This window comes from Pantoea sp. JKS000250 (assembly GCF_003201065.1).
Taxonomy (GTDB): domain Bacteria; phylum Pseudomonadota; class Gammaproteobacteria; order Enterobacterales; family Enterobacteriaceae; genus Pantoea; species Pantoea vagans.
The window spans coordinates 3,550,119-3,607,789 of sequence record NZ_QICZ01000001.1; the positions used below are offsets into that span (position 1 = coordinate 3,550,119).

The 57,671-nt window shown below is 55.3% G+C and carries 54 protein-coding genes (2 of these 54 cut by a window edge); 31 read left to right on the top strand and 23 right to left on the bottom strand.

Annotated elements, in window-relative coordinates:
• The 7 genes from gsiB to BY447_RS16840 all read left to right on the top strand — a co-directional run.
• Positions 1-597 carry the end of a glutathione ABC transporter substrate-binding protein GsiB gene (gene gsiB / locus BY447_RS16810; RefSeq protein WP_110331603.1) on the top strand. 939 nt of this gene lie to the left of the window's left edge, so the window shows 597 of its 1,536 coding nt (coding positions 940-1,536); its start codon lies beyond the left edge, outside the window; the stop codon is at positions 595-597.
• 46 nt (positions 598-643) lie between these two features.
• Positions 644-1,573 carry a glutathione ABC transporter permease GsiC gene (gene gsiC / locus BY447_RS16815; protein ID WP_013357265.1) on the top strand — a complete coding sequence of 310 codons (930 nt, stop codon included), beginning with the start codon at positions 644-646 and terminating at the stop codon, positions 1,571-1,573.
• Positions 1,570-2,475 (top strand): glutathione ABC transporter permease GsiD, encoded by a 906-nt coding sequence (gene gsiD / locus BY447_RS16820; protein WP_013357266.1) that lies wholly within the window; start codon positions 1,570-1,572, stop codon positions 2,473-2,475. Before gsiC ends, gsiD begins: the two co-directional genes overlap by 4 nt.
• Positions 2,472-2,921, top strand: a complete 450-nt coding sequence (locus tag BY447_RS16825; protein ID WP_013357267.1) for a DUF4385 domain-containing protein — start codon at positions 2,472-2,474, stop codon at positions 2,919-2,921. Before gsiD ends, BY447_RS16825 begins: the two co-directional genes overlap by 4 nt.
• 435 nt (positions 2,922-3,356) lie before the next feature.
• Positions 3,357-3,992 carry a carbonic anhydrase gene (locus BY447_RS16830; protein ID WP_013357268.1) on the top strand — a complete coding sequence of 212 codons (636 nt, stop codon included), beginning with the start codon at positions 3,357-3,359 and terminating at the stop codon, positions 3,990-3,992.
• A 141-nt stretch (positions 3,993-4,133) separates the two neighbouring features.
• Positions 4,134-4,793: a DUF3313 domain-containing protein gene (locus tag BY447_RS16835; protein WP_110331604.1), complete on the top strand. Its 660-nt coding sequence runs from the start codon at positions 4,134-4,136 to the stop codon at positions 4,791-4,793.
• Between the two features lie 112 nt (positions 4,794-4,905).
• Positions 4,906-6,042 carry a PQQ-dependent sugar dehydrogenase gene (locus tag BY447_RS16840; protein WP_110331605.1) on the top strand — a complete coding sequence of 379 codons (1,137 nt, stop codon included), beginning with the start codon at positions 4,906-4,908 and terminating at the stop codon, positions 6,040-6,042.
• A gap of 148 nt (positions 6,043-6,190) precedes the next feature.
• Here the strand turns inward: BY447_RS16840 and BY447_RS16845 are convergent, their stop codons facing one another.
• The gene (locus BY447_RS16845) at positions 6,191-6,847 is read right to left on the bottom strand and encodes an HAD family hydrolase (protein ID WP_110331606.1); all 657 of its coding nucleotides are present in this window, start codon (positions 6,845-6,847) and stop codon (positions 6,191-6,193) included.
• 272 nt (positions 6,848-7,119) lie between these two features.
• On the opposite strand from BY447_RS16845, the gene BY447_RS16850 reads away from it, so the two are divergent.
• The gene (locus BY447_RS16850; protein ID WP_013357272.1) at positions 7,120-8,322 is read left to right on the top strand and encodes a serine hydrolase; all 1,203 of its coding nucleotides are present in this window, start codon (positions 7,120-7,122) and stop codon (positions 8,320-8,322) included.
• A gap of 239 nt (positions 8,323-8,561) precedes the next feature.
• Here the strand turns inward: BY447_RS16850 and ybjG are convergent, their stop codons facing one another.
• Positions 8,562-9,167 carry an undecaprenyl-diphosphate phosphatase gene (gene ybjG / locus BY447_RS16855; protein ID WP_013357273.1) on the bottom strand — a complete coding sequence of 202 codons (606 nt, stop codon included), beginning with the start codon at positions 9,165-9,167 and terminating at the stop codon, positions 8,562-8,564.
• A 403-nt stretch (positions 9,168-9,570) separates the two neighbouring features.
• Entirely contained in the window at positions 9,571-11,259 is a 1,689-nt protein-coding gene (locus BY447_RS16860; protein ID WP_013357276.1) for an aspartate:alanine antiporter, read from the bottom strand.
• A gap of 258 nt (positions 11,260-11,517) precedes the next feature.
• Here BY447_RS16860 and ybjM point away from each other — a divergent pair, with 258 nt between their 5' ends.
• The gene (gene ybjM, locus BY447_RS16865; RefSeq protein WP_041457189.1) at positions 11,518-11,883 is read left to right on the top strand and encodes an inner membrane protein YbjM; all 366 of its coding nucleotides are present in this window, start codon (positions 11,518-11,520) and stop codon (positions 11,881-11,883) included.
• 89 nt (positions 11,884-11,972) lie between these two features.
• Here ybjM and BY447_RS16870 read toward each other — a convergent pair whose 3' ends face one another.
• On the bottom strand, positions 11,973-12,236 hold the full coding sequence (locus BY447_RS16870) for a GrxA family glutaredoxin (RefSeq protein ID WP_003849263.1): 264 nt from the start codon (positions 12,234-12,236) through the stop codon (positions 11,973-11,975).
• Positions 12,237-12,490: 254 nt separating this feature from the next.
• Between BY447_RS16870 and BY447_RS16875 the strand changes: the two genes are divergently transcribed.
• The 10 genes from BY447_RS16875 to rlmC all read left to right on the top strand — a co-directional run bounded on the left by BY447_RS16875 (position 12,491) and on the right by rlmC (position 21,251).
• Entirely contained in the window at positions 12,491-12,742 is a 252-nt protein-coding gene (locus tag BY447_RS16875; RefSeq protein WP_013357278.1) for a DUF1418 family protein, read from the top strand.
• Positions 12,743-12,758: 16 nt separating this feature from the next.
• Complete coding sequence (gene nfsA, locus BY447_RS16880) at positions 12,759-13,481, top strand: oxygen-insensitive NADPH nitroreductase (protein WP_033782476.1); 723 nt, start codon at positions 12,759-12,761, stop codon at positions 13,479-13,481.
• 20 nt (positions 13,482-13,501) lie between these two features.
• The gene (rimK, locus tag BY447_RS16885; RefSeq protein WP_110331607.1) at positions 13,502-14,404 is read left to right on the top strand and encodes a 30S ribosomal protein S6--L-glutamate ligase; all 903 of its coding nucleotides are present in this window, start codon (positions 13,502-13,504) and stop codon (positions 14,402-14,404) included.
• Between the two features lie 87 nt (positions 14,405-14,491).
• Complete coding sequence (locus BY447_RS16890; RefSeq protein WP_003849273.1) at positions 14,492-14,971, top strand: YbjN domain-containing protein; 480 nt, start codon at positions 14,492-14,494, stop codon at positions 14,969-14,971.
• Positions 14,972-15,355: 384 nt separating this feature from the next.
• Positions 15,356-16,465: a spermidine/putrescine ABC transporter substrate-binding protein PotF gene (potF, locus tag BY447_RS16895; protein WP_010669743.1), complete on the top strand. Its 1,110-nt coding sequence runs from the start codon at positions 15,356-15,358 to the stop codon at positions 16,463-16,465.
• A 123-nt stretch (positions 16,466-16,588) separates the two neighbouring features.
• Positions 16,589-17,722, top strand: coding sequence for a putrescine ABC transporter ATP-binding subunit PotG (gene potG / locus BY447_RS16900; protein WP_013357281.1), 1,134 nt, complete (start codon positions 16,589-16,591; stop codon positions 17,720-17,722).
• Between the two features lie 9 nt (positions 17,723-17,731).
• Positions 17,732-18,694, top strand: coding sequence for a putrescine ABC transporter permease PotH (gene potH / locus BY447_RS16905; protein WP_110331608.1), 963 nt, complete (start codon positions 17,732-17,734; stop codon positions 18,692-18,694).
• Positions 18,691-19,536 (top strand): putrescine ABC transporter permease PotI, encoded by an 846-nt coding sequence (potI, locus tag BY447_RS16910; protein WP_013357282.1) that lies wholly within the window; start codon positions 18,691-18,693, stop codon positions 19,534-19,536. Before potH ends, potI begins: the two co-directional genes overlap by 4 nt.
• Before the next feature lie 75 nt (positions 19,537-19,611).
• Positions 19,612-20,079, top strand: a complete 468-nt coding sequence (locus tag BY447_RS16915) for a YbjO family protein (protein WP_013357283.1) — start codon at positions 19,612-19,614, stop codon at positions 20,077-20,079.
• A 41-nt stretch (positions 20,080-20,120) separates the two neighbouring features.
• Positions 20,121-21,251, top strand: coding sequence for a 23S rRNA (uracil(747)-C(5))-methyltransferase RlmC (rlmC, locus tag BY447_RS16920; RefSeq protein WP_110331609.1), 1,131 nt, complete (start codon positions 20,121-20,123; stop codon positions 21,249-21,251).
• A gap of 21 nt (positions 21,252-21,272) precedes the next feature.
• Here the strand turns inward: rlmC and BY447_RS16925 are convergent, their stop codons facing one another.
• From BY447_RS16925 to BY447_RS16950, 6 genes are all read right to left on the bottom strand, one after another.
• Complete coding sequence (locus tag BY447_RS16925) at positions 21,273-22,004, bottom strand: arginine ABC transporter substrate-binding protein (RefSeq protein WP_110331610.1); 732 nt, start codon at positions 22,002-22,004, stop codon at positions 21,273-21,275.
• A gap of 115 nt (positions 22,005-22,119) precedes the next feature.
• Positions 22,120-22,788 (bottom strand): arginine ABC transporter permease ArtM, encoded by a 669-nt coding sequence (gene artM / locus BY447_RS16930; RefSeq protein ID WP_033732079.1) that lies wholly within the window; start codon positions 22,786-22,788, stop codon positions 22,120-22,122.
• The gene (gene artQ / locus BY447_RS16935; protein ID WP_003849293.1) at positions 22,788-23,504 is read right to left on the bottom strand and encodes an arginine ABC transporter permease ArtQ; all 717 of its coding nucleotides are present in this window, start codon (positions 23,502-23,504) and stop codon (positions 22,788-22,790) included. The genes artM and artQ overlap by 1 nt, the downstream gene beginning before the upstream one ends.
• Before the next feature lie 6 nt (positions 23,505-23,510).
• A complete protein-coding gene (gene artJ, locus BY447_RS16940) occupies positions 23,511-24,242 on the bottom strand; it encodes an arginine ABC transporter substrate-binding protein (protein ID WP_110331611.1) in 732 nt (243 codons plus the stop codon).
• A gap of 15 nt (positions 24,243-24,257) precedes the next feature.
• On the bottom strand, positions 24,258-24,986 hold the full coding sequence (gene artP, locus BY447_RS16945; RefSeq protein WP_110331612.1) for an arginine ABC transporter ATP-binding protein ArtP: 729 nt from the start codon (positions 24,984-24,986) through the stop codon (positions 24,258-24,260).
• A gap of 223 nt (positions 24,987-25,209) precedes the next feature.
• On the bottom strand, positions 25,210-25,749 hold the full coding sequence (locus BY447_RS16950) for a lipoprotein (protein ID WP_013357291.1): 540 nt from the start codon (positions 25,747-25,749) through the stop codon (positions 25,210-25,212).
• Between the two features lie 106 nt (positions 25,750-25,855).
• Between BY447_RS16950 and BY447_RS16955 the strand changes: the two genes are divergently transcribed.
• Together BY447_RS16955 and BY447_RS16960 are read left to right on the top strand one after the other, a co-directional pair.
• Positions 25,856-26,176 (top strand): heavy metal-binding domain-containing protein, encoded by a 321-nt coding sequence (locus tag BY447_RS16955; protein WP_033782490.1) that lies wholly within the window; start codon positions 25,856-25,858, stop codon positions 26,174-26,176.
• On the top strand, positions 26,173-26,997 hold the full coding sequence (locus BY447_RS16960) for an N-acetylmuramoyl-L-alanine amidase (protein ID WP_110331613.1): 825 nt from the start codon (positions 26,173-26,175) through the stop codon (positions 26,995-26,997). The genes BY447_RS16955 and BY447_RS16960 overlap by 4 nt, the downstream gene beginning before the upstream one ends.
• Before the next feature lie 4 nt (positions 26,998-27,001).
• Here BY447_RS16960 and ltaE read toward each other — a convergent pair whose 3' ends face one another.
• From ltaE to BY447_RS16975, 3 genes are all read right to left on the bottom strand, one after another.
• The gene (gene ltaE / locus BY447_RS16965; protein WP_110331614.1) at positions 27,002-28,003 is read right to left on the bottom strand and encodes a low-specificity L-threonine aldolase; all 1,002 of its coding nucleotides are present in this window, start codon (positions 28,001-28,003) and stop codon (positions 27,002-27,004) included.
• Between the two features lie 71 nt (positions 28,004-28,074).
• Complete coding sequence (gene poxB, locus BY447_RS16970; protein ID WP_110331615.1) at positions 28,075-29,796, bottom strand: ubiquinone-dependent pyruvate dehydrogenase; 1,722 nt, start codon at positions 29,794-29,796, stop codon at positions 28,075-28,077.
• Between the two features lie 130 nt (positions 29,797-29,926).
• Positions 29,927-30,826 (bottom strand): lysine exporter LysO family protein, encoded by a 900-nt coding sequence (locus BY447_RS16975; protein ID WP_110331616.1) that lies wholly within the window; start codon positions 30,824-30,826, stop codon positions 29,927-29,929.
• A 125-nt stretch (positions 30,827-30,951) separates the two neighbouring features.
• Between BY447_RS16975 and BY447_RS16980 the strand changes: the two genes are divergently transcribed.
• The gene (locus BY447_RS16980) at positions 30,952-32,589 is read left to right on the top strand and encodes a DUF2813 domain-containing protein (protein WP_110331617.1); all 1,638 of its coding nucleotides are present in this window, start codon (positions 30,952-30,954) and stop codon (positions 32,587-32,589) included.
• A 74-nt stretch (positions 32,590-32,663) separates the two neighbouring features.
• Here the strand turns inward: BY447_RS16980 and cspD are convergent, their stop codons facing one another.
• Positions 32,664-32,885: a cold shock-like protein CspD gene (gene cspD / locus BY447_RS16985; RefSeq protein ID WP_013357297.1), complete on the bottom strand. Its 222-nt coding sequence runs from the start codon at positions 32,883-32,885 to the stop codon at positions 32,664-32,666.
• 316 nt (positions 32,886-33,201) lie between these two features.
• On the opposite strand from cspD, the gene clpS reads away from it, so the two are divergent.
• Complete coding sequence (gene clpS, locus BY447_RS16990; protein ID WP_003849318.1) at positions 33,202-33,522, top strand: ATP-dependent Clp protease adapter ClpS; 321 nt, start codon at positions 33,202-33,204, stop codon at positions 33,520-33,522.
• Between the two features lie 52 nt (positions 33,523-33,574).
• Complete coding sequence (clpA, locus tag BY447_RS16995) at positions 33,575-35,851, top strand: ATP-dependent Clp protease ATP-binding subunit ClpA (protein WP_033732099.1); 2,277 nt, start codon at positions 33,575-33,577, stop codon at positions 35,849-35,851.
• An 86-nt stretch (positions 35,852-35,937) separates the two neighbouring features.
• Here the strand turns inward: clpA and infA are convergent, their stop codons facing one another.
• The 5 genes from infA to trxB all read right to left on the bottom strand — a co-directional run bounded on the left by infA (position 35,938) and on the right by trxB (position 41,839).
• Positions 35,938-36,156 (bottom strand): translation initiation factor IF-1, encoded by a 219-nt coding sequence (gene infA, locus BY447_RS17000; RefSeq protein WP_002211347.1) that lies wholly within the window; start codon positions 36,154-36,156, stop codon positions 35,938-35,940.
• 345 nt (positions 36,157-36,501) lie between these two features.
• Positions 36,502-37,194, bottom strand: coding sequence for a leucyl/phenylalanyl-tRNA--protein transferase (gene aat, locus BY447_RS17005; protein WP_110331618.1), 693 nt, complete (start codon positions 37,192-37,194; stop codon positions 36,502-36,504).
• 33 nt (positions 37,195-37,227) lie between these two features.
• The gene (cydC, locus tag BY447_RS17010; RefSeq protein WP_110331619.1) at positions 37,228-38,958 is read right to left on the bottom strand and encodes a heme ABC transporter ATP-binding protein/permease CydC; all 1,731 of its coding nucleotides are present in this window, start codon (positions 38,956-38,958) and stop codon (positions 37,228-37,230) included.
• Complete coding sequence (cydD, locus tag BY447_RS17015; protein ID WP_110331620.1) at positions 38,958-40,727, bottom strand: heme ABC transporter permease/ATP-binding protein CydD; 1,770 nt, start codon at positions 40,725-40,727, stop codon at positions 38,958-38,960. Before cydD ends, cydC begins: the two co-directional genes overlap by 1 nt.
• 143 nt (positions 40,728-40,870) lie before the next feature.
• Positions 40,871-41,839: a thioredoxin-disulfide reductase gene (trxB, locus tag BY447_RS17020; RefSeq protein WP_110331621.1), complete on the bottom strand. Its 969-nt coding sequence runs from the start codon at positions 41,837-41,839 to the stop codon at positions 40,871-40,873.
• 144 nt (positions 41,840-41,983) lie between these two features.
• On the opposite strand from trxB, the gene BY447_RS23200 reads away from it, so the two are divergent.
• The 7 genes from BY447_RS23200 to BY447_RS17050 all read left to right on the top strand — a co-directional run bounded on the left by BY447_RS23200 (position 41,984) and on the right by BY447_RS17050 (position 51,606).
• Complete coding sequence (locus BY447_RS23200; RefSeq protein ID WP_135909529.1) at positions 41,984-42,184, top strand: hypothetical protein; 201 nt, start codon at positions 41,984-41,986, stop codon at positions 42,182-42,184.
• Positions 42,185-42,359: 175 nt separating this feature from the next.
• Positions 42,360-42,854, top strand: coding sequence for a leucine-responsive transcriptional regulator Lrp (gene lrp, locus BY447_RS17025; protein ID WP_006118610.1), 495 nt, complete (start codon positions 42,360-42,362; stop codon positions 42,852-42,854).
• 118 nt (positions 42,855-42,972) lie between these two features.
• The gene (locus tag BY447_RS17030; protein WP_110331622.1) at positions 42,973-46,611 is read left to right on the top strand and encodes a DNA translocase FtsK 4TM domain-containing protein; all 3,639 of its coding nucleotides are present in this window, start codon (positions 42,973-42,975) and stop codon (positions 46,609-46,611) included.
• A 177-nt stretch (positions 46,612-46,788) separates the two neighbouring features.
• On the top strand, positions 46,789-47,400 hold the full coding sequence (gene lolA, locus BY447_RS17035) for an outer membrane lipoprotein chaperone LolA (RefSeq protein ID WP_003849334.1): 612 nt from the start codon (positions 46,789-46,791) through the stop codon (positions 47,398-47,400).
• Positions 47,401-47,407: 7 nt separating this feature from the next.
• The gene (locus tag BY447_RS17040; protein WP_110331623.1) at positions 47,408-48,751 is read left to right on the top strand and encodes a replication-associated recombination protein A; all 1,344 of its coding nucleotides are present in this window, start codon (positions 47,408-47,410) and stop codon (positions 48,749-48,751) included.
• A 92-nt stretch (positions 48,752-48,843) separates the two neighbouring features.
• Positions 48,844-50,136, top strand: coding sequence for a serine--tRNA ligase (gene serS / locus BY447_RS17045; RefSeq protein WP_107319469.1), 1,293 nt, complete (start codon positions 48,844-48,846; stop codon positions 50,134-50,136).
• Between the two features lie 318 nt (positions 50,137-50,454).
• Positions 50,455-51,606, top strand: a complete 1,152-nt coding sequence (locus BY447_RS17050) for an MFS transporter (protein ID WP_041457190.1) — start codon at positions 50,455-50,457, stop codon at positions 51,604-51,606.
• Between the two features lie 52 nt (positions 51,607-51,658).
• On the opposite strand, the gene pflA is transcribed toward BY447_RS17050, so the two are convergent.
• From pflA to ycaO, 4 genes are all read right to left on the bottom strand, one after another.
• Positions 51,659-52,399 carry a pyruvate formate lyase 1-activating protein gene (gene pflA / locus BY447_RS17055; RefSeq protein WP_110331624.1) on the bottom strand — a complete coding sequence of 247 codons (741 nt, stop codon included), beginning with the start codon at positions 52,397-52,399 and terminating at the stop codon, positions 51,659-51,661.
• Positions 52,400-52,561: 162 nt separating this feature from the next.
• The gene (gene pflB, locus BY447_RS17060; protein WP_110331625.1) at positions 52,562-54,844 is read right to left on the bottom strand and encodes a formate C-acetyltransferase; all 2,283 of its coding nucleotides are present in this window, start codon (positions 54,842-54,844) and stop codon (positions 52,562-52,564) included.
• A gap of 71 nt (positions 54,845-54,915) precedes the next feature.
• On the bottom strand, positions 54,916-55,776 hold the full coding sequence (focA, locus tag BY447_RS17065; protein WP_033782513.1) for a formate transporter FocA: 861 nt from the start codon (positions 55,774-55,776) through the stop codon (positions 54,916-54,918).
• 373 nt (positions 55,777-56,149) lie between these two features.
• On the bottom strand, positions 56,150-57,671 hold the 3' portion of the coding sequence (gene ycaO, locus BY447_RS17070) for a 30S ribosomal protein S12 methylthiotransferase accessory factor YcaO (protein ID WP_110331626.1). Its footprint extends 242 nt past the window's final position; the window shows 1,522 of its 1,764 coding nt (coding positions 243-1,764); its start codon lies off the right edge, out of view — the gene reads right to left on this strand; it ends in the stop codon at positions 56,150-56,152.

A 57,671-nucleotide genomic window follows, 5' to 3' on the forward strand; every position in this document is an offset into this window, starting at 1 on the left:
CCGCCCGCCATCGACTTTGCGCAGACCTATCCGGCTATCAGCTACGATCCCGCTAAAGCGAAAGCGTTGCTGAAAGAGGCAGGCTACCCGAACGGATTTGAAACTACGCTCTGGTCGTCGCACAACCACAGCACCGCGCAGAAGGTGCTGCAGTTCACTCAGCAGCAGCTGGCGCAGATTGGCGTGAAGGTAAAAGTCACGGCGATGGATGCGGGTCAGCGTGCTGCTGAAGTCGAAGGTAAAGGCCAGAAAGAGAGCAACGTGCGCATGTTCTACACCGGCTGGTCCGCCTCAACCGGTGAAGCCGACTGGGCGCTGACGCCACTGTTTGCCACCGCAGCCTGGCCACCGGCAATCTTTAACACCGCGTTTTACAGCAATCCAAAGGTCGATAAAGATCTGGCCGATGCGCTGAAAACCACCGACCGTGCTGAAAAAGCGCGTCTCTACAAAGAGGCACAAGACACCATCTGGCAGGACCATCCGTGGATCCCGCTGGTGGTTGAGCAGCTGGTTTCTGCCAACAGCAAAAACCTGACTGGTTTTTATGTGATGCCCGATACCTCATTCAATTTTGATGAGGCCACGCTGAAGTAACGGAGCCGGCCAGCCCGTGTGGCTGGCCGCAACTGCAGGATGTTGCATGTTTAACTACTTTCTCAAACGACTGTTTGGGCTGATCCCCACGCTGCTGATCGTGGCGGTGCTGGTATTCCTGTTTGTTCACCTGCTGCCGGGCGACCCGGCGCGCCTGATCGCCGGGCCGGAAGCGGATGCCTCGGTGGTGGCGCTGGTGCGTCAGGAGCTGGGTCTGGATCTGCCGCTGCCACAGCAGTTCTGGCACTTTATGCTGAATGCGCTGCAGGGTGATTTCGGTCAGTCGATGGTCTCAAAGCGGCCGGTTGCGGATGAGATCGCCTCACGCTTTATGCCGACACTGTGGCTGACGCTTGCCAGCATGATCTGGGCGGTGATTTTTGGCATGACCATCGGCATCGTTTCGGCGGTCTGGCGTAACCGCTGGCCCGATCGGCTGGGGATGACGCTGGCGGTGTCGGGGATTTCGTTTCCCGCCTTTGCGCTGGGGATGCTGCTGATGCAGGTCTTCTCGGTTGAGCTGGGCTGGCTGCCCACCGTCGGGGCTGAGAGCTGGAAGCATTACATTCTGCCCTCCATCACCTTAGGTGCAGCGGTCGCCGCGGTCATGGCACGGTTTACCCGCGCCTCGTTCGTGGAGGTGATGCAGGAAGATTACATGCGTACCGCCCGGGCCAAAGGGGTACGCGAGTCGCTGGTGGTGGTGAAACATGGCCTGCGCAACGCGATGATCCCGGTGGTCACGATGATGGGGTTGCAGTTTGGTTTTCTGCTGGGTGGCTCAATCGTGGTCGAGGTGGTGTTTAACTGGCCGGGCCTGGGGCGTCTGCTGGTCGACTCCGTGGCGATGCGCGACTATCCGGTTATTCAGGCCGAAGTACTGCTGTTTTCTCTGGAGTTTATTCTGATCAATCTGTTTGTCGACATGCTCTATGCGGTGATTAACCCCGCTATTCGCTTCAAGGAGTCGCGATGAAAAACTGGCGACGTGAAGCGGCCCTGAAAACGATGCCGCTGATAGCGGAGAACCGGGTGCGTACGCCGTGGCGTGAGTTCTGGCGACGCTTCCGGCGTCAGCCGGTGGCGCTGCTGGCCGGGGTGTTTGTGCTGATACTGATTGTACTGGCGGTGATCGCCCCATGGATTGCGCCGTTCGACGCAGAGAACTACTTCGATTATGACCGGCTCAACGACGGTCCGTCGCTGATGCATTATTTTGGCGTCGATTCGCTGGGTCGCGACATCTTCAGCCGGGTGCTGGTCGGCACGCGTATTTCCCTGATTGCCGGCTTTTTCTCGGTGGTGATTGGCGCAGTGATTGGCACACTTTTCGGGCTGTTAGCCGGGTATTACGAGGGTTGGTGGGACCGTATCACCATGCGCATCTGTGATGTGCTGTTTGCCTTTCCCGGCATTCTGCTGGCGATTGCGGTGGTGGCGATTATGGGCAGCGGCATGAGCAACGTGATTGTGGCAGTCGCTATCTTCAGCATCCCGGCCTTTGCCCGTCTGGTACGCGGTAACACGCTGGTGCTGAAACATCAGACCTATATTGAGTCGGCACGCAGCATCGGCGCGTCTGACTGGACGATCCTGATGCGGCATATTCTGCCCGGCACGGTATCGCCGATTGTGGTCTATTTCACTATGCGGGTCGGCACCTCCATCATCACCGCCGCCAGTCTGTCGTTTCTCGGGCTGGGCGCGCAGCCGCCCACGCCGGAGTGGGGCGCCATGCTGAATGAGGCGCGGGCCGACATGGTGATTGCCCCGCACGTGGCGATTTTCCCCAGTCTGGCGATTTTCTTCACGGTTCTGGCATTTAATTTGCTCGGTGACGGGCTACGTGACGCACTTGATCCTAAACTAAAGAAATGAAACCTTTCGATTATGATCAGGACTTCAGCACGATCGACTTCCGCCAGCATCCCGAGCTTTATCAGGTCGGGCGAGGTGAGCAGGGTGTGCTGATGGTCGAGCCTTATAAAGGCGAAATTCTGCCGCACTGGCGTTTTCGCACCGTTCCCATTGCTGAAGAGTCGGCTGAAAAAATCATGGCGCTGTTTGAGGATTACCGGCGTCAGGACGATTTTGTCGGCATGGATATGGCGCGCAAATTTATCCAGATGGGGTACACCCGGGCGCGGCGTTACAGTAACCACAAAGGCGGCCGCAAATATGACGCGGACGGCAAGGAGCTGCCGCGCGGCGTCAATGAGGAAAAGGCCGCAGCGGCGGCTATCTTCAAAGCTTATTGGGACAAACTGCGTGAGGATGAGGATTATCTGCGCCGCAAAAAAGCGCATCAGCAGCAGTATGGTTAAGCCCTAAATCTCTTCCCCCGGCCACTTCCACCGTGGCTGCCATCATTGCCTGAACCCGCCCGGCTCGTTCTTCGGGCGTTATCCTGCTCCCCTTTGTCAGTCCCGAAAGGCCAGATGCAAATGAGAAATCTTTGGTTTCGGTCAAACTGCGACGTAAAGTAGTGAAAAAACGCGTAAAAGCCGGTCCACGACTCGGACAAAAAAAGCGGGTGAATCACACTCTGCCTTTTCCGGTAACGTCCCGTGCTGTAAAAAGAAATCGGATCCGAAAACGCTGGATGACGGATAAGCGAAACGCTGACGATGACAGCTGTTCAGCGCTGTCCGAAAAACGCGGGTTGATATTCACTTGTTTTCATTAATAATAAACCAGCAAACCCCACTGAGGGGGCTATGACCCTCAGGTAATGAAATGGATAATGTGAGAGCTAAATAATGAAAGAGATCATCAACGGATTTCTGAATTTCCAGCAGAATGTGTTTCCTGAAAGGAAGGATCTTTTCAAAAGCCTGGCGTCAAATCAAAATCCGAAAGCGCTGTTCATCTCCTGTTCAGACAGCCGTCTGGTGCCGGAACTGGTGACGCAGCAGGAGCCAGGAGAGCTGTTCGTTATCCGCAATGCGGGCAACATCGTTCCCTCATTTGGCCCGGAGCCGGGTGGTGTCTCCGCCACGATCGAATATGCGGTGGTCGCGCTGGGCGTCTCAGACATCATCATCTGCGGTCACTCCAACTGCGGTGCCATGAACGCCATCGCGTCATGCGCCTGCATGGATACCATGCCTGCGGTTGAGCACTGGCTGCGCTATGCCGATGCGGCAAAAGCAGTGGTCGAGCAGCGTGAATATGACTCGCCAGAGAAGAAGCTGAACGAGATGGTCAAAGAGAACGTGATCGCTCAGCTGAACAACATGAAGACTCATCCGTCGGTCTCCGTTGCCCTGCGTAACGGCAAGCTGCGCCTGCACGGCTGGGTTTACGACATCGAAACCGGCACCATCATGGCGCTGACTCAGGGCGGTAAGCAGTTCATCACCCTGTCTGATAATCCTGATGCCAGTTTTGAGTAATGCCTTTCACCCGCTGCGTTATGCAGCGGGTATTTTCCGATCTTCCGCACAGATAACCCCTTAAAACGACGCCTATTTTCAGCATTTCCCCCGTGATTTATCTATGCTTGCTTAAACCTTCCTGACACAAGCGAGTTGATCATGCGTAAAACGTCCGTTGCTGCTCTGCTGGCAGTTTCCGCACTGTTGCTCAGTGGATGTACTTCTCATGTTGCAGACAAGCAGCACTATTCGGGTTTCTTATCGGATTACAGCCAGCTGAAGCCCTCTGAATCGGCCAGCGGGGAACCGACCCTGCGCTGGATTTCTCCCGACTATAAGAGCAGCCAGTATCAGGATGTGCTCTATACACCGGTCGTTTTCTATCCGGCTGCACGGCCTACGGCTCGCGTCAGTCAGCAGACGCTGGATCAGATACGCAGTTACACCGATATTCAGTTGAAAGGGGCGATTGCCACCCGTCTGCCGCTGGTTAATCAGGCTTCGCCACATACTCTTAAAGTGCGTGCGGCGATCACCGCCGTCTCGGCAGAGAACGAGGGCGTACAGTTTTACGAAGTGGTGCCGATTGCGGCAGTCGTCGCCAGTACGATGGCGGCATCAGGCCACCGAACTCAGAACAGTGAACTGTTCCTGGAAATCGAAGCCAGCGACGCCGTGACCGGCAAACCGTTGATCCGGGTTGTGCGAAAAGCCTTTGGCAAAACGGTCAGTAACAGCACGACGCCAATCACCTTTGATGATCTGAAACCGGGTATTGATACGCTGGTTCGTGACACGGTGAGTTTCAACGCGCCATAACCTTTCGGGGCGGCACATCCTTGTCGCCCTGTTTAATCTTTTGTAAATCCTCAGGTTCATCACGCAGCGGATGACTACGCTTAAGGGCACGCTATCCCGTCAGGAGAACCTTATGATCCGTTTTTCGACTGCTCTTGTACTCGGCGGCGCGCTGTTCTGCGCCTCGCCACTGTTTGCCGCCGACGTAAAGGTCGAGGTATTGCAGGATAAGTTACAACATCCATGGTCGGTTGCCTTCCTGCCCGACAACAAAACGCTGCTGATTACCGAGCGTAGCGGAGCGCTGCGCAGCTGGAGTCCTGAGAGTGGCCTGTCGCAGCCGATTCAGGGTGTGCCAAAGGTCTGGGCAGAACGGCAGAGTGGACTGCTGGACGTGGTGCTGGCACCGGATTTTGCGACCAGCCGTCGCGTCTGGCTTAGCTACACCGAGGCGAACAGCAGCGGCAAAGCAGGTGCCGTCGTGGGCGTCGGCACGCTGAGTCCGGATAACCGGCAACTTAGCGATTTCCGCGAGGTAGTCCGGCAGACGCCGATGCTCTCCAGCGGCAACAATATCGGCACCCGGCTGGCGTTTGATACTCAGGGCTACCTCTGGATCGCGTTCGGCGATAATTTTGTCAGCAGCGCCGCGCAGGATCTCGATAAGCTGCAGGGCAAACTGCTGCGGCTCAACGCCGATGGCAGCGTGCCGGACGATAATCCGTTTGTGAAAAAGCCCGGCGCGCGGCCAGAGATCTGGGCCTATGGTCTGCGTAATCCGCAGGGACTGGCGCTTAATCCCTGGACCGGCACGATATGGGAAAATGAACATGGCCCGCGCGGTGGCGATGAAGTGAATATCATGGCCCGGGGCAAGAACTACGGCTGGCCGCTGGCGACGTACGGCATTGACTACAGCGGCGATAAAGTGCCGGAATCAAAGGGCACCCATGCTGCAGGCACCGAACAGCCGCTTTATCACTGGAAGGATTCGCCGGCCATCAGCGGCATGGCGTTTTATAACAGCGCCCGTTTTCCGCAGTGGAAGAATTCGGTGTTTATCGGGGCACTGAAAGAGAAAAACCTGATCCGTCTGAGTCTCAACGGCGAAAAAGTGGTGGAAGAGCAGCGCCTGCTGGGCGATCAGAAGGCGCGAATCCGCGATGTGCGGCAGGGACCGGATGGCTGGCTCTATGTGCTGACCGATGAGGCCAATGGCAGGCTACTGAAAGTGGGATTAGCGCAGGACGCTGGCGCGTCCCGCGGCTAAGGAGCTGGCCTGGCAGACGATTTTATTTGTCAGTCTGGATCTGAGCCGTGCTCACAATCTTCACGTACTCCATGTATGCGCCGGTTGCTGCGCGCAGACCGTGTCCAGACTGCCCGAAATAATGATGCCTGCCGGGAAAGGCGCTGAGTCAGCGTGCCCAGTGGTAAACCTGCCAGCCGCGGTTTAGCGCTTCCTGGTGCAACTGTTCATCCGGGTTGATAACGTGGGCATGATCGGCCTGCTGGAGGAGCGGCAGGTCGTTCATGGAGTCGCTGTAAGCCCAGGTGCGGTCAAAGTTCTCCTCCTGCTGCAGCGCTTTCCAGTCACCCAGGCGGGTCACTTTACCCTCTTTGTAGGTCATGGTGCCGTAGGTGTTGCCGCTGTAGCGCTCATCCACGATCTCAACGCCAATCGCCAGCGCACCGCAGGCACCCAGCTTCTCGGCAATCGGCACCACCAGATGTTCGCCACTGGCGGAGATGATCATCACTCTGTCACCGCGTGTCCGGTGCCACTCAATGCGCTCGCGGGCGGCAGGATAAACGCGTGGCATGATGTCGCGATGAATGAAGCGGCGCACCCACCCTTCAACGGTCAGTGTTGCCATGCCTGCCAGCGGGGAGAGGGTTTTATTCATGTACTCTTCAATCGACAGCGTGCCGGCATAGTACTGGTTCATCAATGCCTGTTCCTGATCAATCAGTTCGCTGGGGGCGAATCCCTGTGATACCAGCCAGCGCAGCCACAGGCTGGTGCTGTCTTCACAAATCAGTGTTTCATCAAGATCAAAAAGGGCTAAGTCCATGGTCGGTCTCCTCGGCTGACTGGCTTTCAGGTTAGCCGATAATTGTGACGGGCTTAACTCTTCTGCGAAAAATCGGAATTTCACGCAGTTTTGAAAGTGACAGACGCGGGGAAAAGCGGCAAGTGCGCGGCGCTTATGCCAGGGTTACTCTACTAAACTCTAAAAAACTTTACGATTCGACGGTTTTTTTCGCTGCCGGCAACGGTTAGCGTTTGAGTGAGAATTTTCTGCCCCTGGAATTTCGATTTAACAAGGACAATCCGGCCAAGCCCATGACAAACACTCGCTTCTCATCTCGCCTGCGGCACCTTGCTGCCACCTCATTACTGATTCTTGCCCCCATCAGCGTGTTTGCTGAGCAGGCTCCCGCTGCGCCTGGCATTGATGCTAAAGCGTGGATTCTGATCGACTACGCCAGCGGTAAAGTGTTAACCGAATCCAGTGCCGATCAGCGTCTCGATCCCGCCAGTCTGACCAAGATGATGACCAGCTACGTGGTCGGTCAGGCGATTAAAGCGGGCAAAATCAAACCGGATGACCTGGTCACCGTGGGACAGGATGCCTGGGCGACCGGCAATCCTAAGCTGCGCGGCTCTTCGCTGATGTTCCTCAAGCCGGGCGATCGGATACCGGTTCATGAGCTGAATAAAGGGATTGTGATCCAGTCCGGTAATGACGCCTGTATTGCGCTGGCGGACTATGTGGCGGGCAGTCAGGATTCGTTTATCGGCCTGATGAACAACTATGTGAAGGCGCTGGGACTGCAGAATACCCACTTTATGACGGTGCATGGTCTGGATGCAGAAGGGCAGTACAGTACCGCGCGTGATATGGCGCTGATTGCCCAGGCGCTGATCCGCGATGTGCCCGAAGAGTACGCACTGAATAAAGAGAAAGAGTTCACTTTTAATAAGATTCGCCAGATTAACCGCAACCGCCTGTTGTGGAGCACCAACCTTAAGGTGGATGGTGTCAAAACCGGTCACACCTCCGGCGCGGGCAATAACCTGGTGGCTTCCGCGACCGAAGGCGACATGCGTCTGATCTCGGTGGTGCTCGGCACCGCCAGCGACGCGATTCGTTTCCGCGAAAGTGAAAAGCTGCTGACGTGGGGCTTCCGTTTCTTTGAAACGGTAACGCCGATTAAAGCGGATGCGCCGTTTGCGCAGCAGCGGGTCTGGTTTGGTGACAAAAGTCAGGTGAATCTGGGCGTGGCGAAAGATGCCGCGCTGACCATCCCGAAAGGGCAGATGAAGAACCTGAAGGCGAGTTTTAAACTCAATGCGCCGCAGCTTGAAGCACCGCTGAAGAAGAATCAGGTGGTCGGCACCATCGACTTCCAGTTAGACGGTAAGACGATTGAGCAGCGTCCGCTGGTGGTGCTGCAGGATGTGCCGGAAGGCGGCTTCTTCAGCCGGATGATTGACTTCGTAATGATGAAGTTTAACGGCTGGTTCGGGAAGTGGCTGTCATAAGTGAGCAGGGACGCTGATGCGTCCCTGAGACAGTTGATTAATGTGTTCCGTAAGCTGTAAGACAGAGCCTGCTCAGGGAACACGGTCAGATCGGAAAGACGCAAAAGCCGTCATCCCTGACATGCTCTGCCCGCGCCATCCATGGCGCGGGACGCTTTCCTCCTCTGCCCGTGTTCCCTTCGGGTTAAGCTTATCGATCGCTGTGAGATCCTGACTCAGGCTTATGAGCAGTCCCTTTCTTAATTCTGCGTCCAGCCCTTACGAATAGGCAGAGCAAACAGCGCCCGATAGAGCGGGTTGATCACCGCCAGCATCCGCTCGCCATAGAACTGCCACGCCAGATGCGACGCCAGACAACTCAGCAGACCCACCAGGAACCCACCCAGCATATCCATTGGCCAGTGAACGCCCAGGTAGACCCGCGACCAGGCGATGGCGCAACCCGCTACCATCAGCACCACACCCGACCAGAGGCGATGCCAGAAAATAAATGCCAGCGCAAAGGTGAATATTGTCGTGCCGTGATCGCTGGGATAAGAGTCATCGGCAGCGTGATGCAGGAACTGATAACCGTAGCCAATGGCGAAAGGGCGGGGATGCGGCAGCAGATGGCCCACACACCAGGAGATCGCCAGCGCATAAATCAGCGCCATACCCGTTTTCAGTACCAGCACTCGCTGCGAAGAGACCTGATCGCGCGGTCCCCAGAGCCACATCGCGACGATTAACAGTGGCACGATGGCGATCAAATCTCGGGCAATAAAGGTCGCCAGCTGCAGCAACCAGGCGGGTGATGCCGGTGTGGCATTGATGGCAGTAAACAGTGCGTGGTTCAGCTCTTCCATATCGGGATAAATTCCTCAGCAGACAGGCCGGTCATCAGCCTCAGGCAACATCCGGTCACCCAGGCACGATAACAGCGGCAAATAAACGTTCAGCGACAACGCGCCCGACCAATCAATCAGCACAATTTGCTAATTTAACAGAGCGCTATCCTGCTTTTTGCCGGGCAGTTCGTCTACGGAAAGGCTCTTAATCTCATAATGAGTTGCACAACTGTTTAAGTTTTATGACGGTTTGAGAGGTGATTTCAGAGTGGAAGCGCGGGATCGGGCGAAAAAAAGGCATAAAAAAACCCGCCGGGAAAAAGACCAGCGGGCTCCACAATTTGGGGATTTCAAAGAAAAGCAGTGGCACTTATTATGACTATCACTTAACAATAAAGTTCTGGACGTTGGCAAAAAAATTTTATAAGGGCAGTATCGGCCAGATAATCACAATCAGCGTCCCCGCCAGCGTCAGTAACACGTTGGCGATCGCATAAGTTCCCGCATAGCCCAGCGCCGGAATATTACTGCGTGCCGTATCGCTGATGATCTCCATGGCCGGTGCGCAGGTTCGCGCGCCCATGATGGCTCCAAACAGCAGGGCGCGGTTCATCCGCAACACATAGGCACCAAACAGATAGCAGATGATCACCGGAATCAGGCTTACCAGCAGACCGCATAGCAGCATCAGCGCACCATCACTGCTCAGGCCGTGATTAATCCCGCTGCCGGCACTTAATCCTACGCCCGCCATAAACACCATCAGGCCAAACTCTTTCACCATGGTAAGCGCGCCCTGCGGAATATAACCAAAGGTCGGATGGTTGGCGCGCAGGAAACCGAGCATGATACCGGCGAACAGCAGACCCGCTGCGTTGCCAATACCAAAACTGAAATTGCTGAACTGAAACGTAATCAGACCAATCATCAGACCCACGATAAAGAACGCGCAGAAGGCCAGGAGATCGGTCATCTGACTGTGAATCGCGATAAAGCCGATGCGATCGGCCACGCTTTTCACCCGTCGCGCCTCGCCGCTGACCTGCAGCACATCACCTTTGTTGAGCATGATGCTGTCGTCGATCGGCATCTCAATCTGACTGCGTATCACCCGGTTCAGGAAGCAACCGTGATCGGTAAGGTTTAACTTGCTGAGGCGTTTGTTCACTGCGTTGTGGTTCTTCACCACGATCTCTTCGGTGACGATACGCATATCCAGCAGATCGCGGTCAAACACCTCTTTGCCGTTACGGAAACTGGGGTCGAGCCGGGCATGTGCATCGGGATAGCCCACGAGCGAAATATCATCACCGAGCTGCAGCACCGCATCCCCATCGGGACTGGCGAGAATACCGTTGCGGCGAATACGCTCAATGTAACAACCTGTCTGACGATAGATACCCAGCTCGCGCAGGTTTTTGCCGCCGCTCCACGCCACCAGTTCCGGGCCGACGCGATAGGCGCGGATCACCGGCAGGAAGACTTTACGCTGGCTGTCGGCATCCAGACCGCGTTCCCGCGCAATCTGTTGCGCACAGGTCGGCAGATCCTGATGTTGCAGACGGGGCAGGTAGCGTGCGCCGAAAATCAGACTGACCAGGCCGATCAGATAGGTCACAGCGTAACCGAGGCTCAGCTGATCCTGCATCAATCCAAGCTGCTTTGGATCGCTGATGCTTTGCCGCAGGGTATCACCTGCGCCGACCAGCACCGGCGTTGAGGTCATCGACCCAGCCAGCATGCCGGCGGTGAGCCCAATATCCCAGCCAAAGAGTTTACCCAGCCCCAGTGCCAGCAACAGCGCGCTGACCACCATGACGATGGCGAGCATGAAATAGTTTTTGCCGTCGCGAAAGAAAATAGAAAAAAAGTTGGGACCCGCTTCAACACCAACACAAAAAATAAACAGCATAAAGCCCAGACTCAACGCATCGGTATTGATCGCGAAGTGCTGCTGCCCTAATAAGAGCGAAACCACTAATACGCCAATCGAATTTCCCAGCTGAACCGAGCCAAGACGCAACTTGCCCAGACAGAGGCCGAGCGCCAAAACGACAAATAATAACAAAATGTCATTTCCGCTTAACAATCCTGCGACGTTAATATTCACTGTTTAACTTCTTGTTTACGTGTAACCTGTTGAAGAGTGGCCTGTTTTTCGCTATCGTGATCAGGCCGTTGAGGTTCTGTTGTATCAACACTGCAAATGGAACCGTTATCGCGGCGCTATTCTAATCACAAATATCTTATACAGCTATTAGCTGTTTTCATTCGTTGCCATAACGAACTGTTTCTTTTTATTTCCACCAGAACGCATCAGGGATATCAGCAGGTTATTGTCGGGGTTACTTTTAATCAGTGGGGTGGTATGCCGCAGCGTTCTTATCTCTGGACTACCCGCCTGTGCGGCGTGGTGTTGTACAGTCTGGTGTTTGTTTTTACCTGTCATTTCTGGCAGGTCGGTCCCGGCCCGCTTCGTGGTCAGCCCGAATTACTGCTCTTTATGTTACCTGGTATTTTGATGGCGTTGATGCAGGTGGAAAGCCCGTTAAAAAGCACGCTGCTGATGGGGCTCTGGGGAACGTTGCTGGCAGCACTGCTGCTCAATAACAGCCTGTTTATTCACAGCAGCGGACTGTTTGCCATCGCGTGGAGTCTCAGCGCACTGTTCTGGGCCGGCTGCGGGGCGTTGCTGGTGCGGTTAATGCAGATTGTGATGGCGTCACTCAACTAACACGGTGCCCGATGGCTGACGTCAGCCAGAAAGCAAAAAGGCGAGACAGGAAAATCCTGCCTCGCCTTTTTCATTCCGGTTATCTGCGCTTACGCGACAAATCCCAGATTCTCTTTGGTCCAGGCCGCAAACTCGGTGTAACCACCGATATGTTTTTCGTCCACGAAAATCTGCGGTACGGTGCTGACCGGTTTACCGGCGCTGGCTTCCAGGTCGGCTTTAGTAATGCCTTCTGCATTAATATCAACATACTGATAGCTAAAGTCATCGCGCTCCGCGGTCAGTTTGTCGGCCAGTTCATGGGCACGGACACAGTAGGGACAGCCCGGACGACCAAAAATAACAGCAATCATTGAGAACTCCTTGCAGCGACGATTATGTGATGTGTATCACATAATCAAACAGAGAATGGCAACCATCATGCCCGCTCGTATCGCTTAAGGAAAGCAGGATTTGCCTGTTAGTCTGATGCCCGCACGCTATTGCCGCCGTTCAGGAAGCGTCTGAAACAAGGGCTTTTTCACGACGGCAGCCCGTGTAACCCGCGCAATTTTTGGGTTGTTGACCATAATTGACGCTCAGTAAGCCGCAAAGGCAGGAGGATATGATGCAGAGTGTGGCCAGATTACCCCGGTTTATCGTGGTGCTGGAAGCGGCTGGCGGCCTGTTAATTCTGGGTGCGCTGCTGCTGATTAACCACTGGCTGCCGCTGCCAGATCAGGCGGATGCCAGAACGCTGGCTACCGTGCTGTTCATCGCTGGCGTGGTGCTGATGCTGCCTGCTGCCTGGCTATTGATGTGGCGCACCGCGAAAGCTATTGCGCCACAGCTGTTCAATCAGATTGATAAAAAAAGATAATGTTGCTGGAGACTTTATGACACCGACCATTGATTTACTGTGCAGCCACCGTTCAATCCGCGCCTTTACTGACCAGCCGGTCAGCGAAGCCCAGCGTGAAGCGATTATTAATGCGGCGCAATCGGCGTCCACATCCAGCTTTTTACAGTGCTCTTCTATTATCCGTATCACCGACAAAGCGCTGCGTGACAAGCTGGTGACGCTGACCGGCGGACAGACGTGGGTCGCAGATGCACCTGAGTTCTGGGTTTTCTGCGCGGACTTTAATCGGCACCTGCAGATTTGCCCGGATGCGCAGCTGGGCCGTGCCGAGCAGCTGCTGCTGGGCTGCGTCGACACCGCCCTGATGGGACAGAACGCGATGGTCGCAGCAGAGTCGCTGGATCTGGGTGGCGTCTTTATCGGCGGAATTCGTAACAGCATCGCAGAAGTGACCGAACTGCTGGGCCTGCCGAAATTTGTGCTGCCGCTGTTTGGTTTCTGTCTGGGGCATCCGGAATCAAAGCCGGACGTCAAACCGCGTATGCCGCATGCGATGCTGGTGCATGAGAACCGCTATCATCCTCTGGATCCGGCGGTGCTGGCAGAATATGACAGCCGCACAGAACTCTACTATCAGCAGCGCGACAGCAACCAGCGCAGCGAAACCTGGAGCGAGCTGATCCAGCGGCTGATTATTAAAGAGACGCGTCCGTTTATGCTCGATTATCTGCATCAGCAGGGCTGGGCCACGCGTTAATCCACCAGGAGAGAGCTGCGATGAAGATAGCCATTCTGTCGCGTGATGAGACGCTCTACTCCAGCCGGCGATTGCGTGACGAGGCTGCCGCTCGCGGCCACGTGGTGCAAATCATCGATCCGCTCTCCTGCTATATGAATATCAATCCCGCCTCACCGGCGGTTCACTATTGTGGTGAACCGCTGGGCCATTTCGATGCCGTTATCCCCCGCATCGGCAACGCCATGACCTTTTATGGCACGGCAGTGCTGCGACAGTTTGAGATGTGCGGCAGCTATCCCCTGAATGAGTCCGCCGCCATTACCCGCACCCGGGATAAATTGCGCTCGCTGCAGCTGCTGGCACGTGAAGGCATCGATATGCCGGTCACCGGCTTTGCCTCCTCGCCCGATGACACTGACGATTTGATCGCCATGGTCGGCGGCGCGCCGCTGGTGGTTAAGCTGGTGGAAGGGACGCAGGGCATTGGCGTGGTGCTGGCGGAAACGCGTCAGGCGGCAGAGAGCGTCATCGATGCCTTCCGCGGCCTGAATGCCCATATCCTGGTGCAGGAGTTCATTAAAGAAGCACAGGGTCGTGATATTCGCTGTCTGGTGATCGGCAATCAGGTAGTGGCAGCGATTGAGCGGGTAGCGAAAGAGGGCGATTTCCGCTCTAACCTGCATCGCGGCGGTAAAGCGTATCCGGTAGCGATCACGCCACAGGAGCGGCAGATCGCCACGAAAGCAGCGGCCACCCTCGGGCTGGAAATCGCCGGTGTCGATATTCTGCGTGCCCATCGCGGTCCGCTGGTGATGGAAGTGAACGCCTCGCCCGGCCTGGAAGGCATTGAAACCAGCAGCGGCCTTAACATTGCTGCGCTGATGATTCAGCGGATTGAGCAGCAGGCCATCCCCGGGCTCCGTCCTAAAACCGCTGGCTGACACGCGCTTTTCAGCAGTTTTCGTGGCATCGCCGCGCATTTTTCCGTAAGCTAAGTCGCCTGTTTATCACCCCACTGGGATTTTACGATGGATTCTCTTGTCGTTCCGGATATCGACCTGCTGCGTCGCTGGCTGGATCAGCAAAATATCACCTGGTTCGAATGCGATGCCTGTCAGGCACTTCATCTGCCGCACATGCAAAACTTTGATGGGGTGTTTGACGCCAAAATCGATCTGGTCGACAACGTCATTCTGTTTTCGGCGCTGGCTGAAGTGAAGCCGACGGCGCTGATTCCGCTGGTCGGCGATCTGTCGCAAATTAATGCCAGTTCTCTGACGGTGAAAGCCTTTATCGACATTCAGGATGATAATCTGCCGAAGCTCATTGTCTGTCAGTCAATGACTACTACCGCCGGATTAACCTTTGGTCAGTTCTCACACTTTATGAAACAGAGTGAAGAGCAAATCTCCATGGTGATCCTGGAGGCCTTTGCCAATAATCTGCTGATTGTGGGTGAAGAAGAAGAGCACGTTCCGGTGACCAGCGTTCATTCTGTGCTGCACTAAGCCCGATAGGGTCGCCCACTAAGCCGTCCCTGAGACGGCTTTTTTATGCCCGCGATTTGCCGCCGCCTTTTTTTATTCTGCATTTTGCCCTTTACCGCCAGATATTTGTCGTGGTTTATGCCATGAAAGCCGAACCTCATAGCTCAGACATGCATAAAATATCGCTTTCAGGCGTTTTTTACGCTGGGGTCTGGTGAAGCCTGAGCGGGGGGGCTATGCTTGCGGGGCTGTAACAGACGTGTAACTGCGTCCCAGCTATAGGATTTTGCTATTAAACTCCCGCTGGATAATGATTCATTGTGTCACTGACGTCTTGTACAGAACGCAATGCAGGGATCTCAGGTTTGCAGCGTTGAAATGACCCGCTCAGGAGGATGGAAAAATATGTTCAACTCACGTCAGAAATGGCTGTCAGCTGTGGTAGCTGCTGCGCTGATGGCCGCGTCGGCCAGCAGTATGGCGGAAGATAAAACGCTGCACGTCTACAACTGGTCCGATTATATTTCGCCAGATACTGTGCCGAACTTTGAAAAGCAGTCCGGCATTAAAGTGGTCTACGATGTGTTTGACTCCAACGAAGTGCTGGAAGGCAAACTGATGGCGGGCAGCACCGGCTACGATGTCGTGGTGCCATCTTCCAGCTTCCTGGCGCGTCAGCTGCAGTCCGGCGTATTCCAGCCACTGGATAAGAGCAAACTGCCGAACTATAAAAACCTCGATCCGGCGCTGATGGAAAAAGTAGCGCAGCACGATCCGGGTAACAAATATGCCATTCCTTATCTGTGGGGCACCACCGGTATCGGTTACAACATCGACAAGGTTAAAGCCGCACTGGGCGCCGATGCGCCGGTCAACAGCTGGGATCTGGTACTGAAGCCGGAAAATCTGGAGAAGCTAAAAAGCTGTGGCGTCTCCTTCCTGGATGCACCGGAAGAGATCTTCGCCACCGTGCTCAACTATCTGGGCAAAGATCCGAATACCTCGGATGCTAAAGAGTATTCCGGCGCAGCGACCGACCTGCTGCTGAAACTGCGTCCGAATATCCGCTACTTCCATTCGTCGCAGTACATCAACGATCTGGCTAACGGCAACATCTGCGTCGCCATCGGCTGGTCGGGCGATATTCTGCAGGCGAAAAACCGTGCCGATGCGGCGAAAAACGGCGTGCATCTGGGCTACAGCGTGCCGAAAGAGGGAGCTCTGGCCTTCTTCGATATGATGGCGATCCCGAAAGATGCCAAAAACCTCGACGGTGCCTACGCCTGGCTGAACTACATCATGGATCCGAAAGTGATCGCCGATGTCTCCAACAAAATGAACTACGCCAACGGCAACAAAGCGTCGCTGCCGCTGATCAATGCCGACGTCCGCAACAACCCGGGTATTTTCCCGACGCCTGAAGCGATGTCGAAATTGTTCGTGCTGAAAGTCCAGGATCCGAAACTGGATCGTGTGCGTACGCGCGCATGGACTAAAGTAAAAAGTGGTAAGTAGTTCGTCCCTAACGGATTGACCTGTCACGCATCAGCAACAGAGGCGCAACCCCGGCCTCTGTTGTGCCATTTTTAGCGGCGGGTTTTGCCGCCATGTTCCGCCTGGCTCCGGAGAGAACCCTTTGTGAACGATGCCATTCCCCGCCCTCAACATAAAACCGCAAAGGCTTTAACGCCGCTGCTGGAAATTCGCAATCTGACCAAATCCTTTGACGGCCAGCACGCCGTGGATGATGTCAGTCTGACCATTTATAAAGGTGAAATCTTCGCTCTGCTGGGCGCATCGGGCTGTGGCAAATCCACGCTGCTGCGCATGCTGGCCGGTTTTGAACCCCCAACCAGCGGCCAGATTGTGCTGGATGGACAGGATCTGTCGCACGTTGCTCCCTATCAGCGTCCGATCAACATGATGTTCCAGTCTTACGCGCTGTTTCCGCACATGACGGTGGAGCAGAACATCGCCTTTGGTCTGAAGCAGGATCGGCTGCCGAAAGGGGAGATCACCAGCCGCGTCGCCGAAATGCTGGCGCTGGTGCATATGCAGGAGTTTGCGAAACGCAAACCGCATCAGCTTTCCGGTGGTCAGCGTCAGCGTGTGGCGCTGGCCCGCAGCCTGGCAAAACGGCCCAAACTGCTGCTGCTGGATGAGCCGATGGGCGCGCTGGACAAGAAGCTGCGCGACAGGATGCAGCTGGAAGTGGTCGATATTCTGGAGCGCGTGGGCGCGACCTGCGTGATGGTAACGCACGACCAGGAAGAGGCGATGACCATGGCGGGCCGTATCGCGATTATGAATCGCGGTAAGTTCGTGCAGATTGGCGAGCCGGAAGAGATTTACGAGCATCCGACCAGCCGCTACAGCGCCGAATTTATCGGGTCGGTTAACGTCTTCGAAGGCTTACTGCGTGAACGTCAGGCAGATGGCCTGGTAATCGACAGCCCCGGCCTGATGCATCCGCTGAAAGTCGACTCCGATGTTTCGGTAGTGGATAACGTGCCGGTGCACGTCGCGCTGCGTCCGGAAAAAGTCATGCTGTGCGATGAGGTGCCGGCTGATGGCTGTAACTTTGCGGTGGGCGAAGTGGTTCACATCGCCTATCTCGGTGACCTCTCGATTTTCCATGTCCGTCTGCATAGCGGGCAGATGATCAGCGCACAGTTGCAAAACGCGCATCGCTACCGCAAAGGGTTGCCGACCTGGGGTGATGAAGTCCGCCTCTGCTGGGAAAGCGACAGCTGCGTGGTGTTGACGGTTTAAGGAGCGGCTATGAGCCAGATTTTCCAACGCGCTAAAGCGCCCGCCCGCCTGGTCGGTACGCCGCTGCAACGCTGGGCCACGCGGGTAAAAATGCAGCATGGCCGCAAGCTGGTGATCGCACTGCCTTATGTCTGGCTGGTGCTGTTATTCCTGCTGCCGTTTCTGACGGTGCTGAAGATTAGCTTCGCGGACATTGCGCGGGCGATCCCCCCTTACACCGAGCTGGTGAGCTGGGCCGACGACCAGTTCAGTATTGTGCTCAATTTCGGCAACTACCTGACGCTGACCGACGATCCGCTCTACATCGACGCCTATCTGCAGTCGCTGAAAGTGGCAGCGATCTCCACGGTAATCTGTCTGCTGATTGGCTATCCGCTTGCCTGGGCCGTGGCGCACAGCAAGCCGTCGATGCGCACCATTCTGCTGCTGCTGGTGATCCTGCCGTCGTGGACCTCGTTTCTGGTGCGCGTTTACGCCTGGATGGGCCTGCTGAACAACAACGGTATTCTGAACCGCTTCCTGCTGTGGCTGGGCGTGATCGATCATCCGCTGGTGATCCTCTACACCAACACCGCGGTCTATATCGGTATCGTCTACTGCTATCTGCCGTTTATGGTGCTGCCAATCTACACCGCGCTGACCCGTATCGACTACTCGCTGGTGGAAGCCTCACTGGATTTGGGGGCGCGTCCGCTGAAGACCTTTTTCAGCGTGATTGTGCCGCTGACCAAAGGCGGCATTATCGCCGGGTCGATGCTGGTGTTTATTCCGGCGGTGGGGGAGTATGTGATCCCTGAACTGCTGGGTGGCCCGGACAGCATCATGATTGGCCGTATCCTGTGGCAGGAGTTCTTCAATAACCGCGACTGGCCGGTGGCCTCCGCGCTGGCGGTGATTATTCTGCTGATCCTGATTCTGCCGATCATCTGGTTCCATAAGCATCAAAACCGTGAAATGGGAGAGAAGGTATGAATAATTTGCCAACCATCCGCTCGCCCTGGCGTACCGGCATTCTGGTCTGCTGCTTCCTGTTCCTCTATGCGCCGATGCTGCTGCTGGTGGTTTACTCCTTCAACAGCTCACCGCTGGTAACGGTGTGGGACAGCTTCTCATTCCACTGGTACAAAGTGCTGTTTGAGGACAGCGCGATGATTGATGCGGTGCTGCTGAGTCTGAGCATTGCCGGGCTGTCGGCCACCATGGCGGTGGTGCTGGGTACGCTGGCGGCGGTGATCATCGTGCGCTTTGGTCGCTTCCGCGGGCACAACGGTTTTGCTTTTATGCTGACGGCGCCGCTGGTGATGCCCGATGTGATTACCGGCCTGTCGCTGTTGCTGCTGTTTGTGGCCATGGGCAACGCTTTTGGCTGGCCGAGTGAGCGCGGTATGCTGACCATCTGGCTGGCGCACGTCACCTTCTGTACCGCCTATGTGGCGGTGGTGATTAACTCGCGTCTGCGTGAACTGGACCGCTCAATCGAAGAGGCGGCGATGGATTTAGGTGCGACGCCGCTGAAAGTCTTCTTCGTCATTACCGTGCCGATGATTGCGCCGGCGATTGTGACTGGCTGGCTATTGGCATTTACCCTGTCACTCGACGATCTGGTAATCGCCAGCTTTGTGACCGGTCCGGGCGCCACCACGCTGCCGATGGCAATCTTCGCTACCGTACGCCGAGGCGTGAACCCGGAAATCAACGCGCTGGCTTCCCTGATCCTGTTTGTGGTCGGTTTAGTCGGTTTTATCGCCTGGCGATTCATGGCGCACGAAGAAAAACAGCGTTTAAGCGATATTCAGAAAGCTAAACGTGGCTGAAATACGTAACCTTTGCCACTATATGAACGGGCCGGTTTAACCGGCCCGTTTTTCGATCGGGTGGAGTCAGGGACTATGTCAGAAATCTTCAAAAGCAGTGCAACGCTTTCAGACGCACCGGTTCCGGTGACGGTTGCGGGCATTGCCATTATTGCGACCCGCTGCCTGAGCGTACTGATGCTGGCCAATGAGCTGGGTTACAGTGAAATCGCCAACTTTGTTCACCGCAGCGCCCAGTCCTGGGACTCGACGCTTATCTTTATCGCCAGTCAGCTGATCTTCCTGTTCGAACTGCGCTGCGCCTTTACCCTGATGCGCGGCAGTAACCGTGGCCGCTGGGGCTATGTAGCCACGCAGGGGGTTGTGCTGATCTATATGCTGTTTGCCTCGCTGGGCGGGATCTACCCCGAGATTTTCAGCATTGATGGCGACAACAACGTCCAGATTATCCACCATACGCTGTCGCAGAAAATCCCCGATCTGGTCGTGTTGATGCTGCTGTTTCTGCCTGCCAGCAGCCGCGCTTTTTTCAGAAAGCGGTGATACAATCGCGCTCCGCCCGACCCCATCGTTAAGGCTTTACCATGCACTGCGCGCTTTATGACGCTAACCGTTGCCGCTCCTGTCAGTGGCTGGAAAAACCCTATCCCATTCAGCTGAGCGACAAACAGTCGCAGCTGGAACAGCTACTGGCTGAACAGCCGGTTGCGGACTGGTTACCGCCCGTCACGTCAGCGCAGCAGGCATTTCGTAACAAAGCCAAAATGGTGGTCAGCGGTAGTGTTGAGCGTCCGGTGCTGGGTCTTGTTCACCGTGATGGTGAGCCTGTCGATCTCTGCAACTGCCCGCTCTATCCCGCCAGCTTCCAGCCGGTGTTTGCAGCGCTTAAGCCTTTTATCGCCCGTGCCGGGCTGACGCCCTACAACGTGGCGCGCAAACGCGGTGAACTCAAATTTCTGCTGATCACCAAGAGCCAGCAGGGCGGCGTGATGCTGCGTTTTGTCCTGCGCTCAACCGCCAAACTGGAACAGCTGCGCGCGGCATTGCCGTGGCTGCAGCAGCAGTTACCGCAGCTGGCGGTGATTTCGGCCAACATTCAGCCAGTGCACATGGCGATTCTGGAGGGCGAAGAGGAGATTGCGCTGACGCCCGATCAGTCGCTGGCAGAGAACTTCAATGGCGTGCCGCTGTGGATCCGCCCGCAGAGCTTCTTTCAGACCAACCCGAAGGTTGCCAGCGCGCTCTATGCCACTGCGCGCGACTGGGTGCGTGCGCTGCCGGTTAACAGCATGTGGGATCTCTTCTGCGGCGTAGGCGGTTTTGGCCTGCACTGCGCGACACCGGAAATGGAACTGACCGGTATTGAGATCAGCGCCGAGGCGATTAAATGCGCCCGGCGTTCTGCTGAGATGCTGGGGCTGGAAAACGTGCAGTTTGCGGCGCTGGATTCGACGGCGTTTGCCACCGGACGCGACGCAGTGCCGCAGCTGGTGCTGGTGAATCCGCCACGCCGTGGTATGGGTGAGGCGCTGTGTGACTATCTCAGCCAGATGGCCCCGGATTATCTGCTCTATTCAAGCTGTAATCCGCAGACCATGGCGCAGGATATTGCCCGGCTGAATGACTATGAGGTTACAAAAGTGCAGCTGTTCGACATGTTCCCGCACACCGCGCATTTTGAAGTGCTGACGCTGTTAACCCGACGTCAGCACTAAGTCCGGAGCTTCAGCCGGTCATTACTCCGGGAACCATTTCTGATTGAGCTGCTGCCAGCTGCCGTTGGCTTTCAGTTCAGTCAGTGCCTGATTGAACCGATAGCGCAGCGCGGTATTGCCTTTGCGCACGGCAATGCCGAGGCCGGTACCAAAGTAGTCTGCATCCGTGACATGTTCACCGACCGTCGCGAGATCCGGATTGGCCTTTAGCCACTGATTCACTACCGCGCTGTCGCCAAACACGCCATCCAGCCGGCCACTCTTCATATCCAGAATCGCATTCTGATAGCTGTCATACGCCACCACTTTCACTTCCGGATGCTTATCCTGCAGGTACTTCTGGTGGGTAGTGCCGTTTTCAACGCCGATGCGCTTTTCTTTCAAATCACCGAAGCTGCTGAACCGGCCTTTCGGTGCAATCACGATGGCAGAATTAGCGTAATAAGGCTGGGTAAAATCGACCTGCTTGCTGCGCTCCGTGGTGATATCCATACCGGAAATCACGGCGTCATAGCGGCGAAATTTCAGTGACGGGATCAGGCTGTCGAAGGCATTGTTAGTGAAGGTACACTCCGCTTTCATCTGCTGGCACAGCGCTTTAGCCAGATCGATATCAAATCCGACGAGGTTATTTTCCTTGTCCAGAGATTCAAAGGGCGGATAGGTTGCTGAAGCAGCGAAGCGAATCGTTTCCGCGGCCTGCGCGGTCACCGCCAGCGAAGCCAGCGCAGCAGCGATAATCCATTTTTTCATTTTATGATTCCTGTGATGTGGTCAGCCAGAGAAGGCGATACCCTGCCATGAAATGAATTTTTATGCAATTATTGTGATTTTTCAGGCGAAAAGGGCGAGGGGGCTCGCCCGGTATTCAGTTACGTCGTTCAAAGGCCAGGGCGCGTTTTTCGATCAGGCGCATCATCAGCGTCAGCAAACCGTTAACGCAGAGATAAATCAGACCCGCCGCGGCATAGACCGTAATGTCGTAGGTGCGACCATAGAGCAGCTGGCCGTGGCCCATGACTTCCATCAGGGTGATGGTGTAGGCCAGCGAGGTGCCTTTAAACACCAGCACCACTTCATTGGAGTAGGAGGAGAGGGCGCGTTTAAATGCATAAGGTAGCAGAATGCGCAGGGTGTCTTTGCGGCTCATTCCCAGTGCCGCGCACGACTGCCACTGTCCGGAAGGAATCGCCCGGACCGCACCGTAAAATAGCTGCGTGGTGTAAGCCGCACTGTTCAGCGATAGCGCCAGCATCGCGCACAGCCACGGCTGCGACAGTAAATGCCACAGCCAGGGAATCTGCTGGATCGAGGGGAACTGTCCCGGACCGTAGTAGATCAGGAAGATTTGCACCAGCAGCGGCGTACCGGTAAACAGCGTGATAAACCCTTTTACCAGCGGATTCAGTACCGGCGTCTTCAGCGACAGCACCACGGTAAAGAGCAGCGCGAGCAGCAGTGCTACGACCAGCGAGGCCGCCGTCAGCGTCAGGCTGGTGTGCAGCCCTTTCAGGAGTTCGGGCAGATAGGCCAGCATTAGCTGTTCCCCCGTTCAAAGCGGGTGGTGCGCAGTTCGATGCGGCGTAACACCGCCTGGCTGAACAGCGTAATTACTAAGTAGATCGCGGCCGCCACCAGGAACCAGGTAAACGGCTCCTGCGTGCGGGTGGCGATACTTTTGGTTTGCAGCATCAGGTCATTGACGCTGATTAGCGAGACCAGCGCGGTATCTTTCAGCAGCACCAGCCACTGATTGCCCAGACCGGGCAGGGCGTGACGCCACATCTGCGGCATAATCAGCCGGAGAAAAATGGCCGACTTTTTCATACCCAGCGCCTGTCCCGACTCCCACTGACCGACCGGCACCGCTTTGAGTGCGCCGCGCAGCGTCTGTGAGGCGTAGGCGGCATAGAGCATCGCCAGCGCAATCACACCGCACAGGAACGGACTGACATCGAAGTTCTCAATCTGCATCTGAACCGGCAGCGTAAACAGCCCGAAGTTCAGCGTGAAGCCGTCAGAGAGGGTGAGCAGCAGCTGTGAGGCGCCAAAATAGATAAACAGCACCACCAGAATTTCCGGCAGGCCACGGATCAGCGTCACCAGACCGGTGCCAATCCACGCCAGCGGTCTCAGGCGCAGTGACTCCCAGCCAGCGAATATCATCGCCAGCACCAGGCCTGCGATGAGAGCACAAACAGCAAGGCCGACGGTCATCCCGGCGGCGCTTGCGAGGGTCATCATTTCATTCATCAGAGATTACTGCTGGAACCATTTGCTGTAGATGGTTTTGTAGGTGCCGTCTGCTTTGATCTTATCCAGCGCGCCATTGAATTTAGTCTGCAGATCGGTGTTGCCGGTGCGTACCGCAATGCCCAGGCCAGTACCAAAGTAGGCTTTATCCGTCACTTTGTCGCCGACGGCAGCCAGCGCTACATTCTGTTTCAGCCACTCGTTGACCACGGCAGTGTCACCGAAGACAGCATCAATACGGCCGTTTTTCAGATCCAGCACCGCGTTCTGATAGCTGTCGTAAGGCACGATGGTGATGTCGCTATGTTTATCCGTCAGATATTTCTGGTGAGTGGTGCCATTCTGAACGCCAACCCGCTTGCCTTTCAGCGCTTCAACACTGGCAACTTTGCCTTTCTGAGCAACAAACAGCGCCGAGTTGTCGTAGTAAGGCTTGGTGAACAGGACCTGTTTCTCACGATCCGGCGTGATATCCATGCCCGCCATCACCGCATCAAAGCGACGGAACTTCAGGCTTGGGATCAGGCTGTCGAACGCCTGGTTAGTGAAGGTGCAGGTTGCGTCGATCTCTTTACACAGCGCGTTAGCCAGATCGACATCAAAGCCCTGAATCTTGTTATCCGCATCCACAAACTCAAAAGGAGGATAAGAGGCTTCGGTCGCAAAACGAATCGTCTGTGCCGCGGTAGCACTCAGGCTAAAACCGGCAAGCAGTGCAGCAAGTACCATTTTTTTCATTTTTAGCATCCTGACTTAGTGCGAAAGATAGTGAGCAAACGCCTCGGTTTGCGGCTGTGTAAAGCGGCTGGCATCGCCCTGTTCCACAATGTGACCGTTCTCCATGTAAACAACGCGGCTGGCCGTTTTACGTGCCACCTCCACTTCATGGGTCACAATCACCTGGGTAATGCGGGTCTGCGCCAGTTCGCGAATGATACTGACAATCTGTGCGGTAATTTCAGGGTCCAGCGCGGCCGTCGGCTCATCGAACAGCAGCACCTGCGGCTCCATCATCAGCGCGCGGGCAATGGCCACACGCTGCTGCTGACCCCCGGAGAGATGCAGCGGAAAGCGATCGCTATAGGGCGTCAGGCGCAGCCGGTCAAGCAACTTATCGGCACGGGAACGGGCGTCGCTTTTACTGAGGCCCAGAACCCGGCAGGGCGCTTCGATCAGATTCTGCAGCACGGTCAGATGTGGCCAGAGATTATATTGCTGAAACACCATGCCGACGTTCTGACGCAGTTCGCGAATCGCGGCATCAGACGGTTTCTGCGTGAAGTCGAACTGATTGCCGACAATCTGCAACTGACCTGAACGTGGCTGCTCCAGCAGGTTAAGTACCCGCAGCAGCGAACTCTTGCCCGCACCGCTAGGCCCCAGCAGCACCAGAGTCTCGCCTTGCGGACACTCAAGGTTGATGTCGAACAGCGCCTGATGAGCACCGTAGAAGCAGTTTATTGCGTTTAGTTGAATACTCATGCGCCAGATTTGAATAGCTATTAGTGTCGCGGATTTTAACGTCACCAGAATAGTTATGCAATTAAGGTGGGTTAAAATTTGTAAAACAGCAGGTAAATAGCAAAAGCTTAGCACAATATCATGCGCTGTCTGCGGTCAGTGAAAGGCCTTGTGGCGGGCAGCGGCAATAAAAAAAGCGCAGTCACCTGCGGTGGCTGCGCTTTTCATAACCGTTGAACCTTAATTATTTTTTTGATTTTTCAAGCATCTGGCTCAGGCTGCCACCCTCGGCATGCGCAGGGTTCGCCATGTAGCGCACGTCATCAACGACCCAGCAGGTGCCCTGATGGATCATCAGCACTTCATCCTGCCACTGTTTGCCATCGCGGCTCAGATCGACCCGCAGCGGTATGTTGCGTGCATCACGGTTCGGAATGGTGGAGGCATCGGCAACGCTGGCAGCCGTCGGACCCTGTGACAGGCTGGAGAAGAGATCGCCATTGCGCCACTGTGAGCCGGCATTGCTGCCGCTGGCCGCCTGCAGGGAGTGATAAAGCGCATCACTCAGGTAAGGGCGATATTTTGCCAGCGTGTTGCTGTCGGGCAGACCCTGCACAGGCTGTTCGACGCGCAGGTCGTAAAACTTCTGGGCTACCTGGTCAGGACCGCCGTCAATGCAGGGGGCGGTTCGCGGGCCATTATCCTTAATGACTGGCTCAACGGTGGTACAGGCGCTGAGCAGCAGGGCCGCCGGGATCATTAGCGCAAACGCGTTGTTTCTCATCTCGATTTCCTTATGGTTCTCTGGCAAGGTGCCCTTTTTAGCATAGAGTATAGCCGTGCTTTTTAGTCGAAAGAGCCTTAGCCCGGTTTTCAACAAGGAGAATGCGATGAAATTTTCAACAACCCCAACACTGGAAGGTCACAGCATCAGTGAATATTGCGGCGTGGTTACCGGAGAGGCGATTCTGGGGGCCAACATCTTCCGCGATTTTTTCGCGGGTATCCGTGATGTAGTCGGTGGCCGTTCCGGCGCGTATGAGAAAGAACTGCGTAAAGCGCGGGAGATCGCGTTTGAAGAGCTGGAAGAGCAGGCAAAATCACTGGGTGCCAACGCGGTGGTCGGTATCGACATTGATTACGAAACGGTCGGCAAAGATGGCAGCATGCTGATGGTCAGCGTCAGCGGTACGGCGGTGATCATTCGTTGAAACGCGGGCTGTTGCTGATACTGGCGCTGCTGCTGGCGGGCTGTCACTCCGGGATGGAATCCCGTGACGGCTACTGGGCCGATCTGCGGCATCCGGCGCAGGGCGCGCGACCACGGGTGAAGGTGATTGTGGTCCACTACACCGCCGAAGATTTTTCTTCGTCGCTGGCGACGCTCACCGATCGGGAAGTCAGCGCCCACTATCTGATTCCCCGCCAGCCGCCACAGCGCGCCGGTAAAGGCGTTATCTGGCAGCTGGTGCCGGAGCAGCAGCTTGCCTGGCATGCCGGTCCCAGCTTCTGGCGTGGAGCCACCCGCATCAATGACACCTCGATTGGCATTGAGCTGGTGAACCGGGGTTATCGCCGGACGCTGACCGGCCTCGAATGGCAGCCCTTTACTGCTACCCAGATCATTACGCTGGAGGCGCTGGTGCGGGATATTGCACAGCGTTATGACATCCCACCTGAAAACATTGTCGGTCACAGTGATATCGCGCCGCAGCGCAAGCAAGATCCTGGCCCACTGTTCCCGTGGCAGCAGCTGGCACAGCGCGGACTCGGTGCCTGGCCCGATGCCGGACGGGTGCAGTTTTATTTAGCGGGTCAGGATCCGCATGCGCAGGTGCCTGTACAGTTGCTTATGGAAAGTCTGCAACGCTACGGTTATGCAGTGACAGCGGGGATGAGTGCGCGTGAACAGCAGAAGGTGATTACCGCGTTTCAGATGCATTTCCGGCCTGCGGATTATCGCGGTCAGCCCGATGCCGAAACCGCCGCGATAGCTGGCGCGCTACTGGAGAAGTATGGCGCGGCGGAATAGCGGATTACTGTTGGAGAAACGCCTTCCAGTGGGCGACAACCTGCTCCAGCGCCGCACGGTCAGCATCCAGATGAGTAACCAGTCGGGTGCGCGTTCCCACGCTGATTAACACGCCGCGTGCCTTCATCCACTCACCTAAGGGTTTGACCTGGGCTTCCGGCACCGCCACAAAAAGCATGTTGGTCTGCTGATCGATGACGCTGACGCCCAGCTCATGCAGCTGCTGCCCCAGCCAGGCGGCATTGTCATGATCCTCCTGCAGTCGCGCCACGTTGTACTCTAGCGCATAGAGACCCGCCGCCGCCAGAATACCCACCTGACGCATGCCGCCGCCGGTCATTTTGCGCCAGCGACGGGCGCGCTCAATCAGCGCGGTGTCGCCGCACAGCAGCGAACCGACGGGCGTACCCAGACCTTTAGAAAGACAGATGGTGAGGGTGTCGCAGTAGCGGGCAATCGCCGCCAGTGTGGTCTTCTGTGCGACCACCGCGTTGAAAATGCGTGCGCCATCAATGTGCAGCGCCAGCTTGTGCTCGCGGGTAAAGGTCCAGGCCTGCTCCAGGTAATCCAGCGGCAGCACTTTTCCGTGATGGGTGTTCTCCAGACTCAGCAGGCGGGTGCGGGCAAAGTGAATATCATCCGGCTTAATGGCCGCTGCCACCACATCGAGCGGCAGGGTGCCATCGTCGGCGGCCAGCACCGGCTGCGGCTGAATACTGCCCAGCACCGCTGCGCCGCCCGCTTCATATTTGTAGTTGTGCGCCTGCTGACCGACGATATATTCATCGCCGCGCTCGCAGTGGCTGAGCAACGCCACCAGGTTTGCCTGGGTGCCGGTCGGGAAAAACAGCGCTGCGGCTTTGACGCTCAGGCGTGCGGCTTCCGCCTCCAGCGCATTCACGGTGGGATCGTCACGGTAGACGTCATCACCGGTTTCGGCTGACATCATCGCGCTTAACATTGCGGCGCTGGGCCGGGTCACGGTATCACTGCGTAAATCGATCACCTTATGCTCCTGAACGTGGCGGAAGACAAAAAAAAGGCGGGCATCGCGCCCGCCTGGATGGAACCTCTGTTTTACCGCAGCCAGTTGGTTTTCGCCAGTTCTACCACCTCATCCCCGCGACCGTTCATGATGGCGCGCAGCATGTAGAGGCTGAAGCCTTTGGCCTGCTCCATTTTGATCTGCGGCGGCATCGCCAGTTCCTCTTTGGCGGTAATGACATCCACCAGCACCGGGCCATCATGGGCAAACGCCTGCTCCAGCGCGCCATTCAGTTCCGACGCTTTTTCTACCCGGATGCCACGGATGCCGCAGGCCTGGGCGATAGCGGCAAAGTCAGGATTCTCCAGCTCGGTGCCGTCAGTGAGATAGCCACCGGCCTTCATCTCCATCGCCACGAAGCCCAGTACGCTGTTGTTAAAGATCACCAGTTTTACCGGCATTTTCAGCTGCGCCAGCGAGATAAAATCGCCCATCAGCATGCTGAAACCGCCGTCGCCGCACAGCGCGACGACCTGACGGTTGCGATCGATCGACTGCGCGCCCAGCGCCTGTGGCATCGCATTCGCCATTGAGCCATGGTTAAACGAACCCAGCAGGCGGCGTTTGCCGTTCATCTTCAGGTAGCGCGCCGCCCAGACGGTCGGGGTTCCGACATCGCAGGTAAAGATAGCGTCGTCGCTGGCGTAGTGGCTGATCTGCTGTGCCAGATATTGCGGGTGGATCGGCTGCTTATCGTTGGGCTGCGCCAGTTCGTCCAGACTTTTGCGCGCCTCGCCATAATGCTTAACCGCGCTATCCAGATGTTTGCAATCGCTTTTGGGCGTCAGTTGCGGCAGCAATGCCTGTAGCGTGCTTTTCACATCGCCGACATAAGCCTGATCGACGTGACAATGTGATCCCAGGCTGCCCGGATTGATATCGATCTGGATGATCTTAGCTTTTTCGGGATAGAAGGCGCGGTAGGGGAACTGGGTACCAAGTAACACCAGCGTCCCGGCATTCATCATGGCGTGGAAACCGGATGAGAAGCCAATCAGGCCGGTCATGCCGACATCATAAGGGTTGTCATACTCGATGTGCTCTTTACCGCGCAGCGCATGGACGATAGGCGCTTTCAGCGCTTCGGCCAGCGCGACCACTTCCTGATGCGCACCGGCGCAGCCACTGCCGCACAGCAGCGTAATATCGGTGGCGTCGTTCAGCGTCTGAGCCAGCCGCGCCAGTTCGGCGGGCTGCGGCAGGACCTGCGGCAACTGCGGCGGATACCACTCAGTGCTGGCGCTTTCCGGTGCCAGTTTCAGCGCCACGTCACCAGGCAGTACCACGACCGAGACGCCACGATTCAGAATCGCTTTGCGCATGGCGATGCCCAGCACCTGGGGTAACTGCTCAGGATTCGAGACCAGCTCACAGTAGTGGCTGCATTCGCGGAACAGCTCCTGCGGATGGGTTTCCTGGAAATAGCCGCTGCCGATTTCGCTGGAGGGGATATGCGCCGCGATCGCCAGAACCGGGACGCGGTTGCGATGGCAGTCAAACAAACCGTTGATCAGATGTAAGTTGCCTGGCCCGCAGGAACCGGCGCAGACCGCCAGTTCGCCGCTGATATGGGCTTCCGCGCCCGCCGCAAAGGCAGCCACTTCTTCATGGCGCGTCGGCATCCATTCGATGGTGCCCATGCGATTGAGACTGTCGCTCAGGCCGTTAAGGGAGTCCCCGGTGACACCCCAGATGCGTTTGACGCCCGCGCTTTCCAGCGTTTTGGCGACCAGCGCCGCCACGGTTTGTTTCATGCTCTTCTCCTTTGTCGGCCCGTACTAAAGAGTGACGTGACCAGAACCGAAAAAAGAAGCGTAGACGACACGGCAGAAAAGCAGACGTGAAAAAATGCGCTGGCAGAGCTCAGCGCATCTCAGACAGGATTCAGGCAGAGAAGAGGGCGATCAGAATCGGGGCCAGCAGACTCATGACAAAGCCGTGCACAATGGCGGCCGGGACAATCTCGTTGCCGCCCGCCCGCTGCAGTACCGGCAGGGTAAAGTCCATTGAGGTGGCTCCGCACAGGCCCAGTGCACTCGAACGATGACGGCCAATCAGTGCCGGGATCAGCATGATGGCGACCAGTTCACGCACCAGATCGTTGAAGAAAGCGGCGCTGCCGATGACCGGGCCAAAGGCTTCGGTCATCAGAATGCCGGAGAGGGAGTACCAGCCAAAGCCGCTGGCTAACGCCAGACCGGTCTTCAGAGGGATGCCCAGTACCAGCGCGGCAAGCATGCCGCCGATCAGCGCGCTGACCAGCACGACAACGGCCACCAGCATGCCACGACGGTTCAGGATGATTTGCCGCAGCGTCATGCCGCTGCCGCGCAGCTGAACGCCCACCAGAAACAGCAGGAAGATCAGCGCATATTCGCTTGCGGTTGAGGCGTGATGCAGCAGTGGCCACTGGGTCAGCCCAACCAAAAAACCAAGGACAACGACGCCGCACAGCTTCAGGGAGTCCAGCGCCATATGCAGTCGCGATGGCAGTTTCTCCTGCCGGTGCGCATGTTGCCAGGGGGCATACTTTTCCAGTCCGCGCAGTGCCAGCAGATTGCACAGCAGAATACAGAACGCCGCCACCAGTGCGGTGTGAAAAACCGCCAGCAGGTTGCTGCTCAGATTGTCGAGAAAGGCCAGACTGATGCCCATAAAGAAGAGGATCACGTAAACCATCCAGCCCAGCAGCTGATTTACCCGGCGCAGGGTGTCGGTTTTGCGGAAAGGTAGCAGCCAGCCGGCGATCAGCGGCAGCAGAATAATCAGAAGTCCGGAGTACATATCAATGCCATCCATGGGGGAAGAGGCAACACGCTAGCGAAAAAGCGTATCGGAGTAAACCCCATCGCAGCTTGACCGGTTCGCTGGCGGCAACCATGCTGTTTATAACCTGAGGACGGACGCCTATGATTCTGGAACATATCGATATTCGCGGTTTCCGCGGCATCGACAAACTCTCACTCCCTCTAACCCGCACCAATCTGCTGATTGGTGAGAATGCGTGGGGGAAATCCAGCCTGCTGGATGCCCTGAGCCTGCTGCTTTCGCCCCATGAACCAGCCTATGATTTTACCCAGGCTGATTTCCATTTCACGCCAGGCGATGTGACCGATCCTATGCGCCGTCTGTCAGTGGTATTTCATTTTCGCGATGACGGCAGCGACCCGGATGCGGTGCTCTCGGCCTTCTGGCAGCACGATGCTCAGGGTCAGCGTCGGCTTTATTACAGTGTTAGTGCCACCTGGCATGACAGCGGCATCGAGACCCGACGCCGTTTCGTTGATGTGAACGCACAGCTGTTGCCTGAGCAGCACTGCGCGGCGGCCATTGATCTGCTGCTGAAACGCTATCCGGTGCTGCGACTGCGCGATGCGCGCTTTAGTAAGCGGACGCAAAACAGTGCGCCGGTGGCGACTCCCCATCCTGAGCTGCTGGCGGGCATGGAGTCGCTGGCGCGCGATCTGGAGCATCATCCCCAGCAGCTCAGTGATGAGGTGCTGCGACAGGGGCTGAAGACCATGCAGCAGCTAATGCAGCACTACTTTCTGGTGCAGTTGCCCGATGCGGGCAACGAACTCAGGTCACGGGATGCGCAGACACGCGACGGGGAAAAGGGATGGCGGGCGCTGGATCATCTCAATCAGCTGATTGCCGGAACCGACTCCCGCAGCCGTCAGCTGATCCTGCTGCAAATGTTTACCCTGCTGATTGAGGCGCGAGGCGATGTCCCGCTGGCCGCTGATGCCCGGCCGCTGCTGCTGATTGAAGATCCTGAAACCCGGCTGCATCCGATTATGTTGTCGGTAGCATGGAACCTGCTGAAGCTGCTGCCGTTGCAAAAAATCGCCACCACCAATTCCGCTGAGCTGCTGTCTCAGGTGCCTGTAGAGAACGTCTGTCGTCTGGTACGCGGCCCCTCGCGCGTGGCCGCCTGGCGTATTGGTCCGGAGGGATTGAGTGCCGAAGAGAGCCGACGCATCGGCTTCCATATTCGTGTCAACCGGCCTGCAGCGCTGTTTGCCCGTTGCTGGCTGCTGGTGGAGGGGGAAACCGAAGTCTGGATCATGAATGAGCTGGCACAGCAGTGCGGTTACAACTTCGCGGCTGAAGGGGTAAAAGTAATTGAGTTTGCTCAGTCGGGCTTAAAGCCGCTGCTGAAGTTTGCCCGCCGCATGGGCATTGCCTGGCATGTGCTGACAGACGGCGATCAGGCGGGTAATAAATATGCCAGCACCGCACGCACACAGTTACAGCCCGGCGATCCTGAGCCGCGTTTTCTGACGCAGCTACCGGCGCTGGATATGGAGAATTTTCTCTATCACCAGGGTTTCCAGGGTGTCTATCATCAGATGGCGCACCTGCCGTTAAACGTTCCGATGAGTTCCAGGCGTATTATTACTAAAGCGATTCACCAGAGCTCCAAGCCAGAACTGGCAATCGCAGTGGCGACGTCGGCGGCGGAACGCGGGCCGGAGGCCATCCCGCCGTTAATACGGCAGATGTTTGCCCGGGTGATTGGGCTGGCGCAGCGCCAGGCAGATTAAGTCTGCTTCGGAAAGAAAAATGCCAGCGGCACTGGCTGGCATTTTTGCGTCACTGTTCAGAGGTGGGGTAAGTATCACGCCACGGCCTGTATCTCAACCGGCACGATGAGGCTGGCGTGATTGCCTTTCGGACCTTCATGAACGTCGAACTGAACCTGCTGGCCTGCCTTTAGCGTGCGGTAGCCTTCCATCTGGATGGTGGAGTAGTGTGCAAAAATATCGTCGCCACCGCCAACCGGACAGATAAAGCCAAAGCCTTTGGAATTATTGAACCATTTAACTGTGCCCGTCTCCATGCTTTTACTTCCCTCGCAAGACATTTTATAAGTAGGTGAGGTCTTACAGGCTGTGAGTCGGATTTGATTAAAACTCAATCAGCGTGTGCAGGTAGAATGTAGAGAAAGCGCCGCTGGCGTCAAGCAAACCACCGGGCCAGGTGGGGAAAAAATCATCAAAATTTGAGGTAGTTAACGCTATTGCAAATTTTGTGATGCAGGTCGCGCAAGGGAATTTCTGAATAAATTTTCAGCAGCGACCAGGAGCTTGACAGGCATGTTAAACTCTCAACATGTAGCCATTAAAAGGCTCAAAGCAAAATCTCAACGGAACACTATGGCAAACACAAACGACTGGCTTAACTTTGAACATCTGGCCGAAGACAAAGTACGCGAAGGGTTAAAGCCGCCTTCTATGTATAAAGTCATTCTGAATAATGACGATTATACACCTATGGAATTTGTTATTGACGTCGTACAAAAGTTCTTTTCTTATGATGTTGAACGTGCAACGCAGCTGATGTTGAAAGTTCACTATCACGGCAAGGCGATCTGTGGTGTATTTACTGCAGAAGTCGCCGAAACAAAAGCGGCCCAGGTGAACAACTATGCGCGGGAAAACCATCATCCGTTGCTGTGTACGCTGGAAAAAGCCTGAACCCGTCTCCATATAGGAAACTGGTAAGGGCGATAATTGGGGGAGGTGCCTAATGCTCAATCAAGAACTGGAACTCAGTTTAAATATGGCTTTCGCCAGAGCGCGTGAGCACCGTCATGAGTTTATGACCGTCGAGCATCTGTTACTGGCGTTGCTCAGTAACCCGTCGGCCAGAGAGGCACTGGAAGCCTGTACGGTGGACATTGTGGCTCTGCGGCAGGAACTCGAAGCCTTCATCGAACAAACCACGCCGGTGCTGCCCGCCAGTGAAGAGGAGCGCGATACACAACCGACGCTCAGCTTCCAGCGCGTCCTGCAGCGTGCGGTTTTCCATGTCCAGTCATCCGGTCGCAGCGAAGTCACCGGGGCAAATGTGCTGGTCGCCATCTTCAGCGAGCAGGAGTCGCAAGCGGCCTATCTGTTACGCAAACATGAAGTCAGCCGCCTTGATGTGGTGAATTTCATCTCTCATGGTACGCGCAAAGACGAGCCGGGCCAGGCGCCAGGCGCTGAAAATCCGGTTAACGAAGAGCAAGCAGGCGGGGAGGAGCGTATGGAAAACTTCACCACCAATCTTAATCAGCTTGCTCGCGTCGGTGGTATTGATCCACTGATTGGTCGCGATAAAGAGCTGGAACGTACCATTCAGGTGCTGTGCCGTCGTCGTAAAAACAACCCGCTGCTGGTGGGTGAATCGGGTGTGGGTAAAACCGCCATTGCAGAAGGTCTCGCCTGGCGTATCGAGCAGGGCGATGTACCGGAAGTGATGAAAGACTGCACCATCTACTCGCTGGATATCGGTTCACTGCTGGCGGGCACTAAATACCGTGGTGACTTTGAAAAACGTTTCAAAGCGCTGCTGAAGCAGCTGGAACAGGACGAACACAGCATTCTGTTTATCGATGAGATCCATACCATCATCGGTGCGGGTGCCGCGTCCGGTGGCCAGGTTGATGCCGCTAACCTGATCAAACCACTGCTTTCTTCGGGCAAGATTCGCGTGATGGGTTCCACCACGTATCAGGAATTCAGCAACATCTTCGAAAAAGATCGTGCTCTGGCGCGTCGCTTCCAGAAGATCGATATCACGGAGCCTTCTGTTGAAGAGACCGTGCAGATCCTGAATGGCCTGAAAACTAAGTACGAAGCGCATCACGATGTGCGCTATACCGCGAAAGCGGTGCGTGCAGCCGTGGAACTGGCGGTGAAATATATCAACGATCGTCATCTGCCTGACAAGGCGATTGATGTGATTGATGAAGCCGGTGCGCGTGCGCGCCTGATGCCAGCCAGTAAGCGTAAGAAAACCATCAATGTCTCTGACATTGAAACTGTGGTGGCCCGTATTGCCCGTATCCCTGAGCAAAGCGTGTCGGCAACCGATCGCGATACGCTGAGAAATCTGGGCGATCGCCTGAAGATGCTGGTGTTTGGTCAGGACAACGCCATTGAGGCGCTGACTGAAGCGATCAAAATGAGCCGCGCCGGTCTGGGTCAGGATCGTAAGCCGGTCGGGTCCTTCCTGTTTGCCGGACCAACCGGTGTTGGTAAAACGGAAGTCACCGTGCAGCTGGCGAAAGCACTGGGCATTGAGCTGCTGCGCTTTGATATGTCTGAGTATATGGAGCGTCATACCGTCAGTCGTCTGATTGGTGCGCCTCCGGGTTACGTCGGATTTGATCAGGGTGGCCTGCTGACGGATGCGGTAATCAAGCATCCTCACGCGGTCGTGCTGCTGGATGAGATTGAGAAAGCGCACCCGGATGTCTTTAACCTGCTGCTGCAGGTAATGGACAACGGCATGCTGACCGACAATAATGGCCGTAAAGCAGACTTCCGTAACGTGGTGCTGGTGATGACCACCAACGCCGGTGTGCGTGAGACAGAACGTAAGTCGATTGGTCTGATTCATCAGGACAACAGCACCGATGCGATGGAGGAGATCAAAAAGATCTTTACGCCAGAGTTTCGTAACCGTCTCGACAACATCATCTGGTTCAGTCACCTGTCACCAGAGGTGATCCATCAGGTGGTCGACAAGTTTATTGTCGAGTTGCAGGCGCAGCTGGATGCGAAAGGCGTGTCGCTGGAAGTCAGTGATGAAGCGCGTGACTGGCTGGCTGAGAAGGGCTACGACAAAGCGATGGGCGCACGTCCGATGGCGCGCACCGTGCAGGACAGCCTGAAGAAACCGTTAGCTAATGAATTGCTGTTTGGTTCGCTGGTGGATGGCGGCTCAGTATCAGTCGCGCTGGATCGTGAGAAGGGTGAACTGACCTATCACTTCCTGAGTGCTGAAAAACGCAAAACCGAAGGCACTGTGCATTAATCACCTGCTACAGATGTGAAAAAGGCCGGATTAAAATCCGGCCTTTTTTTTCGCTGCAATATGCAGAGCGATGAGATTACTGCATATTAGCGACTACGGAAGACAATGCGGCCTTTGCTCAGGTCGTACGGGGTCAACTCAACGGTCACTTTGTCACCCGTCAGGATACGGATGTAGTTTTTGCGCATTTTACCGGAGATATGAGCAGTGACCACGTGTCCGTTTTCAAGTTCTACGCGGAACATAGTGTTAGGTAACGTATCCAGTACGGTACCTTGCATTTCAATATTGTCTTCTTTGGCCATCGAATCCTCTGGGTGTACTACCTTTCAGTTGAACCGGCAAGATAATGCCCAATTCAACGATTTATGTAAAGAACCGTCGGCGATTTTGCCAACGCTTTGCCGGGGTGCACGTCAGTTGCGCGCATCCGGTAAAATTAGGGTGTTTAAGGTGACGTCTGCAGGGGATTAGCGGGCTAAGAATCTGAATCAACCGGTTACATGCGCACGATTGAAAACAGTTCCGAGAGTGCGTTGAGATTCCCAGCCTGGCAATTCCGGCTCGTTATAGCGAAGCGCGGACGACATACCAAACTCGACTATTATACCACTTATGCGCCTTTATGTGTGCAAAACATCTCTGCACGGCTAAAAAAGCGTTTGTGTCTGCCAGCAGCCATCGCTGACCGGCTGGTCAGCAAGGCGTTGTACATATTGCAGATAATCAGCGCGCGGGATCTCCTGCGCGCCCAGCGAGGCAGTATGGGGATTAAGTACCTGACAATCTACCAGTCGGCCCTGATGCCGGATGAAATGCTGACAAAAGACCCATAGTGCGGTTTTGGATGCATTTTGCTGACGACTGAACATCGACTCACCGCAGAAGATTTGTCCCATCGCCAGCCCATACATGCCACCCACCAGTTGATGTTCATCCCACACCTCGATGGAGTGCGCGTGGCCAAGTTCATACAGTCGCAACCAGGCACGCTTCATCTCAAAGGTAATCCAGGTGCCTTCCTCGCGACCGCTGGCGCAGCCCTCAAGCACCTCGGCAAAGGACTCGTTCATTGTCACCCGATAGGGTGAGCGATTGTGAAAACGCTTCATGCTACGGCTGAGATGAAACTGCTCTGGTAACAGAACGGCCCGGGGATCGGGCGACCACCAGAGAATGGGATCGCCGGGCGAAAACCACGGAAAAATACCGTGCTGATAAGCATTAAGTAACCGGGCAGGGGAGAGATCGCCGCCCATGGCCAGCAGGCCATTTGGCTCACGCAGCGCCATCTCAGGCGGTGGAAAGAGCAGAGATTCCCGTGACAGTTGTACCAGTCTCATCGCGTTATGTTACTCATCGGCATTTCGCTAAGACTATAACGCAATACGCTGCCGGAAACGCCAGTAGCGCCCCGCTTTTGAGATTAATTCCGTATGACTGCCCTGTTCAATAATCGCGCCATTATCCATCACGCAGATACGATCCATGCGCTCCAGGCCACTCAGCCGGTGGGTGACCATGATCGTGGTTTTTCCGGCGGTCAGCCGTTGCAACAGAGCGAGAATATGTTGCTCGGTGGTCGCATCAAGCCCTTCGGTGGGCTCATCCAGCAGCCAGAGATCGCCGTCGTGCAGTAACGCGCGCGCCAGCGCCAGCCGGCGCAGTTCACCGCCGGAAAGCGGGCGACCCCCTTCGCCCATCCAGGCGTTTAATCCTTCCTGGTTCTCAAGCAGGCGCTGCAGGCCAACGTCGTTCAGTACGCGGCATAGCTGTTCATCAGTTGCATCGGGACGAGCCAGCAGCAGGTTATCGCGCAGGCTCTGACTGAAAAGATGAACCCGCTGCGTCACCACGCTGATACGCTGGCGCAACGCGGACTCTGACCAGGCGGTAATCGGCAGATCATTCAGGATGATGACACCGTGCTGGCTCTCCCTGGCGCGGGTCAGCAGCGCCAGCAGCGTCGATTTTCCGCAGCCGGTCGGTCCCAGTAGCGCAATATGTTCACCTGCGGCGACCTGCAGGGTACAGCTGTTGAGTACCTTATCCGGACGGTCGGGGTAGCTGAAGTCGAGCCGATCGATACTGACGTTGAGCGGTCCTGACCGGGCATCTGACTGTGCCGGAAAGGTGATAGCGGGTGACTGATCGATAATATCATTGACCCGTTGCGCGGCGGTTGTCACCTGCGACATAGGCAGAAAAGCGCCTGCAACCGGTGCCAGCGCCTCAAAGGCGGCCAGGGCGCAGAACACCACCAGCGCAATTAGCGACCCGGGTAACTGCTGTTCACTGATTGTCGCAGCACCAAGCCAGAGCAGCAGGGTTACGGTTACGCCACTGATCAGCAGCAGCAGGCTCTGGGCGGCGGCCTGTAAACGCTGTTGCTGGCTTTGTGCCTGCTGCCAGCGCTGTTCATCCTGGTCAAGTTGCTGACGCCAGCTCTGCGAGGCACCATATAACGTCAGTTCAGCCTGCGCCGCCAGCCACTGCATCAGCTGCTGACGCCAGCGGGCGCGTCCATGGGCAATTGCAACGCCTGCCGGTGAGCCCAGACGATAAAATAGCGACGGCATCAGAACCAGCGTACTCAGCATGATACCGCCGAGCGTCAGTGCCAGCGAAACATCAATAAAACTCATCCCAAGGGTAACGACTACTATCACCACAAATGCGCCGAGCAGCGGCGAAATGACGCGCAGATACAGATGGTCCAGCGTATCAACATCGGCGACAAAACGGTTGAGCAGGTCCGCCTGGCGGAACTGTGACAGCTGTCCCGGCGAAAGTGCCATCAGGCGGCTGAAGGTGTGGACACGCAGATGCTGAAGCACCCTGAACGTCGCATCATGGCTGACCAGACGTTCAGCATAGCGTGCGGCAGTGCGGATGATCGCAGCGCCACGGACGCCTGCCGCGGGCAGCATATAGTTAAAGGTATAGAGGCCCACTACGCCTGCCACTGACGATGCAGCGAGAAACCAGCCTGACAGGGTCAGCAGGCTGATGCTGGCCAGCAGTGTAATAATCACCAGCACGATGCCCAGTGCAAGACGGAAAGGGTGGCGCAGCCAGAGACGAAGAAAAGGACGCAAGGCGGACATCAGCGGATCTCCTGTTGACGATGCTTCAGCATCTCGCTGAAGGCACCCGGCTGTTGCGATAGCTGCTGCCAGTTACCCTGTTGCACCAGTTTACCCGCCTCCATTACCCAGAGGGTCTGCCAGCGACTCAGCGTCTCAATCTGATGGGTAATCATCAGGGTGGTCTGGCGGGCAGCTGCCTGGTTCAGGGCCAGCATCACATGACGTTCGCTGAGTGCATCCAGGCTGGCTGCCGGTTCGTCAAGCAGCAATAAATGTGAGGATTTATAGAGCGCGCGTGCGACCGCGACCCGCTGTGCCTGACCCACCGACAGCTGATTACCACCATCGCCGGGCTGAGTTTCAATCCCCCTGGGCAGACGAGGCATGAACTCGTTAATGCCACACGATTCCAGCAGCATCGCAAAGCGCTCGCTATCCCAGACCGCATTCATCACGATATTGTCGCGTAAGGTGCTGGCCGGTAACTGAGGATTCTGTCCTACCCAGCTAAGCTGCTGATGCCAGTCACTCCGCCGTATATCACGCAGTTCGACGCCATTCGCTTTCAGCGAGCCCTGATAAGGCAGGAAGCCAAGCAGGGCGTTCATCAGTGCCGTTTTCCCGGCTCCGCTTTGACCGACCAGCGCAATCTGCTCGCCATGGGCAATAGTGAAAGTGAGCGGGCCACACAGCACCTGACCATCAGGCGCGCAGACCCGCAGATCATCGGCGACAAGCGCGATGGAACGGTCGGCTGTGAAAGGTAACCGACCCTCCTGCGGCGCGGCGTCAGGTGTCGCCTGCATAAAGGCCTCAAGTGCATCGGCACCGCCGACCGCCTGGGCTTTGGCATGATAGAACGCGCCGAGATCGCGCAGTGGCTGGAAAAACTCCGGGGCGAGGATCAGCACCAGGAACCCGGCAAACAGCGTCACGCCGTGGCCATAATCACCGAAATGTAATTCGCCCAGATAGGAGAAGCCAAAATAGACGGCTACCACAGCAATGGCTAACGAGGCAAAAAACTCCAGCACGGCGGAGGAGAGAAACGCTAAACGCAGCACATCCATGGTGCGCTGGCGAAAATCAGTGGTGGCGTCGGCAACCGCCTGCTGCTCTGCTTCACCACGATGAAACAGCCGCAGCGTTTCTCTGCCGCGCAGACGGTCGAGAAAGTTACCGCTCAGGCGGGCCAGCACCAGAAAGTTGCGGCGATTGGCCTCGGCCGCACCCATGCCGACCAGCGCCATAAACAGCGGAATCAACGGCGCAGTGGCAAACAGGATCAGACCTGCGGTCCAGTTCAGCGGAAAAACAGTCAGCAGAATGCAGCAGGGGATCAGCACCGCCAGCGTCATCTGCGGCAGATAGCGGGCGTAGTACTCCTGCATCTCTTCGATCTGCTCCAGCAGCAGGGTTGCCCAGCTCCCGGCTGGTTTTCCCTGAATCCACGCCGGGCCCAGATCAGATAATCGATCTAAGACCTGCTGACGTAAAGCCTGACGGATAGCCTGCCCCGCCCGAAAACCGGTCAGTTCGCGGGCATAGTTGATTATGGCGCGCAGTGCGAAGCAGAGCAGTAACAGCAGGATGCTGACCGTCAGGGTTTCACGCGGCTGCTGGTCAATGATCAGCGCCTGCAGCAGAGAGGCCAGTAAACCCGCCTGGGCAATGATCAGCAGGGCACTTACCATGCCCAGCAGCGTGTTGAGCCGCAACCAGCGACCGGCGAAACGACGTTGCTGACGAAGCCAGCGGGTAAGATGCTGCTGCCGCGATTTGTCCATGCGAGACCATGCTAAATGTCGGTGACAGGGGAAAATGGAAAGACATTTCCATCTCTTCAGGCGCCAGAATCTAGCATGAGAGCTATAAAAAAGGCGACGGAAAAACCGTCGCCTGGAACATTTGAGATCAGAGGGTTAACAACTTACCGATCGTTTTTAACCAACCCGTCAAGAAAACGCTCAGCGTCTAACGCGGCCATGCAGCCGGTGCCTGCCGAGGTGATCGCCTGACGATAGATATGGTCCATCACATCGCCTGCCGCAAAGACGCCTGGGATGCTGGTCTGAGTGGCGTTGCCGTGCAGACCCGACTGAACTTTGATGTAACCGTTCTCAAGCGCCAGCTGACCTTCGAAGATAGCCGTATTCGGACTGTGTCCGATAGCAACAAACAGACCCGCGACTTCCAGCGCTTCTGTTTCATCACTGTTCTGGGTAGAACGCAGTGTCAGACCGGTCACACCCATCTGATCGCCTGTGACTTCTTCCAGCGTACGATGGGTGTGCAGCACGATATTGCCATTGCGCACTTTTTCCATCAGCCGGTCGATCAGGATCTTCTCTGCGCGGAAGCTGTCACGACGGTGAATCAGATGCACTTCAGCCGCGATGTTCGCCAGATAGAGCGCCTCTTCAACGGCCGTGTTACCCCCGCCAATCACTGCGACTTTCTGGTTGCGATAGAAGAAACCGTCACAGGTTGCACAGGCAGAGACACCTTTGCCCTTGAACGCCTCTTCAGACGGCAGACCCAGGTAACGAGCTGACGCACCGGTGGCGATGATCATGGCATCTGCCGTGTATACGCCACTGTCGCCAGTGAGGGTGAACGGACGGTTCTGCAGATCAACGGTGTGGATGTGATCGAAAATGATCTCAGTATTAAATTTTTCGGCATGCTCGTGCATGCGCTCCATCAGCGATGGACCTGTCAGATCGTGCGGGTCGCCCGGCCAGTTCTCCACTTCAGTGGTAGTGGTCAGCTGTCCGCCTTTTTCCAGACCGGTGATCAGCACCGGGTTCAGGTTGGCGCGTGCAGCATAAACGGCTGCGGTATAACCCGCTGGGCCGGAGCCCAGAATGAGTAACTTACTGTGTTTGGCCGTACTCATGCGTTCCTCAGTTTCATTCGGCTGACATAGCCTGCGATTGTAGGGAATATCCGGCGACAATAACAAGACTTAGCCAATTTTGTTAACGATAGCTGCAAGTGGCGTAGACGATGAGCGGCGGTTTTGCCTGGTCAATGCGCCAGAATGGGGCAAAAATCGGCTTTAAAGGGTGCAAAAGTGGAAAAATACTCATTTAAAAACAGATACCCAGCGGTCTGTCTGGCATCTTGTCCTGAATTTGGTGATTTTACTTTGACAATCGCCTGCGCTTTTGCGAAAACATTATCAGAAGCGAATAACATTTATCGGAACAAAACAGGTTTTCGTCGCCTGTTTTGCGTGTAACGCCGAATAAAAGCAGCCTGATATGGATAATGACGCATGATGTGGACAGACAACATGCGTCATATCGATAGGTGTCAGATCACAGGCTCTGTTAGCTCACTTCAGAAATGCCCCGAACATTGAGCGTTTTCAGGGCGTGGCAGGTAAAGGGAAGGAATTAAGAGAGACAATAATAATGGTAGACAATAAGAAACGCCCCGGGAAAGACCTCGACAGAATTGACAGGAACATTCTGAATGAACTTCAGAAAGATGGTCGCATTTCAAACGTAGAGCTTTCCAAACGCGTAGGCTTATCGCCTACGCCATGTCTTGAGCGTGTACGCCGTCTCGAACGCCAGGGATTTATTCTTGGTTACACTGCGCAGTTAAACCCGCACTATCTGGATGCCTCTCTGCTGGTATTCGTTGAGATTACTCTGAATCGTGGTGCGCCGGATGTGTTTGAGCAATTTAACGCCGCTGTGCAAAAACTTGAGGAAACTCAAGAGTGTCACCTCGTTTCCGGCGATTTCGACTACCTGCTGAAAACGCGCGTACCTGATATGTCTGCCTACCGTAAGCTGCTGGGCGAAACCCTGTTGCGCCTGCCGGGCGTAAACGACACGCGAACTTATGTGGTGATGGAAGAGGTCAAACAGAGCAATCGACTGGTGATCAAAACTCGCTGATGCGGGGCAGGTGCAAAACCTGTGAGATTTCGGTACACTCCTGTGCATTCATACAGGATCAGCGTCGGGCTTGCCCGACGCTGTTGCTTCTTACTTTACAGGCACCTGGAGAGTCCTCTTGAGCCAGGAATATACAGAAGATAAAGACGTTTCGTTACAATCGCTGAGCAGTGGACGTCGTCTGCTGGAAGCGTTGCTCATTCTGGTGGCGCTGTTTGCCATTTACCTGATGGTTTCACTGGTCAGTTTTAACCCTTCCGATCCGAGCTGGTCGCAAACGGCCTGGCATGAACCTATCCATAATATCGGCGGCAGCGTCGGTGCCTGGCTGGCTGACACCTTACTCTTCATCTTTGGTGTGATGGCGTACGCCATTCCGCCCGTCATTCTGGGTTTGTGCTGGATTGCTTTCCGTCAGCGCGACAGCCAGGACTATTTTGACTACTTTGCCGTCGGGTTACGCTTAATTGGCGTTCTTGCGCTGGTGGTAACGACCTGTGGTATGGCAGCGCTGAACGCTGATGATATCTGGTACTTCGCTTCAGGCGGCGTGATTGGTAGCCTGGTCAGTAATGCTATTGCCCCCTGGTTCAGTCCGGCTGGCGGCACGCTGATGCTGCTCTGCGTCTGGGCGGCGGGGATAACCCTGTATACCGGCTGGTCCTGGCTCACCATTGCAGAAAGAATTGGTGGTGTCGTCATGGGCGTCCTGACGTTTGCCAGCAACCGCTCACGTCACGATGAACCCTGGCAGGAAGAGGATGACGAACGCGACGTGCAAGAGTATGCGGATGTTCCTGCATTGCATGCCGCCGATCAGGATGATGACGTGCTGCTGTCTGCGCCGCGCGCTGTCGATCAGGAAGATGATGTGCTGCTTGCCGCGCCACGCGCTGCCGCTCAGCCTGTGCCGACACAGCCGGATCCGCTACTGGCGAAAGCGGCAGCCGCAACCAGTGCGGCGGTAGCCGCCACTGCGGAAGCTGCAGAGGTGACCATTGCTCCCGCAGCGCCGGTTACCGCGGCACCTGCTGCAGCGGCCTTTACTGCATCGGCACCTGCCGCGTCAGCAGCAATACCTGCATCGTCGACGGCACAACCTGCTCCAGCATCTGCACAGAACATCCCTGCATCTTATGGTGCAACGACGGCTCCGGCGCAGAGTGCTTCTGCAGCCGCATCTTCACCACCGCTTTATCACTTTGAAATGCCAGACGAAGCTCCGGCTGCGCCATCGTTCAATGCTTACGACGATGACGAACCTAAAATGGGTAACTGGCGTGACACATCAGCGATCCCTGCGGCCGCAACAGTTGCTGCTGCCGGAACGGCGGCCACACGTACTGCGCCTGTTTTCGACTTAGCCCCTGAAACCAATCTGAATCCGCAGGTTAAGCAGGGTATCGGACCGGCGCTGCCGCGTCCTAATCCGGTAAAACTGCCTACGCGTCGTGAGCTGGCTTCTTATGGCATTAAGTTACCTTCTCAGCGCATGGCTGAAGAGAAAGCCAAAGCGGAAGAGAGCGAAACGGCATCGGCTACGTCGGTTTCCACTGCACCTGATGCTGAAGAGGCATTGCAGCAGGCTGAACTGCGTCAGGCCTTCCAGTCTGAACAACAGCAGCGTTACGGCACCAGCTGGCAGCAGGACGAAGAAGAGGAGCAGGATGCGCAGCAGCAGGATGCACTGGCGCGTCAGTTCGCCGAGCAGCAACAGCAGCGCTATGAACCTGAAGTGAGAAAAGAGCCGGTATTGAATATTGATACTGCCTCCGCGTTCGATTTTTCACCGATGAAAGATCTGGTGGATGACGGCCCGTCTGAACCGCTGTTTACCATTGCTGCGACGCCGGAGCCGGAAGCGCCTGCGGTTTCACACGAACCGTGGCAGCAGGTAAGTGAGGTCTCTATTCCTCAGGCACCGGCTCAGGTGCCTGCACCTGCCCGTTTTGCACCGGCAGAACCTGCCTATAGTGCGCCAGTGACGCCTGCGGCACCCGCAGAGCCTGCCTATCATGCACCAGCGTCACCTCAGGCACCGGCTTATTCTGCGCCTGCATACGGTACGCCAGCAGAGCCTGAAGCGGGTTATGCCGCGCCGTCTGCCCCTGTCTATGCTGCACCAACGGCGCCTCACGCCCCGGCTTATTCTGCGCCATCTTATGGCACGCCAGCCGTTGAGCCGGTTCAGCCAGTTGAAGAAGCGAAACCTTCACTGCATGACAGCCTGATCCATCCGTTCCTGATGCGCCACGAGCAGCCGCTGGAGAAACCGTCCACGCCACTGCCTTCGCTGGATCTGCTGACGGCACCTCCTGAAGAGGAAGAGCCGGTTGATATGTTCTCGCTGGAGCAGACTGCCCGTCTGGTGGAGTCACGCTTAGGCGATTACCGCGTCAAAGCCGAAGTGGTTGGCATCTCACCTGGCCCGGTTATCACCCGTTTCGAGCTTGACCTGGCACCGGGTGTAAAAGCAGCACGTATCTCTAACCTGTCGCGCGACCTGGCACGATCACTCTCGACTGTCGCGGTTCGCGTGGTGGAAGTGATCCCTGGCAAACCTTATGTGGGCCTGGAACTGCCAAACAAACATCGTCAGACCGTTTATCTGCGTGAAGTCCTGGATTGCCCTAAATTCCGCGACAACCCGTCGCCACTGGCCGTCGTGCTGGGTAAAGACATTGCCGGTCAGCCGGTCGTGGCCGATCTGGCGAAAATGCCGCACTTACTCGTTGCCGGTACGACCGGTTCCGGTAAGTCCGTGGGCGTGAACGCTATGATCATCAGCATGCTCTACAAGGCGACACCAGAAGAAGTTCGCTTCATTATGATCGACCCGAAAATGCTGGAGCTGTCGGTTTACGAAGGCATTCCGCACCTGCTGACCGAAGTGGTCACCGACATGAAGGACGCCGCGAATGCGCTGCGCTGGAGCGTCGGCGAAATGGAGCGTCGCTATAAGCTGATGTCGGCGCTGGGCGTGCGTAACCTGGCGGGTTACAACGAGAAAGTGGAGCAGGCCGAAGCGATGGGCCGTCCGATTCCTGATCCGTTCTGGAAACCGGGCGACAGCATGGATATGACGCCGCCGGTTCTGGAGAAACTACCTTATATCGTGGTAATGGTCGATGAGTTTGCTGACCTGATCATGGCAGTGGGTAAAAAGGTTGAAGAGCTGATTGCGCGCCTGGCACAGAAAGCCCGTGCTGCGGGTATCCATCTGGTGCTGGCAACACAGCGTCCATCCGTAGATGTGATTACTGGCCTGATCAAAGCGAACATCCCGACACGTATCGCCTTTACCGTTTCGAGCAAGATAGACTCCCGTACCATTCTCGATCAGGGCGGCGCGGAATCCCTGCTGGGTATGGGTGACATGCTTTACATGCCACCCAACTCCTCCCTGCCGGTTCGTGTTCACGGTGCCTTTGTGCGTGACCAGGAAGTACATGCGGTGGTTCAGGACTGGAAAGCACGTGGTCGTCCGCAATATATCGACAGTATTACGGCAGGCGAAGAGAGCGAAAGTGCCGGTGGCATCGATAGCGATGAAGAACTTGATCCGCTGTTCGATCAGGCAGTCGGCTTTGTGGTCGATAAGCGCCGAGCCTCGATTTCAGGCGTTCAGCGTCAGTTCCGCATCGGCTATAACCGCGCGGCACGTATCATTGAGCAGATGGAAGCGCAGGGCATCGTCTCTGCACCAGGACACAATGGTAACCGTGAAGTGCTGTCGCCACCGCCTCACGATATGTAGCGGTTAAATGTTTTGAAACACTACTTGATGAGCCAGTTCCGACTGGCTCATTGTTTTTACGCGGTTAACCCCCATATCTGGATCAGCTTTCGGCTTTTTCCTCTGTTCTGATGACGGAACGGCGACCAGGCTTAATGCAGTTATCGATGGGAACGTTTAAATAAGGAATTGAAGCAGATGAAATTACGCGTAATCGCTCTGGGCCTGTTGGCCACCTTTTCTTCGGCCAGCGTTCTGGCTGATGCTTCCAGTGATCTGCAACAGCGCCTGAACAAGGTCAGCAGCTTCCACGCCAGCTTCACGCAAAAAGTGACCGACAGCAGCGGTGCCAATGTGCAGGATGGTGAAGGCGAATTGTGGGTTAAACGTCCCAGCCTGTTTAACTGGCACATGACCGCGCCGGACGAAAGCATCATCATCTCTGACGGTAAATCGCTGTGGTTCTACAATCCATTTGTTGAGCAGGCGACCGTTAGCCTGCTGCAGAATGCGACCAGCAACACGCCGTTTATGCTGATTGCCCGCAACCAGTCGAATGACTGGAAGCAGTACAACATTAAACAGCAGGGTGACAATTTCGAGCTGACACCGAAAAACAGCGATGGCAACCTGAAACAGTTCACCATTCAGGTGACCTCCAGCGGCACCATTAACCGCTTCAGCGCTATCGAACAGGATGGCCAGCGTAGTGATTACCAGCTGAAAAGCCAGCAGAATGGTGCTATCAGCCCGGATAAATTCACGTTCACACCGCCTAAAGGCGTGACGGTGGACGACCAACGTCAGTGAGGTCACGGTGAGTAACCTGTCCCTGGATTTTTCCACCGAAAATTTCAAACCTCTGGCCGCGCGTATGCGGCCAGAAACATTGAAACAGTACATTGGTCAGCAACATCTGCTGGGTGCGGGCAAACCGCTGCCGCGCGCGATTGAAGCAGGGCACCTGCACTCGATGATCCTGTGGGGACCACCCGGGACCGGCAAGACGACACTCGCTGAAATTATTGCGCATTATGGTAACGCCGATGTGGAGCGTATCTCAGCAGTCACTTCGGGTGTGAAAGAGATTCGTGAGGCGATTGAGCGTGCCCGCCAGAATAAACATGCCGGGCGACGCACCATCCTGTTTGTGGATGAGGTCCATCGGTTCAACAAGAGCCAGCAGGATGCTTTTCTGCCGCATATCGAAGATGGCACGATTACCTTTATTGGTGCGACCACCGAAAACCCCTCTTTTGAACTCAACTCCGCATTGCTGTCACGCGCCCGCGTTTACCTGCTGAAATCACTGACGACTGAGGATATTGAGCAGGTGCTGGATCAGGCGATGCAGGATAAAGCGCGTGGGTATGGCGACAGTGACATCGTGCTGCCGGATAATACACGCAGGATGATCGCTGAACTGGTTAATGGCGATGCACGCCGGGCGCTGAACACGCTGGAAATGATGGCGGATATGGCTGAAATCACCGCCTCGGGTCAGCGTGAACTGACGCCGCAGTTGCTCAACGAAGTCTCGGGTGAACGATCCGCGCGTTTTGACAACAAAGGCGACCGCTTTTACGATTTGATTTCAGCTCTGCACAAATCCGTGCGCGGCTCGGCACCCGATGCGGCGCTTTACTGGTATGCACGCATTATTACCGCGGGTGGCGACCCGCTCTATGTCGCACGCCGGTTGCTGGCTATCGCCTCAGAAGATGTCGGCAATGCCGACCCACGCGGCATGCAGGTGGCGATTGCCGCGTGGGATTGCTTTACGCGCGTCGGGCCGGCAGAAGGGGAGCGTGCCATCGCTCAGGCCATTGTTTATCTCGCCTGCGCGCCTAAAAGTAATGCAGTCTACAACGCGTTTAAAGCCGCCATGCGTGATGCGCGCGACCATCCCGATTACGATGTACCTGAGCATCTGCGTAATGCGCCGACTAAGCTGATGAAAGAGATGGGCCTGGGCAAAGAGTATCGTTATGCCCATGACGAAACCAACGCCTATGCCGCCGGTGAAGTCTATTTTCCGCAGGAACTGGCCAGCGCACGCTATTACACCCCAACCCAGCGTGGGCTTGAGGGTAAGATTGGTGAAAAGCTAAGCTGGCTCGCTGAGCAGGATCAAAATAGCCCGACAAAACGCTACCGCTGAAACAGACGTTACGGTAATGTGGGCAATGTTTTCAACGCATTCCGCGGGAATGCGTCCCTTCTTTCAACCAACTTTTTATACACAGGATAAGCATGCTCGATCCCAATCTGCTGCGTAACGAGCCAGACGCAGTCGCAGAAAAACTGGCACGCCGGGGATACAAACTGGATGTGGAAACGCTGCGTTCGCTTGAAGAGCGTCGCAAAGTACTGCAGGTGGAAACCGAAAATCTGCAGGCAGAGCGTAACTCCCGATCCAAATCCATCGGTCAGGCCAAAGCACGTGGGGAAGACATCGAGCCGCTGCGTCAGGAAGTGAACGCGCTGGGCGAACGCCTGGATGCCGCAAAAGCAGAACTGGATGAACTGCAGAATCAAATCCGTGACTTTGCGCTGGCGCTGCCGAACATTCCGGCAGATGAAGTGCCGCTGGGCAAAGATGACAGCGAAAACCAGGAAGTGAGCCGCTGGGGTACCCCGCGCGAATTCAGTTTCCAGGTTAAAGATCACGTTGAGCTGGGTGAAGCGGCGAAAGGCCTGGATTTTGCGGCTGCCGTGAAACTGACCGGTTCACGCTTTGTGGTCATGCAGGGGCAGATTGCCCGCCTGCACCGTGCACTGAGTCAGTTTATGATTGACCTGCACACTGAGCAGCATGGCTACCTTGAAACCTACGTGCCTTACCTGGTTAACCATGAAACGCTTTATGGCACCGGTCAGCTGCCTAAGTTCGGCGAGGACCTGTTCCACACTCGCCCGCTGGAAGAGCAATCGGATAGCAGTAACTATGCGTTGATTCCTACTGCGGAAGTGCCGCTGACCAACCTGATGCGCGATGAGATCGTGGAAGAGGATAGCCTGCCGGTTAAACTGACCGCGCATACGCCATGCTTCCGTTCTGAAGCGGGTTCTTACGGTCGTGACACGCGCGGCCTGATCCGTATGCACCAGTTCGACAAAGTTGAAATGGTGCAGATTGTCACTCCGGAACAGTCAATGGATGCGCTGGAAGAGCTGACTGCTCATGCGGAGAAAGTGCTGCAGCTGCTGAATCTGCCGTATCGTAAGGTTTTACTCTGTACCGGCGATATGGGCTTTGGCTCGACCAAAACCTACGATCTGGAAGTCTGGCTGCCAGCGCAGAATACCTATCGTGAAATTTCATCCTGTTCCAACATGGGTGATTTCCAGGCGCGTCGTATGCAGGCGCGTTACCGCAACAAACAGGAAAAGAAACCGCGTCTGGTTCATACCCTGAATGGTTCAGGACTGGCCGTAGGCCGCACTCTGGTCGCGGTGCTGGAAAACTATCAGCAGGAAGATGGCCGCATCACCGTGCCTGAAGTTTTACGTCCCTACATGAATGGCGTCGATGTCATCGGCTAAGCGATTCACCATTCTTAAACCCGGCCATGGCCGGGTTTTTTTATGCGTAGTTTTTGAAAAAAGGATTTATTGAGACCGAATTTAATCACAAATAAACGTTATCGATATCAGGTGCGCCGGAATGCTTAAAAATCTAATTTTTCATAGAGATAGCGCTCAGAAATATGCCGCATAACACAATTGTAACCCACTGAAGATTAGTAAATTAAATTGTCCCGCAGCAAAATGTGCTGCTGTCAAATTCAGCCCATTGACTTTAAAAAAGCCAATGGCAAACTGCGCGCAATTTCCTTCATTTTGCTCTGGTTTCTATCCCCTATGTCAACCTGGTCACGCCCCGTGATATTGCTGCTTTGCGGCCTGATGTTAATGACTGTCGCCATTGCCGTTCTGAATACGCTTGTTCCACTGTGGCTGACGCATGACTTACTGACAACCTGGCAGGTGGGCATCGTAAGTTCCTCTTATTACACCGGCAATCTGGCAGGTACATTACTGGCTGGCTGGTTAATCAGACATTACGGGTTTAATCGCAGTTATTATCTGGCAACCGGGCTCTTTGCCGTGGCAACGATTTGCCTGGTAACGATGGAAGGTTTCTGGGCGTGGAGTTCGCTTCGTTTTGTCGCGGGGGTAGGCTGTGCGCTGATGTGGGTCGTGGTTGAAAGCGCACTTCTCTGTAGCGGAACCGTCCGAAATCGTGGACAGCTACTGGCTGCCTATATGATCGTTTATTATCTTGGCACTGTAACCGGTCAGTTACTGGTCAGCACCCTCTCTACAGAATTACTGAGCGTAGTACCCTGGGTCACTTCACTGGTGTTCTGTGCGGTACTGCCTCTGGTCTTTACACGAGTATCAGCCACCGGTGAAGCGGCTGAAGCGGCACCGGCTCGCATCTGGCCGATGCTTCGTCGTCGCAGTTCACGTCTCGGCATCAATGGCTGCATTATCTCCGGTATCGTTTTAGGTTCGCTTTATGGCCTGATGCCGCTTTACCTGTCGCATCAGGGAATGAGTGATGCCAATGTCGGCTACTGGATGGCGTTACTGGTCAGCGCCGGTATTGTCGGGCAGTGGCCAGTTGGTCGGCTGGCCGATCGTTTCGGCCGCTTGCTGGTGCTGCGGGTGCAGGTCTTTGTCGTTATCCTGGGTGCGATGGCGATGCTAACCAATGCCGCAATGGCACCAGCACTGTTTGTTCTGGGGCTGGCAGGCTTCACACTCTATCCGGTGGCCATGTCCTGGGCTTGTGAGACGGTTGCACATCATGAACTGGTTGCGATGAATCAGGCGCTGCTGATGAGTTATACCGTTGGCAGTCTGGCTGGACCGGCAATGACCTCCGTTCTGATGCAGAATTATTCTGACCGGCTGCTGTTTGTGATGATCGCTGCAGTAGCGCTGATCTATCTGCTGATGCTGCTGCGTAAAGCGGACCAGCAGGCGACGCCAGTGGCACATGCCTGATCGCTGAACAGTAAAAAGGGAGCGTTAAGCTCCCTTTTTTGTGACCGATTCTCTAGTACATCACTTCGTGGCCGTAGCTGGCGAGAATATTCTTAACGCGTTCCATCGTCTCTTTCGCCGGTGGTTTCACCCCATCCAGCTTGTACTCTTCACCCATCGCAATCCATTTATGCTTACCCAGTTCGTGATAGGGCAGCAATTCAATCTTCTCAACGTTCTCCATGTCACGTGTGAATTCACCCAGCCGATGCGCGGTGTCATCATCGTCGGAGTAACCGGGTACGACGACAAAACGGATCCAGGTCCGCTTGCCTTTTTTCTGCAGGTAGCGGGCAAAATCCAGGGTACGGTGATTTGATACCCCCACCAGAATCTGATGCACATCGTCATTCATCTGTTTGAGATCGAGCATCACTAAGTCAGTCACGTCGAGCAGTTCGTCGATTACCGGATCGTAGCGGCGTACGAAGCCATTGGTGTCGAGACAGGTATGGATGCCTTCGGCCTTGCAGGCGCGGAACCAGTCACGCACAAATTCAGCCTGAAGAATCGCTTCACCGCCAGACGCAGTAACACCGCCGCCAGAGGCATTCATAAAGTGGCGATAGGAGAGCACATCCGCCATCAGCGCGTCGACGCTGATCTCTTTGCCACCGTGGGTATCCCAGGTGTCGCGGTTGTGACAGTAGAGGCAGCGCATCAGGCAGCCCTGGAAGAAAGTAATGAAACGGATGCCGGGACCATCGACGGTGCCGCAGGATTCAAATGAGTGGATACGACCGTTAACTGACATTGCGATGTTTCTCCAGTGAGTCTGCCGGGACAGACGGCGCAATCTCTGTTGCGCTCAGGGCAGGAAATCGATTCTGGTGGGAACCTTGATGAAGATGACCATAAGAACAGACTTTTAAGGAAAAGGCTCCGCGAGGAGCCTTTTTATCGGGTTTATCCGTGATTACAGTGACTGTGTGAAGGTACGGGTAATCACATCCTGCTGCTGCTCTTTAGTCAGTGAGTTAAAGCGTACAGCGTAACCAGAAACGCGAATCGTCAGCTGCGGATATTTCTCTGGATGCTCCATCGCGTCCAGCAGCATTTCACGGTTCATAACGTTGACGTTAAGGTGCTGGCCACCTTCGATGCTGGCTTCGTGATGGAAGTAACCATCCATCAGACCGGCAAGGTTGGTTTTGCGCACATTATCATCTTTGCCCAGCGCGTTTGGTACGATTGAGAAGGTATAGGAGATACCATCTTTCGCATAGGCAAACGGCAGTTTAGCGACAGAAGTCAGTGAAGCCACCGCACCTTTCTGGTCACGACCATGCATCGGGTTAGCACCAGGTCCAAACGGTGCGCCAGCGCGACGTCCATCCGGCGTGTTACCGGTTTTCTTACCATACACCACGTTCGAGGTGATGGTCAGAACAGACTGCGTCGGCACGGCATTACGATAGGTAGTCAGCTGCTGAATTTTCTTCATGAAGCGTTCAACCAGATCGCAGGCCAGGTCATCAACACGGGTGTCGTTGTTACCGAACTGTGGATATTCACCTTCGATGTCGAAGTCGATCGCCAGACCATCTTCGTCACGAATCGGTTTCACTTTGGCGTATTTAATTGCAGAAAGTGAATCCGCAGCAACAGAGAGACCGGCGATACCACAGGCCATGGTGCGATAGACATCCCGGTCATGCAGAGCCATCAGTGCCGCTTCATAGCTGTACTTATCATGCATGTAGTGGATGATGTTCAGCGAAGTCACATACTGTTTTGCCAGCCAGTCCATGAAGTGATCCATACGCTCCATGACGGTGTCGAAATCCAGCACGTCGTCGCTGATTTTGTCGCCTTTCGGTCCGACCTGCATTTTCAGTTTTTCATCCACGCCGCCGTTGATTGCGTAAAGCAGCGTTTTCGCCAGGTTGGCACGTGCGCCAAAGAACTGCATTTGTTTGCCGACAATCATCGGACTCACGCAGCAGGCGATGGCGTAGTCATCATTGTTGAAATCAGGACGCATCAGGTCATCGTTCTCATACTGCAAAGATGAAGTATCGATAGAGACTTTAGCGGCGTATTTTTTGAAATTAATGGGCAGTTTTTCTGACCACAGAATGGTCATGTTTGGCTCAGGTGAAGGACCCATGGTGTAGAGGGTATTCAGGAAGCGGAAGGTGCTTTTTGATACCAGTGTGCGACCATCAACGCCCATACCTGCCAGTGATTCGGTTGCCCAGATTGGGTCACCAGAGAACAGCTCATCATATTCCGGGGTACGCAGGAAGCGAACCATGCGCAGTTTCATGACCAGATGGTCAATCAGTTCCTGAGCCTGTTCTTCCGTCAGCTTACCGGCTTTAAGGTCACGCTCAATGTAAACATCCAGGAAGGTTGAGACGCGGCCAAACGACATGGCAGCACCGTTTTGTGATTTAACGGCAGCCAGATAACCATAGTAAGTCCACTGCACAGCTTCCATTGCGTTGGTAGCCGGGCCGGAAATGTCATGACCATACTTTGCGGCCATCTCTTTAATCTGGGCCAGCGCATGATGCTGATCGGAGATCTCTTCACGCAGACGAATGGTTGCTTCGAGATTCACACCGTTCTCTAAATCTTCCTGCAGTGATGCGAACTGAGCGAATTTATCCGCCATCAGGAAATCGATGCCGTATAACGCCACACGACGATAGTCACCGATAATACGGCCACGACCATAAGCATCAGGAAGACCGGTCAGAATACCTGATTTGCGGCAGCGCAGAATGTCCGGGGTATAAACATCGAATACACCCTGGTTGTGTGTTTTGCGGTATTCGGTGAAGATTTTTTTCAGAGAAGGGTCGAGTTCACGGCCATACACTTTGCATGAACCTTCGACCATTTTGATGCCGCCATAAGGAATGATGGCGCGTTTTAATGGCGCTTCAGTCTGCAGCCCAACAATTTTTTCCAGAGACTTATTAATGTAGCCCGCGTCGTGCGAGGTAATCGTGGAGGCGAGATCGGTGTCGAAGTCGACTGGCGCGTGGGTGCGGTTCTCAATTTTGATGCCTTCCAGCACGCTTTCCCACAGTTTGGTGGTCGCTTCAGTGGCGCCCGCCAGGAATGACTCATCACCTTCATAGGGGGTGTAGTTTTTCTGAATGAAGTCGCGCACATTGACGCTGTTCTGCCATTCGCCTTCAGCAAATCCTTCCCATGCTGAAGCCAGTTTTGCATTAAGTTCGGTCATAATATACCTGCCTTATATGAAGAGACTTTACGGTCGGGCACAGTCAACGTCCTGTGCCGTCAAAAATGCGTTTAATGTACCTGGTCACCTTTGCGGAGATAGATAACCCAGTAAGTCAGCCCAACCAGAACGCCACCGCCGATGATGTTACCGATCGTTACGGGAATCAGATTGTGGAGAATAAAGTTACTGACGGTCAGCGCGTGAAACTGTGCAGCCGTGGTGCCAGCAGCCTGCCAGAACTCAGGTGTTGCGAAGTCGCGAATAGTAATGGCATAGGGAATGAGAAACATGTTGGCGATGCTGTGTTCGAAACCGCTGGCGACAAACATCCCAACAGGCAGAATCATCACGACCAGCTTATCGGTCAGGCTGCGACCGGAATAGCTCATCCAGACGGCGAGGCAGACCAGCAGATTAGCTAATGTACCCAGACAGACTGCTTCTATGAAGGTGTGATGCATTTTGTGATCGGCGGTTTCCAGGACATTTAAGCCCCAGGCACCATTTGCAACCATATGCTGTCCGGCAAACCACATCAGGGCGACAAAGAAGAGTGCACCTGCCAGGTTACCGGCGTAGACGTTAAACCAGTTGCGGGCCAGCTGACCCCAGCTGATGCGACCACTGGCTTTAGCCACGACGATTAATACCGTCGAGGTAAAAAGGTCGGCGCCACACACCACGACCAGCATCAAACCGAGTGAGAAACAGATACCGCCAATTAGTTTGGCTATGCCATAGGGCATCGCGCCGCTGCCGGTAGTCGCTGTAATATAAAAAACGAATGCGATTGAGATGAATACGCCAGCGTTTATTGCCAGGAAGAAGGTCGTAAAGGGATGTTTGGTTGCTTTATAGATACCGGCCTCTTCGGCCACTTTCGCCATTGCGGCTGGTAATAAAAGATTAAAAGGGTTGTCAGTTTTCACACTAACTTACTCCTGAAGTTGTCTGAAAAAATACTAACAAAGGAGTATAGGTCAGCAATTGATGTGGATCATGTTTGCCGAAATGGTCGCCATCATCTCGCATGGAAATGAAAAAATAATCGCGTAAATTATTGAAAGTGTAAGTTTAAATTAATTTTAAAAATACAAATATATTTTAACGTGATGCGGTTGCTCGCACTTTTAATTCAGTCTATGTTACGAATTAATATCTTATATGTTAAGTGAAATGATGCAATGTGGCGGAAGGTATTTTTATTACAGCTAATGTTTCATTGAGATAGAGGGAAATTATGGCACCAGATAAATCCAGTGCCATGTTGAGCTATCTGTTTCCAGCTACAGGCGTTATGCCTTACGCTTTTTTCCAGTAATGACGTTTAGCGGCCTGCAGTTTTTCGTAGGCAGCAAGCAGGGATTGATGGGCCGGGAATGCCTGCAACTCTTCATCCACAGCCTGAAGCCCGTTAAACGGATTCTCACCACTAATAGCAGCGGAAGCCGCTTCCATTGCGTTCTCACCATACATACGCAGGAAGGCGTGATGATACTGCAGCGGATCGCGCTCATCTTCCATTGCCAGTAATAGCAGGGTCTGCAGGCAGCGATAGTAATTAGCCCGCTCTGGCGTAAAGATTGAGCTGTTAAACTCCATTGTCCACTCGGTCCAGATCAATGCCTGATCCAGATCGCCGCCCGCCAGCGCCAGCATCGCTTTTAATTCGCCAATACGCAGCGTGTACCAGCCGTTGTCTTTACCGGTTGCCAGGCCCAGCAGCTCGCGAACGCGGGTGAAGTCGTCAAAACCTTCATCATCCAGCTGTCCAATCAGATCCAGATACTCTTCCGGATTCCAGTTGCTGTCAGGCAGGGCAAGCAGGGTTTCACGCATGCCAGCACCCATGCTGTTATTTGCCAGGAACAGATCTTCCGCCGGGTAGATATCAGACATGCCAGGTACGATGATGCGGCAGGCATAGACGCCCAGGTGCTCGTAGTCAGCGATATAGACCTCCTGATCTTCTGAAGCGAAGATCGCCATCAGCGTAGCAAATTCCTGCTCGGTGCTGCCTGCGAAAGACCAGTCGACAAAGGGATAATCTGCCGTCTCTTTAAACAGATCCCAGGAGATCAGACCGCTTGAATCGATGAAGTGTGTTTCAAGGTTGGCATGTTCAGCCACTTCTTCGTCATCAAAGGTTGGTGGTGTAAACACATCCAGATCTTTGAGGCTGCGACCCTGCAGCAACTCAGTAACGGTACGCTCCAGCGCCACACCGAAATCAGGGTGCGCACCAAAGGAAGCAAAACAGGTGCCATTGGTCGGGTTAAACAGCACCACACAGATAACCGGATATTTGCCGCCCAGCGAAGCGTCATAGGCGAAAATCGGGAAGCCTTCCGCTTCAAGGCGCGCAATCGCCTCAATGACGTCAGGATAACGCTGCATCACCGCATCAGGAATCGCTGGCAGGCTGATTGCTTCAGCAATAATACGGTTTTTAATGTAGCGCTCAAACACTTCTGACAACCCCTGAACACGCGCTTCATTCGCGGTGTTGCCCGCCGACATGCCATTTGAGACATAGAGGTTGCCGATGATATTCATCGGGATATAGACAGTTTGCTGATCGGACTGGCGGGTAAAGGGCAGAGCGCAGATACCACGCTCAGCATTGCCGGACTGCAAATCAATCAGGCCGGAAGCCGTCAGAGCATTGTCGGCATCGTAAAAAGCATGCAGGCGCGCATCCAGAATGCCTTCAGGTAAGGAATCATTCTCTGGTAACGCAAACCATTTTTCATTGGGATAGTGAACAAAATCACCGTTAGCGATCTTTTTCCCCAGCCAGAAGTCAGCAAAAAAATAGTTAGTA

Excerpts from the sequence above, each read along its gene's own strand:
- gsiC (WP_013357265.1), top strand. The coding sequence starts at position 644 with ATGTTTAACTACTTTCTCAAACGACTGTTTGGGCTGATCCCCACGCTG.
- gsiD (WP_013357266.1), top strand. The coding sequence starts at position 1,570 with ATGAAAAACTGGCGACGTGAAGCGGCCCTGAAAACGATGCCGCTGATA.
- BY447_RS16825 (WP_013357267.1), top strand. The coding sequence starts at position 2,472 with ATGAAACCTTTCGATTATGATCAGGACTTCAGCACGATCGACTTCCGC.
- BY447_RS16830 (WP_013357268.1), top strand. The coding sequence starts at position 3,357 with ATGAAAGAGATCATCAACGGATTTCTGAATTTCCAGCAGAATGTGTTT.
- BY447_RS16835 (WP_110331604.1), top strand. The coding sequence starts at position 4,134 with ATGCGTAAAACGTCCGTTGCTGCTCTGCTGGCAGTTTCCGCACTGTTG.
- BY447_RS16840 (WP_110331605.1), top strand. The coding sequence starts at position 4,906 with ATGATCCGTTTTTCGACTGCTCTTGTACTCGGCGGCGCGCTGTTCTGC.
- BY447_RS16845 (WP_110331606.1), bottom strand. The coding sequence starts at position 6,847 with ATGGACTTAGCCCTTTTTGATCTTGATGAAACACTGATTTGTGAAGAC.
- BY447_RS16850 (WP_013357272.1), top strand. The coding sequence starts at position 7,120 with ATGACAAACACTCGCTTCTCATCTCGCCTGCGGCACCTTGCTGCCACC.
- ybjG (WP_013357273.1), bottom strand. The coding sequence starts at position 9,167 with ATGGAAGAGCTGAACCACGCACTGTTTACTGCCATCAATGCCACACCG.
- ybjM (WP_041457189.1), top strand. The coding sequence starts at position 11,518 with ATGCCGCAGCGTTCTTATCTCTGGACTACCCGCCTGTGCGGCGTGGTG.
- BY447_RS16870 (WP_003849263.1), bottom strand. The coding sequence starts at position 12,236 with ATGATTGCTGTTATTTTTGGTCGTCCGGGCTGTCCCTACTGTGTCCGT.
- BY447_RS16875 (WP_013357278.1), top strand. The coding sequence starts at position 12,491 with ATGCAGAGTGTGGCCAGATTACCCCGGTTTATCGTGGTGCTGGAAGCG.
- nfsA (WP_033782476.1), top strand. The coding sequence starts at position 12,759 with ATGACACCGACCATTGATTTACTGTGCAGCCACCGTTCAATCCGCGCC.
- rimK (WP_110331607.1), top strand. The coding sequence starts at position 13,502 with ATGAAGATAGCCATTCTGTCGCGTGATGAGACGCTCTACTCCAGCCGG.
- BY447_RS16890 (WP_003849273.1), top strand. The coding sequence starts at position 14,492 with ATGGATTCTCTTGTCGTTCCGGATATCGACCTGCTGCGTCGCTGGCTG.
- potF (WP_010669743.1), top strand. The coding sequence starts at position 15,356 with ATGTTCAACTCACGTCAGAAATGGCTGTCAGCTGTGGTAGCTGCTGCG.
- potH (WP_110331608.1), top strand. The coding sequence starts at position 17,732 with ATGAGCCAGATTTTCCAACGCGCTAAAGCGCCCGCCCGCCTGGTCGGT.
- potI (WP_013357282.1), top strand. The coding sequence starts at position 18,691 with ATGAATAATTTGCCAACCATCCGCTCGCCCTGGCGTACCGGCATTCTG.
- BY447_RS16915 (WP_013357283.1), top strand. The coding sequence starts at position 19,612 with ATGTCAGAAATCTTCAAAAGCAGTGCAACGCTTTCAGACGCACCGGTT.
- rlmC (WP_110331609.1), top strand. The coding sequence starts at position 20,121 with ATGCACTGCGCGCTTTATGACGCTAACCGTTGCCGCTCCTGTCAGTGG.
- BY447_RS16925 (WP_110331610.1), bottom strand. The coding sequence starts at position 22,004 with ATGAAAAAATGGATTATCGCTGCTGCGCTGGCTTCGCTGGCGGTGACC.
- artM (WP_033732079.1), bottom strand. The coding sequence starts at position 22,788 with ATGCTGGCCTATCTGCCCGAACTCCTGAAAGGGCTGCACACCAGCCTG.
- artQ (WP_003849293.1), bottom strand. The coding sequence starts at position 23,504 with ATGAATGAAATGATGACCCTCGCAAGCGCCGCCGGGATGACCGTCGGC.
- artJ (WP_110331611.1), bottom strand. The coding sequence starts at position 24,242 with ATGAAAAAAATGGTACTTGCTGCACTGCTTGCCGGTTTTAGCCTGAGT.
- artP (WP_110331612.1), bottom strand. The coding sequence starts at position 24,986 with ATGAGTATTCAACTAAACGCAATAAACTGCTTCTACGGTGCTCATCAG.
- BY447_RS16950 (WP_013357291.1), bottom strand. The coding sequence starts at position 25,749 with ATGAGAAACAACGCGTTTGCGCTAATGATCCCGGCGGCCCTGCTGCTC.
- BY447_RS16955 (WP_033782490.1), top strand. The coding sequence starts at position 25,856 with ATGAAATTTTCAACAACCCCAACACTGGAAGGTCACAGCATCAGTGAA.
- poxB (WP_110331615.1), bottom strand. The coding sequence starts at position 29,796 with ATGAAACAAACCGTGGCGGCGCTGGTCGCCAAAACGCTGGAAAGCGCG.
- BY447_RS16975 (WP_110331616.1), bottom strand. The coding sequence starts at position 30,826 with ATGTACTCCGGACTTCTGATTATTCTGCTGCCGCTGATCGCCGGCTGG.
- BY447_RS16980 (WP_110331617.1), top strand. The coding sequence starts at position 30,952 with ATGATTCTGGAACATATCGATATTCGCGGTTTCCGCGGCATCGACAAA.
- cspD (WP_013357297.1), bottom strand. The coding sequence starts at position 32,885 with ATGGAGACGGGCACAGTTAAATGGTTCAATAATTCCAAAGGCTTTGGC.
- clpS (WP_003849318.1), top strand. The coding sequence starts at position 33,202 with ATGGCAAACACAAACGACTGGCTTAACTTTGAACATCTGGCCGAAGAC.
- clpA (WP_033732099.1), top strand. The coding sequence starts at position 33,575 with ATGCTCAATCAAGAACTGGAACTCAGTTTAAATATGGCTTTCGCCAGA.
- infA (WP_002211347.1), bottom strand. The coding sequence starts at position 36,156 with ATGGCCAAAGAAGACAATATTGAAATGCAAGGTACCGTACTGGATACG.
- aat (WP_110331618.1), bottom strand. The coding sequence starts at position 37,194 with ATGAGACTGGTACAACTGTCACGGGAATCTCTGCTCTTTCCACCGCCT.
- cydC (WP_110331619.1), bottom strand. The coding sequence starts at position 38,958 with ATGTCCGCCTTGCGTCCTTTTCTTCGTCTCTGGCTGCGCCACCCTTTC.
- cydD (WP_110331620.1), bottom strand. The coding sequence starts at position 40,727 with ATGGACAAATCGCGGCAGCAGCATCTTACCCGCTGGCTTCGTCAGCAA.
- trxB (WP_110331621.1), bottom strand. The coding sequence starts at position 41,839 with ATGAGTACGGCCAAACACAGTAAGTTACTCATTCTGGGCTCCGGCCCA.
- BY447_RS23200 (WP_135909529.1), top strand. The coding sequence starts at position 41,984 with ATGGGGCAAAAATCGGCTTTAAAGGGTGCAAAAGTGGAAAAATACTCA.
- lrp (WP_006118610.1), top strand. The coding sequence starts at position 42,360 with ATGGTAGACAATAAGAAACGCCCCGGGAAAGACCTCGACAGAATTGAC.
- lolA (WP_003849334.1), top strand. The coding sequence starts at position 46,789 with ATGAAATTACGCGTAATCGCTCTGGGCCTGTTGGCCACCTTTTCTTCG.
- serS (WP_107319469.1), top strand. The coding sequence starts at position 48,844 with ATGCTCGATCCCAATCTGCTGCGTAACGAGCCAGACGCAGTCGCAGAA.
- BY447_RS17050 (WP_041457190.1), top strand. The coding sequence starts at position 50,455 with ATGTCAACCTGGTCACGCCCCGTGATATTGCTGCTTTGCGGCCTGATG.
- pflA (WP_110331624.1), bottom strand. The coding sequence starts at position 52,399 with ATGTCAGTTAACGGTCGTATCCACTCATTTGAATCCTGCGGCACCGTC.
- pflB (WP_110331625.1), bottom strand. The coding sequence starts at position 54,844 with ATGACCGAACTTAATGCAAAACTGGCTTCAGCATGGGAAGGATTTGCT.